Source organism: Danxiaibacter flavus (assembly GCF_041060425.1).
Lineage (GTDB): Bacteria > Bacteroidota > Bacteroidia > Chitinophagales > Chitinophagaceae > Danxiaibacter > Danxiaibacter flavus.
The window spans coordinates 115,344-165,801 of record NZ_JAULBC010000009.1; the positions used below are offsets into that span (position 1 = coordinate 115,344).

Sequence of the window (50,458 nt, forward strand, 5' to 3'; positions counted from 1 at the left end):
ATTGGAAATGGAGTAACTTAATATTTGCTTTCTCATTCAACAGTTAATTACGCAACCTATGCTTAGAAGCTATTTTAAAACAGCTATAAGGAATTTATCCCGGCATAAAGTGTATACCGTTATTAATATTTCGGGACTTGCTATTGGTCTCGCCGCATTTTGGTTGATTGTATTGTATGTAGGTGATGAAATCAGTTTCGATCGCTATAACGAAAATGCGGATCGCATAGTCAGAGTGGTTCAGCATGCAAGATGGGCTGGTAATGAAATACATGAAGCGCCCACTTCTGCTCCTTTTGCACCTGAACTTAAAGAACATTTTCCTGAAATTGAGGAAGCAACCCGCATTATAACTGAAGGTAATGGCATCATCAAGTATGGCGATAAAACAATTAAGGTGGATGATATGGTGTTCGCGGATAAGAACATATTTAATGTCTTCACGTTTCCTTTTTTGTATGGCAATGCAGAAACGGCACTTGCTTCACCCGGATCAATTGTGATTACGGAAGAACTTGCGACTGCACTGTTCGGTAGTACAGCGAATGCATTGAATCAAACCATCTATTTAGACAATAATGAACCGAATAAAATAACAGGAGTTATCAAGGATATCCCGCAGAATTCTCATCTCCGTTTTCGTGGCATTCGTGTGCTTGCACCTGATTACACTGCTGGTTGGCAAAACTTTAATTTGTACACTTACCTGTTATTAAAAAAAGGAACAGATTATAAAGCCCTTGAAACGAAAATGCCGCAGTTTGCCGCTGAAACAATTCAGAAGCTTATGAGGATTGATGACTATCGAATAGAGCTACAGCCACTTACCTCTATTCACCTTCATTCCAATTTAGCGTTTGAAGTAAGTGCCAATGGAAGTATTAAAAGGATTTACATGTTTGTTGCTATTGCTGCGCTCATATTGATCATTGCGATCATCAATTACATGAATCTCGCTACAGCACGTTCTTCATCACGCATACGGGAAGTGGGTACACGTAAAGCAATTGGTTCTGGAAGAACAGCCCTTGCGACTATGTTTATGTTTGAATCTGTGCTTGTAACAATTTTAGCTGCATGTGCTGCAGTCTTGCTGGTTACCGTTGCATTGCCTTTCTTTAACACGCTTACAGGAAAATTGTTGTCAATATGGAGGTTTGGAAAGATGAATACCCTGGTTGTTCTGGCTGCCTTCTCTTTAATCGTCGGCATTGTAAGCGGATTGTATCCATCGCTGTTTTTATCCCGTTTTAAAACTATCCCTGCGCTTAAAGGCCAGATGGGGAATATGTTCGCAAGCATAGTTTTCAGAAAATCGCTCGTCGTATTTCAATTTGTTATTACAGTTGTAATGATCTGTGGTTCAGTAATAATCTACAGACAATTGAATTATGCGTTAAAAGCCGACCTGGGATTTAATAAGGAGCAGGTACTTACATTTCATATTGATGACCGGAATGTAAGAAACCAAACAGCGGCTTTAAAAGCTCAATTAATGCAGAATCCAGCAATTGAAAATGTTGCTATGGCCGGCAATCCGATTGGGAATAATGACATAGGTGGATTAGGTTATTATTTCGAAACGGAGCAAGGAGATTTTGCAACTAACACTACAATAGCAGAAGAGTTAATGATAGATGCTGACTATTTGCCTGCGATGGACATAAAACTTTTGCAGGGAAGAAATTTTTCAGCAAACATAACATCCGATAAATACGGCGCAGCAATGATTAATGAAACCCTGATGAATCAATTAGGGTGGAAGAATGCCGTAGGAAAAAAGCTGAAGTTCAGGATTGATGATAAAGGTACAACCGCAGAAAGAACTGTGGTAGGTGTAATCAAAGATTTCCATACTTATTCCTTACAGCATAAGGTTGAACCGATGGTTATGCTGATGCCTCCTGCACCTTCCGAAGAAGACAATGTATATGTGAAGATTGCTAAAGGAAAAACCGCAGCAGCGCTGGATTATATTACGAAAGCCTTTCAGAAGTTTGATAAACAAAATACGCCTCAGTTCCATTTTCTTGATGCGAATTTTGCAAGACAATATGCCGCAGAGAAGAAGCAGGGTGAGATTGCATTAATATTCACGGTGCTTGCTGTTATCATTGCATGCCTTGGATTGTTTGGGTTGGCCACATTTACTGCTGCACAACGGGTTAAAGAAATCGGCATACGGAAAGTGCTCGGTGCAAGCGCTGCAAGTATTGTGCAAATGCTTTCCAAAGACTTTTTAAAACTTGTGGCAATTGCTTCTATAATTGCTTTTCCTATTGCCTGGCTTGCTATGAATCAATGGTTGCAAGGATTCGCTTATCGTATAGATATTGAGTGGTGGATATTTATTGCAGCAGGTATCCTTGTGCTTTTAATTGCATTAGCCACAATAGGATTTCAATCACTTCGGGCTGCTTCAGCTAATCCTGTAGAAAGTTTGCGGAATGAGTAGTAGATGTGTTAAGGTTTCATGAGTTTTAATTTCGTGGTTCGTGAGACACGAGCCACGGCGATAGTAAATGCGTTAAGGTTTCATTGTTTACAGTTTGGTAAGGAGTTTATGTGGTTGAATTCTTGCGCCATTAAATAAATACAGTCTTACGTGAGTTTTAATTTCGTGGTTCGTGAGGCACGAGCCACGGCGATAAAATAGTATATGTCATTACCCTCACGCCGGGGTTTATCTCTCGAACCTTTTCAACGCCGCCGAGGTTCGTGTCTCACGAACCTTTTCTTGTATGATTTCCCCGTTTTTTATATATCTACCTTGAGTAGATTAATGCTCCTAAACGCCCTACATTGCTTTCTCAACCCTATCACAAATGTCAAATGAGATTTTTACCCCTCATCGTAAATCCTATATGTCGACTGGCGAAATATTTTTCTGGACAGCAACCATAAACAGTTGGCAATTACTTTTATGGGATGATAGATACAAAAATGTAATTGTCAATTCCTTGCGCTATTTAAGTGAAAAAGGAAAGATAGACTTGTTCGCTTTCGTAATAATGCCAAATCATATCCATTTGATCTGGCGGACGAATGAGCTAAATGGCAAAGAAACTGCTCAGGGATCCTTTTTAAAATTCACTGCTCATGAGTTCAGGCGAATGTTGCTTAACGAAGACGGACGCGAGTTGAAGAAGTATGCGGTAACTGCTCACAATAAACGACATGAGTTTTGGCAGCGGGATTCTTTGGCTATTCATTTGTACTCCGGAAAGGTAGCGTACCAGAAAATGAATTATATACATAATAACCCCGTTACTGAACGCTGGAAATTGGTTAAAGACCCTTGTGATTATATTTATTCTTCAGCGTCCTTTTATGAGAAAGGTGAAAAACGTTACGATTTTTTAGAGGATTTGCGGAATGAGTTTTAGTGGTTTTGTATGGTTTTAATTTCGTGGTTCGTGAGACACGAACCACGGCGATAAGCATATGTCATTGCGACCAAGCCAAGGTTCGTCTTACAAACCTTTTCAACGCCAAGGTTCGTGTTTCACGAACCTTTTCTTTCCATAACTATACTGCCAGCGCACACCATTTGATTTCTTCGATTTTTATTTAAATACAGTGAGTAGACCGAAATTCCGAAACACTTTACTTGCTTTCTCAGTTCTATTTCTGAGCCCTGGTTCGTGTCTGGCGAAATCAAGAAGAATTGAAAGCAATTACATGGGTCTTAGAGTCCCGTTATAAATAACTTAACCACCATTGGGAATGTGTTGCTCTGTATTTGCTGAACCGTTTGCAAGGTTTGTATAGAAGAACAACAAGGCCTATCCAGATAAGGTATACAACCGGTAGTTCAAATCCAAAATGGAAAGGCCTGAATACTGCAAATGAATTAGGATCAACCGCTTCTTTAAACCTGTGACCACTTGCAAAGAACACAATCATGCAGAGAACATGTATACTGTAAAAATGGATGATATAATAAAAGAAGGGTACTTTGCCGTAAACAGTAAAAATATCAGTAAGCTTACTTCGTCTCTTTTCAAAAAATGCAAGCAATAAAATAGAAGGGCCTATCGTCATGCAAGAGAAGACGATAGAGGGCGGATACTTGGTTGTGTTTAAAAAAGAAAGAAAAGTTGTGATGTTATCTTTTTGTGTAGACCATGGCGCCGGATCCCCATATGAATTAAGCAACCTTAAAATAATGAAAGCGGCAACTGTCGTCAATCCGATAACTGTTAATAATCGTTGGCGTCTTGCTGAATCTACTGTCTTATTGAATATCCTGCCTGCGGAATAACCCAAAAGCATAACGCCTGTCCATGGAATTGCGGTGTAAAAAACTAAAAACATCCTGTTGCTGCTTATTGGAAAAACGCCGCGCGGCCCCACTACGAGCAGCTGAAACAGTTTGCCGGCAGTGGTGGTATCGGATACTTTTACGTAGTCAAATATATTATGGCCGAGAAAAATTACAGCGCCGGTTATTAGAATTACTAATGGTGAAGTGCCAACAAATAGGCCAAGAATAATCATGCTAAGGCCGATGGCCCAGATTACCTGAAGTATAATAATGTTATAGAACGGGTTAAATGTGATGCCAAATGTTACAACCACCATTTCAACAAGTATCAGCCACAATCCGCGTTTTATAAGAAACGACCGCAGCTCAGCTTTTGTCTTTTTTAACCCTGAGAGGTAAGCGGAGATACCTGAAAGGAAGACGAAGGTTGGTGCGCAAAAATGGGTTACCCACCTCGTGAAAAATAGCAGGGGAGTGGTCGTAGCCATATCTGTGGGGTCTCCGTCCATTCCATGTATATGGAAAAAATCCCTTACATGGTCCAGCGCCATAATGATCATTATAATGCCTCTGAGAATATCTACGGATTGTATTCTGTATTTCAGAGCAGTAGCAGAAGGCTCCTGTATAAGCTTATTTGGTTGCAAAGCAGTACGATTTATATACAAAGTAATGAAAATTACTTCGTCAATCATAACGTCGTCACTAAACCCATTTTAGACGAATCAGTAAAAAAGGCATAAGTATATTGTTGTACTTATGCCTTTTTATTAACTAACGGTTATCTGATAAAAGCTTGAGTGTTTTAATTGTATGGTCTGTTTTTAGTTGAAGAATATAGATTCCTGAAGCGAGGTACGGCATTTGCCAACGAATGCTGTGATTACCTGCGGTAGTAATCTGATTTGCGATAATAGTAGATACTATCCTGCCTGTTGCTGCATTGACAACAACAAGTTGCACGCGACTTTGTGCAGGTAGATAGAAATGAACAGTAGTAGAAGCGTTAACCGGATTTGGATAAGCGGTCAACGAAACTTCATTTTCCTTTTCCTGATTATAACCAGCTTTGTCTGTTTGTTGGTGCAGGTTGTTTCCAAAAGCTTTTCTGGCAATAGCCGCGCTACTTTGAATTGTTATTGATGCCTGATCATCTTCTGCCGGATTGTGGTTGTTAGGCGATGAATCCGGATCAGATTGGTCTGTAAGAATTACTTCTGCTGTATTGGTAATATTGCCGGTTTGGGTAACTGTGGCGGTAATGGTAATATATGCCTTTGCACCTTTGAAGAGGTGATTGATTTTCCACGTGCCATTGCTTGCAGTGTATGTTCCGGCGGATATTTTCACCGCATTAAATGTTAATCCGGCTGGAGCTATTTCACTCAGAATAATGTTTGTTGCAGTTGCCGGACCGCGGTTGAACAATATGCCTGTAATGGTTACCTGATCGCCGGGAGCTGCCTGTAACGTGCTTGCGGTGAGACTGAGCTCAAGATCAGCCTGTGTTGTTTGGAGTGATTTTACATTTACTGATGACTGATCATCCTCTGTAGAAATGCCATTGTCAGGAGATGAATCGGGATCTGGTTGATCACTTGCTGCAACTTCAGCCGTGTTTGTTAATGTTCCCGGGATCATTGTAGTTGCATTGATCATGAGTGTTTCACTTGCTCCTGCAGTTAATTGACTTACAGTCCATATGCCTGTTGTAATATCAAAACTTCCTGCTGATGCGATTACTTTATTAAATACCAATCCTTTTGATGACAGATCTTTTACAGCTATGCCTGTTGCTGTTTCCGGTCCTTTGTTGGACAAGGTTATAGTAAAGTTTACATCATCTCCGGATACAACGATGGCCTTGTCTACTTGCTTGTTAAGCTCAAGATCCGCGGGCTTGGTTAGCAATGATCTGATTACAACGGTGGCCTGGTCATCTTCATTCGGGTTGTTATTTCCCGGCGAAGAATCGGTGTCCTTTTGATCGCTTGCAACCACTTCGGCAGTGTTTTCAAATACGCCATCTTTTGTGGTATTACCAGTAAAAGTGGCTACAGCATGAGCTCCCTTGAACAAATGGTTAAGTTTCCAAATGCCTGTTGTTGCATTGTAAGTACCAGCTGAAACTTTTACATTGGTTAAACTGACAGCTGATGGAATTATATCACGCACCTGGATATTTGTAGCTGTTGCCGGTCCCCTGTTAAATATAGAGATGGTGAAAATGATCTGATCTCCTACACCAACCTGCGTTCTGTTTGCGGTCTTGGTAATTTCCAGATCAGCCTCAGCACCTTGTTGTGGTGTAACCTGAACGGTTACTGTGGCCTGGTCATCTTCATTTGGATTATGATTATTCGGTGAAGAATCCGGATCTGGCTGTCCGGCAGCAGTAACTTCCGCAGTATTGGTTATGTTGCCAGTCTGTGTTGTTGTACCTGTAGCAGTCAATGTTGCCTGTCCACCGCTAACAACTGAGCCAACGGCCCAAACGCTTGTGTTTTTATCGTAAACGCCGGTAGATGTAGTTACATCGGTAATGCTAATGCCTGCCGGAATTTTATCAGTCACAACAATGCCTGTTCCGTTAGCCGGTCCTTTGTTGCTTAAGGTCACTGTAAAAACAACGGTGCCTCCAACGGTAATTTGAGACTTATCCACCTTTTTCGTCAACTCAAGATCTGCGCTTTCAGGAGTGCCTTCAGCCTGAATACACTTGCTAAACTCGCTGGTGTTATTGTTGGCATCTGTTGCAGTGGCCGTAACTGAAGCGCCGTTAGCAAGGGTTACTCCGTTAATCAGCGCTACAAATGTTGCGTTACCACCTCCGTCAGTAGTCACCTGTTTTGAGCCAATCAATATTTGTCCTTCTCCAAAGCCGGATGGGCTGCAATGATCGTTCGTGAAAAACTGAATGTTAAATATTGTATTCGCGGTGCTGTTTAAAGTGCCTGCAATTGAAGTGCTTCCGCCGCTGGAATTGACCGATGTGAGCACAGGAAAATTTTGCAGGTTATTGGGGCCTGTGTCTGCGTCTCCATTATCGTTAGCAGTAACACCATCATTGCCGAGATCAATTCCCAGTGTTGCATTTCCAAAGATGGAATTTGAAGTAAGCGATGTCCCGGTTCCGTTACCCGCAAGTACAACACCAGTTTTATTTCCACTTATAATATTGTTGGTCACGGTTCCAACTGCTGCATCCAACATAACAATGCCATTGCCGTTATTTTCGATTGTGTCGTTGTCAATGCTTGCTTCTGTTGCTCCGTCAAGAACAATTCCCGCACCAGTGTTGTCTGTTATTTTGCTGTTGGTTACACTATGTCTCAGGTTAATGTTCAGAAAATAAAGTGTTACATCAATGTCTTTGTTTCTGGTAGCATTAATTCTGTCTACTTCAACCCGGAATATATCCAGGCTGCTCTTTTCTCCCATGAGGCGCAATGCAGCCGCAGCGTTTAATGAAAAGTCACTTCCTCCGTTTATTTTTAAATCTCCCTTTGCACCAGCTGAAGCGGCAAGGCCCAAAGCGAGTCCATCTTTCCCATTGCTGCTTCCGGTAATTTTACTAAGTGTAAATACAACCTCTGCCTGTGCATCAAGATGTACGTTGCCTTTCATGCCTTCCGCCCCATTCTGAAGATAAAGATCTCCATTTACTATAATGCTGGCCTTAACGCCTGCTGCAAAATCCACTGCATAGGCACAACCAACACCCGCGTTTAATTTCCATTCATTGTTATTTAATTGTTTTGTACCGGCAGAACGGAACTTAATGTTACCACCGTTCTGGCCATTAAGAACTGTGTCACCTGTTATTAGCCAGTTAATGGTACTGTTAATCGACTCATCAATCATGAGACCGGTTGAGTTTTTAAAGTGGATATTGTCCTGGTAGTTAACCGTTATAACGCGTCCCTGTCCGAACGTAAATTTCGATCCTATTTTTACATCACCATTAATCTGATTTTTCTTGATGTCGTAGGTGCTGTTTGCGTCAAGAAAAATATCCATCCCAACGTCACCAATATTAGTGATGATGTTTCCCGTCACAGTTAGTAGCTCTCCGCTACGCGCGAAAATACCTGCAAGGAATTTCGCAGTTGTTCCATCCCTTCCGACAAAATTTCCTTCCACGCGTACGCCTTTGGAAAGGCTTCCCTGCACAGTAATACCGTTGTTTTGGCCCACTATTTTATTTCCCTGATTGGTGCCCGTTCCCCCTATATTATTCTGCGGAGCATTGTCGTTTTGTATACCACCCTGACCGTTGGGTAGAAAATTATTTTCTAAAAAATTCTGTCCTATCTTATTGCCATAGAGATTGTTGCCAGTAGCTCTGTTTGTCTGTCCAATCACTGTAGTATCCGGTCCGGCAATGCGAATGCCATAACCGCCGTTGCTACAGATAACGTTGCCATCCAGTACACCTGAACCGCCGATAAGATTATTGGGTGTGTTGTCTATGAATATACCATCTCCGCCGTTTCCTGCTGCTACTGTCCCAGTGCTGTCCGTTCCTATAAAATTGTAATGAACATTGTGGCCGCCATCGCCAATTGGTGTGCCTGAAATATAAATACCGTTGCTGGCAAAGTTGTTAATAATGAAAAATGAAATATCAGATTTTCCGCCAAGCAGTTTTAATCCCATCGCACCGGCACCAGCCTGGCTGCCGTTTATTTCAATTCGGCGGGAAGGGCCAACAGTGTTAAGCCCCACTATGGTAACGGACCCCAGCACGGGCGGTAAAGCACCATTTCCTGAGCTACCAACCATAATAACAATGCTGCCTGAACCGGGTGCATTTGGAATTGCGAAAATGATAGTATTGTGATCAAGGTTGCGGTTGGCATTGTGATTTTGTATTGCCGCACGAAACGTGCATTGATCTCCCGGCGTGTTGGGATCAGCATCGCAATGGCCATCGCTGAAGTCGTTGCCATCCGGATCTTCTGCATCACCCAAAGTGTTTACAACAAACGTTTGGCCCGTTTGTGCATGCAGTTTTTCCGTTATGATTTGTGACGTGATCAAGGGTGCGAGACCCATTATTAAAAAGACCCGCAGGAAATTTCGTAGTCTTGCTGTTATACAGTGTAATCTGGTGTTTTTTACCAGTTGCAACTGGCTAATAGAAGGGATCGGATAGCCGGGCTTAGCTTTTTCTTGCGGAAGCAGCCCTGTAAGCATTTTCATTTTGTTGTTTTTGAAATGAAAAATTTTAAGCAAACAGTGATTAACAGACACAAGAATTACAGACCAGCTGAAGTGGTTTCCGATGGGGATTGTTTAATGAAAGATTCGGTAATACAAAAAGATGCATTACACAATTCGGCAGCGTTAACCTTAGCCTTTGGTTATTTATACAAGGCTTGTGGAATAACTTAATCAGTGGCGTGTGGCCAGGCTATTGGTAAATACTATGGAGAAGATAAAGAGGCTATGGTCAAATCAATCGAATACGCTACTAAGTTACAAAAAACGGCAGGCTATTGCAAATGTTTAGGCAGCTGTTTGGCTGTAAAATATTGACATGGTATAATAATTTTAATTCTATCTATTTTGCTGGATGCCAGGGGAACAAGCGGAACGGGGCATTTTAACTTAAAAAGATCCGTTCCAAAATGTGCATAACTGTGATGTTTTTGCGTTAATATTTTACGCGGTACAACACTATTGCAGGATCTACAAATTGTTGCTCATTATACTTGTCTCGAAAATCCGTAATATTACATCCGGAGGCAAGAGAAGCTAATGTAAAAAGCATGTAACCGGCAATAAAAAAGTCGGGTAGCCTTGATGAATATCTGTTGCAATCTCATAAGTTTGAATAAATCTTGAATCTTGTCATATAAAGTAACCATTGCTGACATAGCCAAAGAGCTAAATACAACAGCAGCCACCGTATCCAGGGCTCTAAACAATCACCCCGCAATAAGCGATGAAACCAAACATCGCGTGGCTGAGGCGGCCGAACGTCTGCATTACAAACCCAATAAAATAGCATCATCGCTTCGATCGGGTAAGTCATTCTCCATCGGCGTGATCATCCCGAGTGCTGAGATCAACTTCTTTGGTTCGGTAGTACATGGTATAGAAAACCTTGCTAACATCAACGGATACAACGTTTTGATCTACCAGACAAACGAATCCAGGGATTTTGAGGTTAAAGGGCTGGAAACTTTTTTATCTGCGCGTGTAGATGGCATTCTCGCCTCTATTGCCAAAGAAACGTCTGATTACTCTCACTTTATCGATATTAAACAAAGAGGCATTCCAATTGTTTTTTTCGACCGTGCAAACGATGATCTTGGAATATCTTCTGTTGTGGTTGACGACTATCGTGGCGGATATCTTGCCACCGAGCACCTGATAGAACAAGGTTACCGTAGAATTGCCCATATTTCAGGGCCTCAGCATATTAAGATCTTCAACGACCGGTTAAAGGGGTACATGGGGGCTTTGCAGGCACATAACATAAAAGTTGATTTTGATCTTGTTTATGCCGGTGATGTTTCTATTGAAGCCGGAAAAGCCGCAATAAAGCACATGATGGAGTTACCCCATCCGCCGGACGCTGTTTTTGCTGTGGAAGATTTTACAGCACTTGGCGCGATTAAAGAACTGAAAGACAGAAACATAAAGATCCCCGAACAGTTTGGTGTTATCGGTTTCGCAAACGAGTTATTTGGGGAACATATTACACCAAGCCTTTCAACAATTGATCAACAGACAGTAAATATGGGTAAGGAATCTTTCCGCCTGCTATTGGAGCTCATCAATACAAATAAAAGCAAGGCCGGTAAAGAAGCCAAACTTCAAAAAGTAGTACTGAAACCCGTGCCTATTTTCAGACAGTCATCCGCAAAGCGATAAGAAGGATAGTGTTGATGAACCACTAAGCCACAAAGGACACAAAGCGGCACAAAGGTAGATTTCGTTAATTCTTCGTGCGTTTTGGTGTTCTTCGTGTCTTCGTGTTTCAAAAAACCAGCTGAAAGCTGATAGCTGACAGCTCAAAGCTATTCTTTATTTCTTCGTGCGCCTTAGAATCTTCGTGTCTCCGTGTTTCAAAAAAACAGCTGACAGCTTTTAGCTGTTGTCAATTCTTCTACAAATCTTTATTTTACATTGCTAAACTTACATGTATGCCAATAAGAATGGTCGATGATCCGGATGATCAGTATGATAATAGCGGTGAAAATACAGGTGGCGGCGGTGGTCGTGGTGGTGGAGGTGGCGGACTGTTTCAGTTTCTGCCACTCATCCTGGGACTACTAATCCGCAAGCCCATATTGCTTGTGCTTGTACTGGCGGTAGGTGGATTCTTTTATCTGAAAGGTGGATGTAATATGGCCGGACTGCAACAACAGGCTGCGGCGGCATTTAGTACAGGTGGAAACCTCGACCCCAAACAATTTGAGAAAGCGCCTGTTTATGAAGCGTTAGATGACAGTAAGAACAACCTTCCCGAAGCAGTGTCGCTTGCAAAGTTTGCTCCTAACAGGCTTGATCAGGGCCACCAGGGAAGTTGTGTAGCCTGGAGCAGTGCTTACGGTGCAAGGTCAATTCTTGAGGCAGAAAGAACAGGAAAAGATCCCAATTCAGTTGCATTCAGTCCTTCTTTTTTATACAATCAAATTGGTCTTGATGGCTGCCAGGGTAGCTACATTATACGCGCTATGGAGAACATGACGCAGGTGGGAGCTGTTCCATTCAATGCTTTTCCTTATGATGAAAACGATTGTGAGCGTCAGCCAAATCCGCAATTGAAACAGGAAGCGTCACAATTTCGCATGCTTGGATTTACGCGCCTTACAGATGGTGACAAGATAAACGCGCTTGATCTCCGCGCAATAAAAGAACACCTGGCAAGGGATGTGCCTGTGGTAATTGGTATGATGGTAGGCGGCAGCTTTATGCAGGGTATGATGGGGCAGGATGTATGGCATCCTAATGACGACGACTATAATCAAATAGGATTTGGTGGACATGCTATGTGTGTTGTAGGTTATGATGATCGCAAAGAAGGCGGAGCTTTTCAGATTATGAATAGCTGGGGAAGTGATTGGGGCAACAATGGCATTGCCTGGGTACGCTACAAAGATTTCAAACATTTTGTAAGAGAAGCATATGGCGTAAATCCTATGCCAAAAGAAGGACTTGCTGCATCCCGCGACCTGGATGTAAGCATAGGGTTGGTTGAAGGCAAAACAAAAAGTTATATTCCGCTGCAATTAAAGAGTGGTAATATTTTTCAAACAAAACAACCGATCATTAAAGGCACCCAGTTTAAAATGGAAGTAAAAAATACTTCAGAGTGTTATGTCTATGTATTGGGGAAGGAAACAGATGGAAGCAGCTATGTGTTGTTCCCATATCCCAGCAGGCAGGATCCAACAAAAACCAAATTCTCGCCTTACTGTGGCATCACCGGATACAGACTTTTTCCAAGAGGCATGAGCATGATGGCAGATAGCATTGGAACGAAAGATTATATGGCGGTAGTTATAAGCAAAGATTCTTTAAATGTATTTCAACTGAACAATGCCGTAAACAGCAGCAGGAGTGCGGGATTTGAGCAGGCTGTAAGCAGTGCTGTTAAACGTCAGTCAATTAGTGGTGTTACTTTTTCAAATACTTCAGAAGGCACCATATCATTTAAAACCAACGCCGGCGATAAAAGCGCTGTTGCGTGTATTGTAGAAATAGACAAGCAGTAAAAAGCTATCAGCTATCAGCTTTTGGCCTGTCGCAATTGGTGTTCTTCCAACAAGAAATAGTAATAAAAGCCGTAATTAAGTGTCGTGTGGCACTGTATCACTCATACAATCTTCAATTCTTAATTACGGCTTATGTTCTAAAAAAAACTTCCATCCAATTTTTTTCGGATCTTACTCGTCTTACGGTCTAACATGTCTTACGATCTTACGGTCTTCTTATTAAATTTGCCTCATGTTTAATAAACCTTCTACACCATTCTTACAGGTCTTACACGTCTTACATGTTTTACGGTCTTACTGTCGTACGATCTTACGGTCTTACGGTCTTACCATCTTTCTCTGTATTTCTTTCTTCAAGTCATTGGCAAATGATTCCCTGATCTATCACCCCGGAGCCAACGCGGTAAAAGATATAGCTGAAGTTGTTGTAAAAGCCAAAGCAGAAAAGAAACATGTATTGATAATGGCAGGCGGCAACTGGTGTACCTGGTGTTACAGATTTGACAGGATTGCGACTGCTGACCGGCAGGTGGATTCTCTTATTCAGGCCAACTATATTGTTTACCATCTCAATTATAGCAAGGAAAACAAAAACGATGCGGTTTTTGCACAATATGGATATCCGCAGAGATTTGGCTTTCCTGTATTTATTATTCTTGACGCGGAAGGTAAGCGCATACAGACCCAAAATTCATCTTATCTTGAGCAAAATAATTACTATAGTAAAGAGAAGGTGATGGACTTTCTGAAAGATTGGTCGCCGGCTGCTTTAGATCCTAAAAACTATCCCTGATGTCCCGTGTTCAAAAGAAATGGTTGTATTTCGTTCTTGTTTTGATCAACATTCCAGTGGGTTTACTTAGCCGTTTTGCACCGCATTTGCCATTTATAGTGAAAGAATATGGAGGTGATGTTTTTTCTGCCAGTTGCATATTTTTCGGCGTGCGTTTTCTCGCTGTAAATAAAAAGCTAAGCTGGGTTGCAGTGGTAAGCTACTTAGTATGTATGGCAATAGAAACTTCACAACTGTGCCAGGCGCCGTGGTTAAACAAAATAAGACACACATTCCCGTTTGGAATTTTATTGGGATACGGCTTCTTATGGAGCGACTGTCTTTGTTATGCAGTTGGCGTATTAATAGCATTATGTATTGCCATAAGTTGCGAAAAAGCATTACCGTTAGTCTTAAGGCCTTCTGAAAGCCTTTAGGCTTGTATCGTCATTTAACGGTTGTTGTATCCTGGATGCGGCTTATTATGACTGCCGGTACGAATTATTGGTTTTAATTGAACTAATCTCTAACAATAGTTTGAGTATTGTCATAAGTGCTGCCAATAACCAGGGCCGCGCATGCAAGTGCAAGATCTTTCAGCATATTTACAAAAGATATGGCCTGCAGTTCTTTGTCACCAGCATCCATGTACCCTCTCAGGTGAATGGTTATCACAAAGATGATCAACATGAGTGCCAGCAAATAACCCGCAAGTTTTACTTTTCTGTTAATGATAAAAGCAATGGCGGCAAGAATGAAAGCTGTGCCTACTATATACACCCAGATCTTTCCACCTGGAATAAAGCTGGGAACCATGATAGCTAAATTTTCCGGATCCAGGAAGTGTTTTATGCCGAAGATGGCGAGGACTATACCAAAGCCAATGATGGCAATCCTCGAAATGATTGCGTTATTCATACGACAAGGTTTTAGTAATGAGAAGTTACAAAAAAAGCACGTAATTACAACGACTTATTTTTAACCGGTAAGATGTTAGCGCTTATATTTTAATGTTAAACTAAGGTACATGTATATCAAATACACCAACGGTTTGGCCTTTATGCAGACATTGGTGCATCTGCTGAAAAGCAGATTAACATCTAACCCGGCTTTGAAAAGAATATTATTATAATTGTTGTAGCATGCTACCGGGCCGGGCAAATGAAAATCTTTTAACTGTTTATATTGCACTGTTGTATTAACTTGTCGCGCTGCAAAGTTGTGGTCATAAATAAAATTTGTTGTTATGAAGATTGCTTTTCACGGAGCTACACGTACGGTTACGGGATCAAAACATTTACTAACTCTTAAAAAAGGCACGCAGATACTTCTTGACTGCGGTATGTTCCAGGGAATGGGGCAGGAGACAGATGTGTTAAATGCAACATTTGGGTTTGACGCCAGCGAAGTGAATTATTTATTGCTGTCGCATGCACACATCGATCATTCAGGACTAATTCCCAAATTGGTAAAGGAAGGTTTTAAAGGAAGGATATTCTGCACGCCAGCAACTATGGATCTCGCTGAAATATTGCTCGAAGATTCGGCAGAAATACAGCACGATGATATAAAGTTTATCAACAAAAAAAGAGCTAAGCAAGGCAAACCCCCGATTGAACCATTATATACATTGGAAAATGCGCAGGACGCATTGCCTCTCTTTGAAACAGTACCATACGGCAAATGGGTTACGATAGAGCCGGGGCTTGAAGTTTTGTACACAGATGCGGGCCATATCATTGGCAGTGCTGCTGTTCACCTGAAAGTAACAGAAGAAGGCAAGACAACTCATTTGACGTTTAGCGGGGATGTGGGCCGCTATCGCGACATCATACTCCGTTCGCCTGATGTATTTCCTCAGGCAGATTATATTATTATTGAAAGCACATATGGAAGCAGCTTGCATGAAGATGTTTTTAATACGCCGGATATTCTTTTCGACTGGATCCAAAAAACCTGTGTTGAAAGAAAAGGCAAATTGATTATCCCTGCATTTAGTGTTGGACGAACGCAGGAGCTGCTATATTTTCTTAACCAGCTTAGCATAGAAAACAGGTTGCCTAAAATTCCTGTTTATGTAGACAGTCCTCTAAGCCGCGAGGCAACCGATGTAGTAAAGAGCCATCCTGAAAACTTCAACAACCGCATCAAGAAATTATTGCAGGTAGATGACGATCCGTTTGATTTTGAAGGACTCCGCTTTACAAAAAGTGTAGATGAAAGTAAACTGATAAACGAATACCACGGCCCCTGCATTATTATCTCTGCAAGTGGTATGGCTGATGCAGGAAGGATCAAGCATCATATTCTTAATAACATCGGCGACAAACGCAATACTATTTTAATAGTCGGCTATTGTGAGCCCAATTCATTAGGGGGCAGGTTGATGAATGGAGCCAAACAAGTTCGCATCTTCGGAGATTACTATGATGTCGTTGCCGAGGTAGGCATTATGCGCAGCATGAGTGCGCACGGCGATTACGACGATCTTTCGCAGTTCCTGGCATGTCAAAATCTTGCTGAAGTAAAAACATTATTCCTTGTGCATGGTGAGTATGATGTACAACAGGAATTTCAACGCCGTCTTTATAAGAAGGGATTAAAACATATTGAGATTCCTGAATTGCATGAGGTGTTTGGGTTGAGTTAAATCAACCCTTTTAATCATATTTTAAGAAATATTTTTTTCCCTTGAGAATTTCTCTGCAATAACTTAATTATCAACTTTTTTGAGATAAATGTTAATTTGACATTTTTTTTGCTGATTAAATAAATTAACATTACTTTTATCCTAAGAATACTGAGATCGCCGCTAAAATGTGGCCGATTGTGTGTCATGTGAATAAGTGTTAATGCTAATTGCCTATATGAAAAAGCTGCCAAAGAACATGCTAAAACTAACGACTGAATTATCTGATTTTCCACTTTTCGAACGAGGAGCCTGTACCATTAAGTCTCGGAAGCTGATCTAGTTCCGGCATCATTTCACTAGTACGAGCATGCTGAAAAGTATGTAGTTTTTATTTACCGTTTTTAATAAATAACCTAAAACTTCTGCCTGATGTGTTTAAATCTGTTTAATGACTCCTAAAGGGTTTCGTAATCGATTACTTAATTGAAATACCTTTTATAACTCATTATTATTGCCATGAAAAAATTGCACTATCGCTTTTGCAAGGTAGGTGCCATATGCGGCTTAACTATGCTTGGGTTAACTGCCACATTTGGGCCGGTTTACGCAAAAGATCCAAAAAAAATTTACAGACCCGCGGACAAGACAATCACGGGTAAAATTACGGATGAAAAAGGTGCCCCTTTAGCCAACGTAAGTGTCATGGTTAAGGGTACTACAAGGGGTGTCACCACCAACGAAGCCGGTGAATTTAGTATTACGGCTGATGAAAAAGCTGTATTGGTTATTAACTACATTGGCTTTAAAGGACAGGAAGTGTCCGTTGCCAATAAAAGCAGCGTCAGCATTCAATTAGCATCTGATGCAGCCAAACTGGAGGATGTGGTTGTGGTAGGTTATGGAGCGCAAAAGAAAGTTACTGTTACTGGTGCCGTTGCCCAGGTTAAGGGTACAGAATTGGAAAAAGCTCCTACCGTTAACCTTTCAAATTCGCTGGCAGGTCGTTTGCCAGGTATTAGCGCGGTACAATCAAGTGGTGAGCCTGGATACGACGGTTCATCTATTCGTGTGAGAGGTACCAATACTTTAGGAAACACTTCTGCGCTTATAGTGGTAGACGGTGTACCGGATATTGCTGGTGGTCTTGAGCGTATCAATCCCGCAGATATCGAAAGTATGTCTGTGTTGAAAGATGCGTCTGCCGCTATCTATGGAGCCAGAGCGGCTAATGGCGTTATCCTTATCACTACCAAACATGGTAAATCAGGAAAGCCACAGTTATCATATACACTTAACCAGGGATGGTCTCAGCCAACACGCATTCCCAAAATGTCAAATGCTGTAGAATATGCTGATATCAACAACCTGACTACCATTTATAATGGCCTTGCCGATTACTCTTCAGAATGGGGGGCAGCATACGAGGCACTTAAATCAACTGGTACGTATAAATCAAGTGATGGCCAGGTGACTATTACAGCTCCTTTTCAGCCTGGTGATGTTAAAAAATATGCGGACGGTTCAGATCCCTGGGGACATCCAAATACAGACTGGTTTGGAACAACTTTGAAAACCTGGTCTCCGCAAAGTAAACAAACACTCCAGATCAATGGAGGCAACGAAGCAGTAAGATACCTTGCATCTTTAGGGTACACTAACCAGGATGGCTATTACAAAAATTCGGCAACAGGTTATAAGCAGTATGATATGCGTATTAACATGGATGCCAGGATCAATAAATACATCAATACCTCACTTGGTTTTACTGCACGTGAGGAATCTCGGTTCTTCCCGACAGAATCTGCAGGATCTATCTTCAGGATGATGATGAGAGGTCGTCCTACCGATCCTGAAGTATGGCCAAATGGTTTGCCTGGTCCGGATATTGAAAACGGTCAAAATCCAATTGTGATCACCACTAACCAAACTGGTTATGACAAAGACAAAAGGGATTATTTCCAGTCGAATGGTAAAGTTGAAGTGTTGATACCCTGGGTAGACGGTTTGAAAGTTACCGGTACAGCTACACTTAATAAAGAAATTCAACGTACTAAACGATGGGCTACACCGTGGTATCTGTATTTCTGGGATCATGTAACTTATGAGGCAGATGGTGTAACGCCATTGCTGACAAAGAATATGCGTTCTACGTTTACTACTCCGCAATTAAGTCAGGGAGATGCAAATTATCTTGATATTCTTCTTTCTGGTTTTGTGAATTACGATCACAATTTTGGAAACCATAACATCAGCTTAATGGCTGCGGTAACAAAAGAAACACACGACGAAGATGATTTTAATGCATATCGTACCAACTTCATTTCTCCAGCTGTTGACCAGTTATTTGCCGGTGGTACTGCCGGTCAGAATGTTGGTGGTTCAGCATACAATCGCGCTCGCTTAAGCTATTTCGGAAGGGCTGCCTACAACTATAAGGAAAAATATATGGCAGAATTCCTTTGGAGATATGATGGTTCTTATCTGTTCCCTCCTGAGCATCGCTGGGGCTTTTTCCCTGGTTTGTTGGCTGGTTGGAGAATTTCTGAAGAGAACTTCTTTAAGAACAACGTAAACTTTGTAAGCAATTTGAAATTGAGGGCCTCATGGGGACAAATGGGTAATGACCAGGTTTATTATGGTGGCGTATTGAAAGAATATCAGTACTTATCAACATATGCTTTCGGATCTTATCCTATCAATGGCTCTGCATTCAAAACGTTATATGAGACTGTATTGCCTAACCCTAACTTTACATGGGAAGTGGCAAACAACACCGATATAGGTCTTGAAGGTGCATTGTTTAAAAATGCGATCAATTTTGAGTTTGACTGGTTCTACAACAAGCGTACAAACATCCTGTGGCCTAAACAAGGTTCAACTCCGGGTTCTGCAGGTATCGCTGGCATCCTTCCTCCAACAAACATAGGTAGTGTTGAAAATAAAGGCTACGAGTTCAAAGTTGGTTATAACGGACGTATTAATGATCTTACCTTCAACGTAAGTGTGAATGGTGGATATGCTCAGAACAAGATCTTGTCTTTTGATGAAGCTCCAGGTGCTCCTGACTGGCAAAAGGCTACAGGACATCCATTCACTTCAAACGGTGGTACTGCCTTTATCGCCTATCAGTATGATGGTGTATTCAGAGACCAAAAAGATATTGATGCTAATACCATCGATTATACTTTCCGCGACAAATTATTGCCTGGCGACATGAAGTTCAAAGATGTGAATCATGACGGCAAAATTAATGGTGATGACCAGGTAAGACTGGATAAAACACAAGATCCTAAATTTACCGGCGGTCTGGCTATTAACATGCAATACAAAGGTTTTGATCTTTCTATTCTGTTCCAGGGTGCAACTGGTGGACTTCTTTATTTCGGTACTGAGTCTGGAGATATAGGTAACTATCTTAAATACAGTTATGATCATCAGTGGAGACCCGATGCTCCAAGCAGCGTGGATCCAAGATTACCAAACAGGAACGATACTTACTTCACTAACTTCTCTGACCACGGAAACAACACATATTTCCTAAGAAACAGCGATTATCTGCGTTTGAAAAACGTGGAGTTGGGTTACAACTTCTCTCCAAAGCTGTTGAAATATGCTGGCATCAGCAATTTCAGATTATACGTGAATGGCTTGAACCTGGTAACCTGGGATAAAATGAAGATCTGGGATCCTGAATCAACAAGTGGCAGCGGTCAGTACTATCCGCAGGCAAGAATTTTAAGCGGCGGTTTAAGAGTAACCTTCTAAAATGAATTACTATGAAAAGAAGATATAAATATATATTACCAGCGATAATGGGTATAGGGGTTGCTGTCTCCTCCTGTAAAACGGATTTCCTGAATACACAGCCGCTTAACCAGATTTCGTCTGATGTGACATGGACGGATGGTAACCTGTCAGAGGCTTTCGTTACCAATATTTACAACGGGTTGGGTAATGGAGGTATTGATGAACAGCAGCTTTCATCTTTATCAGATGAAGCTATATTTACCCATGCCGGTCGTGGTATTAACATTGTAAACGAAGGCTCACTGGATCCTTCTACTCCAGGGTGGGTAAGTGGAACTTATGCCTGGAATAATATGTACAGTTATATAAGGGCTACCAACATCTCGCTTGAGAACCTTAGAACACCAGGTTTTGACAACAAAGATCTGAGTGATCGTTTACAGGGAGAAGCACATTTTCTCCGCGCGTATTATTTTCAACAGATAGTTCGCTATTATGGTGCAGCACCAATTATAGATCGTTCATATGGATTAAATGAGGATTATTCTGCAGCTCGCAACACTTATGAAGAGTGTGTTAATTTTATTGTAAAGGACTGCGACAGTGCTGCTTTGTTGCTTGGTGGTAAAAGTATTGCAAAAGGAAGAGCTACAGTTGCCGCAGCACTCGCGTTGAAATCAAGAGTGCTTACGTATGCCGCTAGTGACTTACATGACGTGCCAACGGCCAAATCTAAATCAGCAGTAATCGCTAGCTACTCCAATCCTGAATTAATTGGATATGTGAGTGGAGACAGAACTGCCAGGTGGACGGCTGCAAGAGACGCGTCTAAAGCTGCTATAGACGCTGGTGGCGGTGGTTATATGATGAATTTAACTGCACCCGTAAGCAAAGACGTTGCCATTAGAAATTACGTTTCAATGTCAATGGGAGGCGGCAGCAAAAGCCCAGATGTAGACGCCTCTGCAGGTATTGAACTACTTTTCGCCAGGTATTTCACACCTGACATGTATACAGGCGGTCCTGGAGGTGATGGTACTTCCGTAGGGCTGGATAATGGACCTAACGGTTACCACAATTGGGCTGGTAATACCCCTATCCAACAAATGGTAGACGATTATGAAATGATGGATGGAACTAAATTTAGTTGGTCTAATACAGCTCAAAAAGCAAAGCCATACGAAAACAGGGATCCTCGTTTTTACGCTACTATTTTATATGATGGTGCGGGCTGGAAAACACGTAGCAAGATTACTTCTAACCCGGATCCTGTTAACCAGATCCAAAGCGGTAAATATCAAATGGTTGCGGGTGGCGCAGTGGTTGCAGGTCTTGATACCCGCCAAAGTGTTGTCGAAAACTGGAACGGTAGCTGGACTGGTTACTACCAGCGTAAGTTTATAGACGTCGATGATGCTGTTGTAGATAACAACACAAGGCAGTTCCTCCCCTGGCCGATTTTAAGAAATACGGAAGTTGTATTCAACTACATCGAAGCCTTAATTGAACTTCATCAGGACGCCGAAGCCCAAACATGGTTAAATAAGATCAGGTTTAGAGCTGGTATGCCGGCTGTAACGGAAACGGGTACAGCTCTTAGAGATCGCTACAGGAATGAAAGAAGAGTTGAAATGGCATTCGAAGAGCAGCGTTATCATGATGCCAGAAGATGGATGATCGCTCCCACAACGCTAGGTCGCAAGTGCCAGTATATCGCGGTTACTGGTATGTTAAAATCCGGAGCCGTTGCGCCGGCCACTTACAAATATGATCCTACAATTTATGATTACACCTATGCTCCGTTCGAGGATAACAGCCTTGAAAACAGGAAATGGGTGGATAAAATGTATTTCAGACCAATTGTGAGGGATGAGATGAATAAAAATGCAAAACTTATTCAGAATCCAGGCTATTAACAATTGCTCTTTTTCATTTAAATTTAAACCTATGCCGCATTACAACCGGCATAGGTTTTTTACTTTAGCGCGTATTTCAAATATTAAATCTTTTTTGCTTGACTAACTTATCCCCAATCAAAATACTACTGCTGGTGTCCGTATGTACGTCTTGTTTTTTTGCGTGTTCAACCGGATCGAACAAAAAAGAAGAAGCGCAATTGTTTACACTTTTATCTGAAAGCAAAACACATGTGAACTTCACTAACAAGCTAGAGGAAGGACTAAACACCAATGTATTGATGTACGAATATTTTTACAATGGAGGTGGTGTTGCCGTGGCTGATTTGAACAATGATGGTCTGGACGACATTTATTTTTCTTCGAACATGGAGGAAAACAAGCTCTATCTCAACAAAGGGAAAATGGAGTTTGAAGATATTACTGATGAAGCGAATGTTGCGGGAAGATATCAGCCGTGGAAAACGGGTGTAACTATGGCTGATGTAAATGGAGATGGTAAGGTAGATATCTTTTTATGTTATTCCGGCAACGTTAAAGGTATTGACCGGGTTAACCAATTATTTATCAATGAAGGAAATGATGCAAAGGGCATTCCGCATTTTACAGAGAGAGCAAAGGAGTATGGCTTAACCGATTCTTCGCACTCCACACAAGCATTCTTTTTTGATTATGACCGTGATGGCGACCTTGATCTTTTACTACTCAATCATAATCCGCAAAACCTTCCCATCCTGGATGAAGCGAGTACTGCTGCTTTGATAAGCCAGGAAAATCCTTCGATTGGTATAAGGTTGTATAAAAATGATAAAAATCTATTTCACGATATAACTGGTCAGTCTGGCATTTCTAGCTCATCGCTTACATATGGTCTCGGTGCTGGCATTGCTGATATTGATGGTGACGGATGGCAGGATATTTATATTTCAAACGACTATGGTGTGCCTGATTATTTATACATCAATAATAAGAATGGTTCATTCACCAATAAGCTTCCTCAAATGATTCAGCATATTTCTCATTTTTCGATGGGAAATGATGTGGCTGATATGAACAATGATGGTTTTCCTGATATTCTTACGTTGGACATGTTGCCTGAAGGAAACAAAAGGCAAAAACTTCTTTTTGCACCTGATAATTATGAAAAGTTTGATTTGAGTTTAAGAACCGGCTTTTATTATCAGTACATGCGAAATATGCTACAATTAAACAACGGCAATGGAACTTTCAGTGAAATAGGCCAGTTGGCTGGTATTTCTAATACGGACTGGAGTTGGGCGCCGTTGATGGCTGATTATGATAATGACGGCTGGAAAGACTTGTTGGTAACAAATGGCTACCTGCGCGACTTTACTAATATGGATTTCATGAAGTACATGAACGATTACATCAAAAGCCAGGGAAGATTAAAAAGAGAAGAAGTACTCGAACTCGTTCATCAAATACCTTCGTCTAACGTAGACAACTATTTGTTTAAAAACAATGGCGATCTTACGTTTAAAGATGTAAGTAAACAGTGGGGGATAAAAATGCCGTCTAATAGCAATGGTGCTGTCTATGCAGATTTAGACAATGATGGAGATCTTGATCTCATAATCAACAATATTGACAAACCTGCATTTATATATCAAAACGAATCAGATAAACAAAAAGATAATCGCTTTTTGCAGGTTAAACTAATTGGTGCGGCAGGCAACACACAAGGGTTAGGAGCTAAAGTGCGTGTGTTTAGTAAAGGAAAGCAACAGTATGTTGAGCAAATGCCAGCAAGAGGTTATCAGTCGAGTGTGTCACCAATCGTTCATTTCGGGTTGGGCAAGGATTCACTGGTGGATTCTATCAGCGTTACCTGGTTGAGTGGTAAACAGCAAACGCTTATAAACGTCAAGGCAAACCAGTTGCTCTCGGTTGATGAGAAAAATGCAAATCAGGAAGCCACACCACTTCAGCCGGTAAAACCAGCTTTCACAGAAACAGTATCGCCTGTTAACTATGTCAATCAGTCTAACAATATAAATGATTTCAAACGCCAGCCGTTAATGGTAAATCCGGTTTCCTTTAATGGGCCATGTCTTGTAAAGGGCGATGTTAACGGAGATGGGCTTGACGATATTTATGCCGGAGGCGGCGGTGGTCAGGCTGCATCCTTATTCCTGCAGCAAAAAAATGGTTCATTTGTCAAAAGCGTACAACCTGCATTTGAGGCAGATAAATTGTCTGAAGATGCTGATGCCGCAATATTTGATGCTAACGGTGATGGCTTTGCTGATATTTATGTAAGCAGCGGTGGGTATCATAATTATTTGCCCGAAGATCCGTTGTTGCAGGACAGGCTATATCTTAATAATGGGAAAGGATTGTTTCAAAAGGCAACTGACGCGTTGCCTCAAATGAAGGTTAGCAAGAGTTGTGTAAAAGTTGCTGATATTAATGGCGATGGACACCCTGATCTTTTTGTCGGCGGAAGAGTAATTCCGGGCAGATATCCTGAAACACCTGAAAGTTATTTGTTGATCAACGACGGCAAAGGGCATTTCTCCGATCAGATAAATACATTGGCGCCAACACTTCAGAAAATTGGAATGGTAACTGATGCAGCCTGGGCAGATATGAATAACGATCATGTTGCTGATCTGATAGTTACCGGTGAATGGATGCCTGTTACTGTTTTCATCAATAATAAGGGCAAGCTTGAAAATAAAACACAGGAATACTTTGCTAAAAATTATTCCGGCTGGTGGAACAGATTACTTGTTGGTGATTTCAATGGCGATGGCAGAACGGATATTATTGCGGGCAATATGGGATTGAATACGCAATGCAAGGTCAGCGAGAGCGAGCCTGCTGAAATGTATTACAAAGATTTTGATGATAATGGAGCTGTTGATCCGGTATTGTGCTTTTATATTCAGGGCAAAAGTTATCCTTATCTCACACGCGATGAACTGCTGGATCAGATGAGCTCAATGCGTACGAAATTCACAGATTACAAAGGGTATGCGGATGCGGGAGTAAAAGATATATTTTCTTCTGAGGAGTTAAAATCTGCAGGTCATCTTCAGGCAAACTTTCTTAAAACCGCATATTTTGAAAGTGAAGGCAACGGCAAATTGCGCGAAAAAGAACTACCCTTACAGGTACAATTCTCGCCTGTGTTTTCGATCACATCTTTGGATTATGATAGTGACGGACAGCAGGATCTTTTGTTCTGCGGTAATATAAACCGTGCGCGTTTACGGTTTGGAAAATATGATGCCAACTATGGAGTTTTGCTTAAGGGAGACGGAAAGGGCAATTTTAAATACATCAATCAACAGCAATCCGGTTTTCAATTGAAGGGCGATGTTCGTTGTGTGCTAAACTTCAATAACACGTTGTTATTCGGAATAAATCAACAGCCACTGAAAGCCTATAAAACAACAATGAAGTAATGATTATGAAAAGGTGTCTGGTATTTACAAAAAAGATTTTATGCATAACAGGTTTTGCTGCTGTTATATTTTCTTGCAAGACAGAAAACAAGTTTCATCCAAAATTTAAATCACAAGACGTTAGCAATGTGTTGGATCAAATGACGGTGCTCATGGTACACGACATTACGAATCCGCCACTGGCTGCCCGTTTCTTTTCTTATGTATGTCTTGCCGGGTATGAAGTGGTTTCTCAGAATGATACTGCTTTTAAAAGTATGCATGGCCGCATAAATGGTTATCCGGATTTAAAGAAGCCTGATTCAATCAAAGGTTATTCATACCAGCTTAGTGCATTGTTGGCAATGATGGAGACTGCAAAAAAAATGCAGCCTTCCGGAAAATCATTTGAAGTATACGAAAAGCGGTTTATTGATTCATGTAGCAGAGCCGGCTATTCTGACAGGGAAATTGAAAACTCACAACGGTATGCCTTGGCAATATCCAAAGCAATTCTTAAATATGCCAAGGCTGATGGCTATTCTAAAATAAGTAACTATCCGCGTTACACGCCATTGGAAAAGGAGGGAAGCTGGTATCCCACGCCGCCCGCATTTATGCCTGCAGTAGAGCCTTACTTTAACACGGTAAGACCTTTTACGCTTGACTCTGCATCGCAGTTTAAACCGGTGCCTCCGATAGCTTATTCAACAGATAAGAATTCTCCTTTTTATAAATTGCTGATACAAAATCACCCGGAGCCTGCGTCAGAAGATCACAGGCAGATAGCTGCATTCTGGGATTGTAATCCTTTTGCTGTTCAGGATGACGGACATCTTATGATGGGGGTCAAGAAAATTTCGCCGGGCGCTCACTGGCTTGGCATTGCAGGTATAGCTTGCGCCAAAGCGGGCAAATCATTTGAGGATGGAATGCTTATTAATACTTCCGTTGCCATGGGATTGATGGATGCTTTTATGTGCTGCTGGGATGAAAAATTCAGAAGCAACCGTATTCGTCCTGAAACGGCTATCCGGAAACTGATGGATCCGCAATGGAAGCCGCTATTGCAAACACCGCCTTTTCCCGAATATTTAAGCGGTCACTCGGTTGCGTCTTCTGCTTCTGCAACTATTCTCACGCATTATTTTGGTGACAACTTTGCTTATGTGGACACGATAGAAGTAAAATATGGACTGCCTTCACGTTCTTTTACTTCGTTTAAAGCGGCTGCGCAGGAAGCAGGTATATCAAGATTGTATGGCGGCATTCATTTTATTGATGCCATAACCAATGGTGCAGAACAGGGCTCGAAAATAGGCGACTGGGTATTGAATAAAATAAAATAAGACTTATCATAAAACGGCCCTGTGCAAGCAGGGCCGTTTTTATTTAAATTAAGAACAGGTTTTCCCGTTGAATGTATTTTGCACTTCGCTCTACGCAGTTCAATGCGTCCGGAACATAATTATTTCCCTGTTCTACAAACATGTGTTTTACACCGGCTTTATTTGCATCAGGCATTATGGTTCTGAAATCAATTGTACCATCTCCAACTGCGGTATGTAGATCTGGATTGTTTTTATCCATGTCCTTAATGTGCCATATTACAAAACGGCCTGGCTGAAGTTCAAACCATTCATGTGGTTTTTTGGCAGATGCCCGCGACATCCAGTACAAGTCGGCTTCTAATTTAACCAGGGATGGATCGGTTTCATTCAGAATAACGTCATAGCCAATCTGTCCGTTATGATCAACAAACTCAAAATCGTGATTATGATATGCCAGTTGTAACCCGCCTTTTTTAATTTGCTCACCAATAGTATTTAAGACCTGCGCTAAATGTTTGAATTTTTCCATACTGCGCCAACTCGGATCAAGCCAGGGCCAGACGATATAATCCTGTTTAAGAGTGTGCGCTCCATCAATGCACTGGTCGACATATCGCTTCATATCATCCTGTGTTGAATTTCCGAGGATATACTTGTCTAGATCATAATGGCCGCTGGATGTAGTAATGTTGTTATCCGCCAGCATTTGCGCAAATACTTTTGGATCCTGACCATAATAAGTCTTTCCGTTAAATCCGTAAGTTTCGGCTTCCCGGTATCTGAAGCCGGAAATTTTTTGGAGTGTTCCTTTTAGGTCGGCAGCGAGCGGGTCTCTTATGGTGTAAAATTGCAATCCCAGTTTGTATTCTTTTTTAAACATGTTCCCGGGTTGCATGATCGTGGTTGCAGTTAGCAGGGCTGCCTGTTTAATAAAACTTCTTCTTGTTTGCATGTAGGTTAAGTGTTTTGGTCTATGGTAAAGTATTCAATGGCAATTAAGATTGGTATGAAAAAAGGCTTGTGCAAGCTAGCCAAAACATTCTGAGGAAGTGGTATGCATTTGATTCAAATCAGGTAATCAAATGTTAACCAGGGAACGCCATATGTCATTACTTCTTTGTTAATGGTTCATATCAATATAAGAAATTGAAATTGGTACGGGTAATCGATTGCATTACAAGAAGTTAAATGTGTATATCTCCGGATGAGGGCACGATGTTATCCACAAAAAATCAGTTTGTCGGCTCATTTGTCCACTTAACGACGATTTTGTTCCTCTCATCGACTATGGACCGGGGTGGCCGCCATCTTAATGTATTTTTGTTTTACAAACGATGAAAGAAATATCTGAGAGAAAAAGTGGTGAGGAGAAAATAAAATAAATTGTTCGTCGTTTATCAAACCGTCCTATTACTTACAAAATAAACAAAAGTGTGTTGCAATTGCAGCACATTTTTTTTTGCCCCTACGGGAGCTGTGAACCACGGAGGCACAGCGGCACGGCGATACACGGAGAAATGCTTGCGTGGTAATCAGCTAAACTATCGCCGTATTTCGTTTTGTCGTTAGTGTCTCCGTGGTTTAAATCGCTCGTGTTTCTTCGTGTCGCTCGTGCCTCCGTGGTTCCAAACTTCGTGCTTTTTTCTGTCTTCGCGTCTTCGTGGAATCCCGTCGTGTTTCTTCGTGTCGTTCGTGCCTCCGTGGTTCCAAACTTTGTGCTTTTTTCTGTCTTCGCGTCTTCGTGGCAATCCCGTCGTGTTTCTTCTTGTCGCTCGTGCCTCCGTGGTTCCAAACTTTGAGCTTCTTTCTGTCTTCGCGTCTTCGTGGCAATCCCGTCGTGTTTCTTCTTGTCGCTCGTGCCTCCGTGGTTCCAAACTTTGTGCTTCTTTCCGTCTCCGCGTCTTCGTGGCAATCCCGTCGTGTTCCTTCGTGTCGCTCGTGCCTCCGTGGTTCCAAACTTTGTGCTTCTTTCTGTCTTCGCGTCTTCGTGGCAATCCCGTCGTGTTTCACCGTGCCACCGTGCCTCCGTGGTTCAAAAACAAAAATCCCGAACACTTCTCAGTATCCGGGACTTAACTTTTACCTTTCCTTGTAGAGCGTACGGGAATCGAACCCGTGATTCCTCCGTGAAAGGGAGGCGTCTTAACCCCTTGACCAACGCTCCTTGTTTGTTTTGGGAGTGCAAAAATAGGCGTGATTTTAATTCCAGCAAATTTTTTTCACTTTTTTTGAAAACTTTTTTTCAGTTGCTAAAATAGATATCTCTTTAAACCCTTTGCAGGAAAGAGGTTCAGCCTGTAAAAAGAATTTCAAATATAACGGACAAGTATTGCCGTTGAACAAAATGAACGCAGGATTGTTGTTTTCAGGAGCAAAAAATTATCATACTATTTCAGTGTAATACATGTAAATTCGCGGTGCCTTTTAAAAAAACTTAAACACATTAACAAATGAGTACAGTAAAAGTAGCAATCAATGGATTTGGACGTATCGGCCGTTTGGTATACCGTCAGATCTATAACATGGAAGGAATTGACGTAGTAGCGATCAATGACTTAACCAGTCCAAAAGTTCTAGCTCACCTTTTGAAATATGATAGCGCGCAGGGTCGTTTCGATGCTGACGTAAAAGCAACTGAAAACTCTATCGTTGTAAATGGCGAAGAAGTTAAGATCTATGCGCAGAAAAATCCGGCTGAAATTGCCTGGGGATCACACGATGTTGACGTGGTTTTAGAATGTACTGGTTTCTTTGCAGACAAAACAAAAGCTGAAGCACACTTAACTGCTGGTGCTAAACGCGTTGTTATCTCTGCTCCTGCAACCGGTGATCTTAAAACTATCGTTTACAACGTAAACCATACCATCCTTGATGGTAGCGAAACAATCATTAGCTGTGCATCTTGTACAACTAACTGTCTTGCTCCAATGGCACAGGTTCTGGAAGAAAAATACGGTATCGTTAACGGTTTAATGACAACTATCCACGCTTACACCAACGATCAGAATACACAAGATGCTCCTCACGCTAAAGGTGATCTTCGCCGTGCACGTGCTGCAGCTCAAAACATTGTTCCTAACAGCACTGGTGCTGCTAAAGCAATCGGCCTGGTACTGCCTAGCCTGAAGGGTAAACTGGATGGTTCTGCTCAGCGTGTTCCAACAATCACTGGCTCTTTAACAGAATTAACTGCTGTATTAGCTAAAAAAGTGACTGTAGACGAAATTAACGCAGCTATGAAAGCCGCTACAAACGAAAGCTACGGATATACTGAAGACGAAATCGTAAGTACAGATATCATCGGAAGCACTTTCGGTTCTCTGTTCGATGCAACACAAACCCGCGTTCAGACTGTAGGCGATGTTCAGTTGGTTCGTACAGTAAGCTGGTACGACAACGAAATGAGCTATGTTAGCCAGCTCGTTCGTACTGTAAAATATTTCGCAGGTTTGATCAGCAAATAAGCATATAACTCAATCAAAAAGGAATGGACTATCTTAATGTAGCAAGCAATACAAGATGTTTAAGCCTTTTCCATTTTTGATTTGAACATATTGGCCGCAGTAATAACACTGCGGCTTTTTATTTATATTTGAGCAATTGTGTCAGCGTCATTCGGAATTTCGCCCGGGTATTTAATATGTTTTATGCTTGCCGCGAATTTCCCCGCTACAAATGGCCCTATCCTTATTCCTGAAACTTGAAATCATAATATTATGAGCAAATTCGCCAACCACAACTTCGCTGGTCAAAAAGCTTTGATACGCGTAGATTTTAATGTGCCACTTGATAAACAAACTTTGGCTATAACTGATGATACAAGAATCCGCGCCGCATTGCCTACTATCAAAAAGATATTGGGTGATGGAGGAAGCGTAATACTGATGAGTCATCTTGGTCGTCCGAAAGAAGGCCCTGAAGACAAATACTCTTTAAAACATCTGATCAATCACCTGGGTGAATTGCTGGGACTAAAAGTTGAATTTGCTGATGACTGCATCGGCGAGCAGGCTGTGCAAAAAGCAGCTGCTTTACAACCCGGACAAGTATTGCTACTTGAAAATCTTCGCTTCTACAAACAGGAAGAAAAAGGTGATGAGGGTTTCGCTGAAAAATTGTCAAAACTGGGAGATGTGTACGTAAACGATGCATTTGGCACAGCACACCGTGCGCACGCATCTACTGCCGTTATTGCTAAATTCTTCCCCGGTGATAAAAAAATGTTTGGTTTGTTGATGGAAGGAGAGGTGAGCAGTGCAGAAAAAGTCTTACATAATTCAGAAAAACCTTTTGTGGCCATTATCGGCGGTGCAAAAGTGAGCGACAAAATTCTCATACTTGAAAATTTGCTGGAAAGAGCAACTGATATTATTATCGGTGGAGGTATGGCGTATACTTTCTTTAAAGCACAGGGCGGAAACATCGGTAACTCCCTTTGCGAAGAGGACAGATTGGAAACAGCAAAAGAAATCCTGAAAAAGGCTGAAGAAAAAGGAGTTTGCATTCACCTGCCAAGCGACTCTGTGATAGCAGATAAATTTGATGCAGAAGCAAATACATCCGCAGCACCAAGCAACAATATACCTGATGGCTGGTTAGGCCTGGATATCGGACAAAATGCCTGCGAGCAATTCTGCAATGTGATTAAAGAATCAAAAACCATTTTGTGGAATGGTCCGATGGGTGTATTTGAAATGCACAAATTCCAGCATGGAACCAAGGCTGTTGCAACTGCTGTTGCTGAAGCTACCCAGGATGGCGCATTCTCTCTTGTTGGTGGTGGGGACAGTGTTGCTGCCGTTAATCAATTTGGATATGCTGATAAGGTAAGTTACGTTAGTACCGGCGGCGGCGCAATGCTTGAATACTTTGAAGGTAAAGTGTTGCCAGGTATCGCAGCCATAAACGAATAATAATCCCGGTTTAAAATAGTTGTACAAAGCCACATCAAATGTGGCTTTGTCTTTTTTAGGACTATAACGTTTTTTTACGCAGCTGAATAAAACGAAGCGTATTCAGATATGAGTACTTCGTAAATCGAGCTTTTATTTTTCTTTCCGGCGTAATGCCCGCTCCAAACTCCTTAATCATGTCCTGTTACAATAATGCCAAACGCTCAGTCTTTTTTCTGGAAGCATATCAGTATGCGCTATGATAAAAGTGTTTTCAGAAATTGATATTCATCTTCTGTGATAGTTCCCTTGTCTTTAAGAATAGTTAGTCCCTTAAGCTTCGACAGCCCGCTAGGTATAGCAGGACGGTGATTGGGCTCTTGGCTGGTGTGAGTTATTGGAATAGAAATTTGGTTTCTAACATGTCTTTTGTCTTTCCGAAGACTGGTATCTGGCTTTCGCGTGTTTCGAAATAAAAAAAGAAATATCACAGATATTAACAGAGAGCTATACATGCATGACATTGAAATGCTGGCAGGGATATTTATGTTGTGTTTTATTAATTTGAAGAGGATGAGAAGCTGCGATGTAATAGCTGCGATCGTGACAATGATGCGGCTTTTACGCGTGAATGATTTGGAAGTATTTCCACGCAAGATGATCGTTACAATAATCAGAAACGACATACTTGCACCAATGCTATATAGATCAATATTCTCCTGGGGAAAATCAAACCTTTTGAAAAACAGGTTGGCAATAGCGGACAGCATATTCGAAGTAAAGCCTGCCGCTGCGATAAAAAGCATCATCCGGCGTTGTTTATTCGCAGGTAAAATTGCCATGCCGTTTCTTTTGCTGCTAACTTACAGGCAACTGATAAGCAGGTCAATCAATATTTATTATTTGCGGGATAAGGTTTATTTTTTGCAGAGGATTGTAAATACGCGAAGTATAGAGTATCTTTTAAGAGCCGTACTTCATCAATTCCTAACCAATGAGACAGATTTTAGTCATAACACTACTGTTTGTAATAAGTATTGAATGTTATAGCCAACAAAAACAACTGGACTCTCTTCTCCTGCTTCTTAAGAATCAGACAAAAGAAGACACTGTAAGGTTAAGTCTGCTGAACAAAGTCGCTTACATATATTATTCGCTTGATCCAGCCAGGGGAGAAGCTGTTTCGGATGCGCAGATTTCGCTTGCGCAAACATTGAATCAACCGCTAATGCTTGGCGAAGGATATTTGAACAAGGGCATTAATTTATCAGCACAAGGCAGAAATGAAGATGCATTTCCTGCATACAATAAAGCGGCGGATATATTTTCCACAAACAAAAAAGAGGGCAAGGTTGCAAATGTGTTTGGTAATATCGGAATTGCTTACTCAAACATTTCAAACTATCCGAAAGCCATCGAGTATCAGCAAAAAGCACTGGATATTCATATGGCACGGAAGGATAGTGTTTCTGTGGCCCATGCCTACAACAGTCTTGGCGTCAATTATATGTTTCTTTCCAATTATCCCAAATCACTTGAATATTACGACAAGGCCCTGAAGATTTACGAACAGAAAGATCAGAAAAAAAGTGTCGCCATGACGCTTGCGAACATCGGCCTTATTTATAACCGGTTGGCTAACTATCACAAAGCACTGGAATATCAAAAACGAGCCTATGCTATCAATGAAGAAATGGATAATAAGCTCTTAATGGCAAACACCATCGGCAACATGGGGTCCATTTATGATGCATTGGATAGTTTGACAACGGCGCGTGAGTATTTTATTAGAAGTTATGAGTTATATAAATCTCTGGGCAACACGGCGGGGCAGGCGCGGGGCCTGTTGAACATCGGTATGATTAATCAGGAAATGAAAAAATATGCGATCAGCAACGATTACCTTAACCAGGCATTGCATTTGTTCCGCTCAATAAATGATAAAACAAATAAAACCATCACGCTAAATGCACTCAGTGAAAATTACATGGATGCGCCGTCTTCCGTTTGGTTGCCGGGTGATAACAATCGTGCTTACAGGTTAAAAATGGCAGATGCTTACTTACAGGAAAGCCTTGGAACTGCAAGAGAAATAGAAGATGTGGAGCTACAAAGTTTTGCCTGGAAGGATATAAGCAAGTTGTACGAGCACCAGGGAAAATTTAATAAGGCGCTGGAGGCTTACAAGCAGTTTACAATTTTGAGGGATAGCATTGTTAATGACAGCATTAAACAGGAGGTTACTCAGAAGGAAATGCTTTTTGGCTTTGAAAAAAAAGAAGCGTTGATAAAGGCCGACAATGAAAAAAAGCAAACGGTTGCAGCGGCACAGGTCAGGCATCAAAAACTGGTCCGTAACATAACACTACTAAGCGCTTTCGGTGTGCTGCTTGCTGCTGCGATTATTTTTCTGTTTTATAAACGCAGAAAAGACGCCGAAGAACAAAAGAAGGAGGCTGATATAAAAGCCCAGGTGGCCGAGACCGAGATGAAGGCCCTGCGATCTCAAATGAATCCGCATTTTATTTTCAATTCGCTTAACTCAATAGGAGACTATATAACAAGAAATGATATTTCTTCCGCCAATTTCTACCTCGGAAAATTTGCGAAGGTAATGAGGATGATCCTTGAAAATTCCGAACAAAAAGAAGTAAGTCTTGCCGATGATTTAAAAGTGCTCGAACTATACATGCAGTTAGAAGCAGTACGCATGAAAGAGAAGTTTTCGTATGAGATAATCATAGATGGTGATATTGATGTTGAAAACACACTCATCCCCCCAATGATCCTTCAGCCATTTGTTGAAAACAGTATTTGGCATGGCATATCACAAAAAAATGGCAACGGCAAAATAATCATCCGTATTCAAAAACAAGATGAGATGCTCAATTGTATAGTAGAAGACAATGGAGTAGGCTTTGATCCGGTTGTAGCGGAAGAAAAAACAGAAACAAAAAGATCGCTGGGGATGAAGATTACCAAAGCCCGGTTAGATCTGCTGAATAAATTCAAAAAATCAAAAGCGTCCATTGAACTGGTTAAACAGGTTGAGGGAGTGCGGGTGGAAGTAAAATTGCCATTGGAGCTAAGTTTCTGAGCTATGATTAGAGCAATTATAATTGACGATGAAGAACATTGCGTAAGCAGACTGAATGATTTGCTTGGTCGTTATTGTTCTTCATTTATTTCAGTGCAAGGATCATTCAGTACTGTGGACGATGGTATTGCTGCAATTAATGCATTGCAACCGGATTTGATATTTCTCGATGTTCAGATACATGATAAGACGGGTTTCGATTTGCTGAGACATTTCAAGAATTTGCCTTGCGAAGTAATTTTTACTACTGCTTTCGAAAAATATGCGATACAAGCTTTTAAATTCAGTGCCATTGATTATTTATTAAAACCGGTGGATAAAGATGATCTTTTGCAGGCAGTTGAAAAATTGAACGGCAAATTACAGCTGCAACAAACCCAGCAGAAATTCAATGTATTGCTGAGCAATCTTCAAAACCTGAGTGGGCAATCAAAGAAGATTGTTATTCCCACAATCAACGGACTGGTATTTGTGCCGGTTTCGGATATTATCCGCTGTGAAAGCTCCGTAAACTATACAACCATCTTTTTGAAGGATAAGCAAAAGATAACCGTGGCCAAAACGCTGAAAGAGTTTGAGGAACTGCTTATACCGTACAAGTTTTTCAGAGTGCACAATTCTCATCTCATTAACCTCACACACGTAAAGGAGTATCATAAAGGCAAAGGCGGATTTATCTACATGGCAGATAATACTGAAATCGAAGTCTCCACCCGTCGCAAAGATGATTTTTTAAAAGTACTTGCCGATTTGTAAAACAATTGATCTATACAATCTCCTGTTATCAGATTATTTTATTATCTTAAACTTTCATAACCACTTATTAGGGATGGTGTTGAGTCGATCGCTTATATGCCATATTAAAAAACAACCAGGATGAAACTGATAATCAGAAACGCAATTTTCGCAGGCGCCTTCGTATTTTGCTTTAAAGCCTTTGCATTTCCGGGTAAGGAAAAAGACATCATAACAGTAAAGAAAGATCCGCAACAGAATAAAGTCGAAATATTGGCCAACGGCCAGAAGTTTACGGAATTTATATATCCTGATTCAATGGAGAAGCCGGTGCTTTATCCAATCTATGCTTCGGACGGAGAATTGATCACACGCGGCTTCCCCGTTGCACCACGTGAACATGATCCGGTTGATCATCCACATCATATTGGCTTATGGTTGAATTATGAAAATGTGAATGGATTGGATTTTTGGAATAATTCTTTTGCGATCCCGGCCGACAAGAAGAATAAATATGGTTGGATAAAAACCAATAAGATCATCGAAACCAAAGATGGAAAAACAGGCGTATTAACATATGCCGCTTCATGGCAGAACCAACAGAAGGAAGAACTTCTCCAGGAAAAAACAAGCTTCTATTTTTCTGCAGAAGGAAGTATAAGGATCATCGACAGGATCACAACGCTCACTGCTACGCGCGATGTTTCTTTTCCGGATGTGAAGGACGGAATGCTTGGCTTAAGAGTAACACACGAGCTGGAATTGCCATCTAAAGACAACAAAGAATTTATTGATAACAAGGGCAACATAACAAAAGTAAAACCCTCAGACGATCTTGTTACAGGAAATTACCTTACAGCAAATAATAAGCATGGCGATAGTGCATGGGGTACCCGGTCTCCCTGGTGCATGCTGTATGGTAAAAAGGGTGCAGATACAATTAGTATAGCGATTATTGATCATCCGGGTAATGTTGGCTATCCAACTTACTGGCACGCCCGCGGATACGGACTTTTCGCAGCCAATCCTTTAGGACAGAAGGTATTTAGCAATGGTAAAGAGCAACTGAACTATTCTCTTAACAAAGGCCAGTCCGTTACCTTCCGTTACAGGGTTGTGATAAACGCAGGAAAAGAAAGATTAAGTGGTAAGGAAATGAAAAAATTATCTGATCAGTTTCAGTCAGCATACAAATAATGAGCACAAATTCTTTTTTGTTTTGCAAAATGATTAATTTCGAAATGTAAATCAACTTGTTAGGCATGTATGCAATCTTCATAAGTTCTTTTTTCGCATACAGCTTAAACAAATGAGAGATGGTTATTGTAATTATCTGTGTTGTTTAATCCGGATTTGAATGACGGTTCAATTCCCTTCTCATTCCTGACACAACATCGATTAAGCCATCTTGGTCCTTAACGTTAAAAATTATCTACATGAAAACAAAAAATCTTGCATTAGTCGTAATTATAGCATTGGTTGTAATATTGGGTGGCTGCGGCTGTAGCAGTTACAACGGTTTGGTAAAAGGAGATCAGGATGTGAAGACTTCCTGGAGTAACGTTGAAACAAACTATCAAAGAAGAACTGATTTGTATAACAGCGTTATCAAAACGATTGAAGGTTCTGCCAACTTTGAAAAATCAACATTGAAGGAAGTGCTTGATGCCCGCGCAAGAGCAACCAGCGTAACCGTAAATATTGATGATCCTCAGTCTTTGGAAAAATATCAGCAGGCACAGGGGCAGTTACAAGGGGCATTCGGCAGACTGATGGCAGTGGCAGAAGCTTATCCCGATTTAAAAACAACACAGTCGTTCAGAGATTTTCAGGCACAGATTGAAGGTACTGAAAACAGGATCAATATTGCACGCAGAGATTACAATTCAACTGTAAACACGTACAATCTCAAAGTAAAGACTTTCCCTAACAATATTTTCGCCGGGTTCTTCCGTTTTTCTGAAAAGCCATATTACAAGGCTGATCCCGGTTCTGAAAAGGCTCCTGATATTCAATTCAATATTAAGTAGTCGCATGTCTTTATTCAAACGCAAACCGGAAAAGTTCTTCTCGCCTGAAGAAAATGAAAAAATAGTTGAAGCAATCAGGCAGGCAGAACGCATTACCAGCGGCGAGGTCCGTGTATTTGTAGAAAGTCGCTGTCGCTTTGTAAATCCACTCGACAGAGCCTCAGAGATTTTCTACGGCCTTAAAATGGAACAAACGGAGCTCCGTAATGGAGTGCTTATATATGTTGCATTGCGGGATAAACAACTCGCAATGTTTGCAGATGAAGGCATCTACCAGAAAGCCGGAAAGGAATTCTGGAATGACGAGGTGCGAACCATGTTATCCCACTTCAACAAAGAGAATTATGCGGATGGGTTAGCTAAAGTCATTGGCGATACCGGAGCTGTTCTCGCAACTCATTTTCCTGTAGATGTTAATAAGGATAAGAATGAACTGCCAGACGACATTGTGTTCGGTCGGTAATCTACTTTATTATTAAGTTAAGCCGGCTGACCTTGTTCATGACATTTCACTGATTCTATGATTTTGTAAACAGGCTTTTAGCGGATGAAAAAAATATTGCTCATACTTATATTGTTGGTCACTGCCGGAATGGTTTTTTCACAGCAGGTGTTGAAGAAGCCTGTTCCCCCAAGGCTGGTGAATGATGAAGCCAACGTATTGTCCCCCGAACAAAAAGATATATTGGAGCGACAACTGGTTGCGCTCGACGATAGTACCTCAAATCAGATAGCGATTGTCACTATTCCAACGTTAGGTGATGTGCCCATAGAAGATTATGCGGTAAAGCTTTTCAGGGAATGGGGGATTGGTAACAAGAAAACCAACAATGGTATATTAATCCTGGTAGCGGTTCAGGACAGAAGAATGCGCATAGAAGTGGGGTATGGTTTGGAGGGCGCGATACCGGATGTAGTTACAAAGAATATTATAGAAAGTGATTTGGCTCCCAATTTCCGGCAGCAGAATTATTACCGCGGTTTTGTTGAAGCAATTTCCTCCCTGAGCAAAGCGGCAGCTGGAGAATACAAAGTACAAAGACAAAAGAAACCTGAGCGTGGTGGTGGTTCAATAATTGGCATAATCGTTATTATAATCATCATTCTTTTCTTTGTTGGAGGTAGTCGCGGTGGTGGACGTGGAGGCGGAATGATGAGCAGGCGCGGTTACAGAGGTTTTATTCCTCCGATATGGATTGGTGGCGGAGGCTTCGGCGGCGGCGGCTGGGGTGGCGGTGGTGGAGGCGGCGGCTTCGGTGGATTTGGTGGCGGAAGCAGCGGCGGCGGCGGCGCCAGCGGCGGATGGTAGAAAGTCAAAAGTCAAAATTCAAAAGTAAAAAGGCTCGACAGGCCGATAAAAAAAGAGCATCCCGATAAGTCGCGATGCTCTTTTTTATTATTGAAAATTTTTCCCTTCCTCCCTCAGTTTACATTGGCCCGTTCGTACATTTTCCATTTGTACAGCCACATTTGCAAATTCGCACATTTGCCCATCCGCACATTGTCAATTTTCAATTTTCAACTTTCAATTAAATTTAAGTTTGTCCTTCATATACTTCAATTGCTTTTTAATATCCGAAGCATTTGAAGCCGAAACCATTTCGTGTTCTTTTTTGGTTTGAACATATGAAACAGCATTCTTTAAATCCTCTTCGAAATTGCTTGCATATGGTGCTGCTACTTTTTTAAAGCTGGCAACTTCGTCAATGCCTTTTTTAAACAGACCGGTGTCCTCAACATTGGCCAGGTAAGTAACAAAGAGAACGCAATTGGTCATCTTATCAATAAAATTGGAGGTGTTAAATCTTGAAAGCTGTTCATCAAAATCCTTATCTGTTTTTGTAAGCACGCTAACATTTTCAACAGCATCTGCCAGGTTATCTTTCATGTCCTTCATTAATTCAGGTAGAAGGGAAACAGCTTTCTGAATATTCAGCATTGATAACGCTTTAAGCGAGGCCCCCGCTACTGAATAAGAAGAGTCGTGAACATTTTTTAAAAAGAAAGGTTCATATTGCTTGTTTCTTAGTGCACCTAATACGTCAATTGCCGCAGCCCTGTTGGGGCGATACTCATCATTGGTAGCAAGTGAATCTACCTTTTGGAGAAACACTTCGCTTATTTTCGAAGCAACAAGTCCCTTCAATGCGATATTTCTTATATCCGAATATTTGTCATCCAGCGCAGCGAATATCAGTTCGCTGGCTTTGGGATTATCAAAATGCTGTAGGCAATATTCTACGGCTTCTCTCCGGTCAACATAAGTAGCTGCATATTTGTAACCATAAATATATTCGTCAAGCGTTTTGTGATCGTCCTTAAACGCGACCAGTATTTTATCAGCGTCAACATTAATCAGGTCAGGTTTTGTGGCGCTGCTGAAATTAAAAGTATCTGCTTTGCTCTTTATCCAAACCGTATAACGGCTTTTTGGTCCGCCCGAATAAACATCAATTGCAACCGGAAAAGAAAATAATTTATTGTTGCTCTGGGTTTGCTTAATAATGGCCTGCGCAGTTTGTTTTTCTGCATCATATTTATAACTGATATCCAAATATGGATTGCCACTGCCATAATACCATTGATTAAAGAACCAGTTAAGGTCCTTGCCGCTAATCTGTTCCAATGCAAGACGCAGATCCTGTGCTTCGGCATTTCCGAACTGATGTGTTTTGAGATATAAATTCAATCCCGCAAAAAAAGCATCATCGCCAAGGTAGTTCCGGAGCATGTGTAGAATGCGGCCACCTTTCTGATAGCTCACATTGTCAAACATGTCTTCCTTATCACGGTAATGAAATCTTACAAGATCCTTTTCCTGGCTGTCTGAAAAAAGATAACTCTGCAGCGCCTGGTAATTGGCTTTATCTGCATCATCCTTTCCATATTTGTATTCCCTCCACAGATATTCACTGTAGTCGGCAAAGCTTTCGTTCACCGTAAGGTTGCTCCAGCTTTCAGCAGTTACAAGATCTCCAAACCATTGATGGAATAATTCATGTGAAACATAATCTTCAAACCTGTTACCATCTGTAAGTTGTCTTGCATTCTGCTGTAAGGCATCCGTATGCAATGTTGCTGTTGTATTTTCCATCGCTCCGCTTACATAGTTGCGGCCGGTTATCTGCGCGTATTTTTGCCAGGGATATTCATAATTCAGTTTCTTTGAAAAGAAGTCGATCATCTCGGGTGTGTTGCCAAATATTTTACGTGCTACACTTTCGTAATCCTTTTCTACGTAGTAGCTAACTTCTTTGCCTTTGTACGAATCCTTCACTATCGCATAATCGCCAACACCCATAAAGAACAGATAAGGTGAGTGAGGCAGGTCCATTTTCCAATAATCGGTTCTCGTTCCGTCTGAATTCTTTTTCTGGCTTATCAGCAAGCCATTGGACAGTGTGACATATTTATCCGGAACGGTCATATATATTTCTTCTGTCGTTTTTTGATTGGGTTTATCAATTATGGGACACCACACACTGGTTGCTTCCGTTTCGCCCTGCGTCCATATTTGCACCGGCTTTTCTTTATCGGTTCCTTTTGGATTAATAAAATATAGCCCTTTGTCATCAGTTATCGCCATGCTGCCGTGGCTTTTCATTTCATTGGGTTTGGATATATAACTGATATAGATTGTATATTTTTCATCCTTATGATAAGTCCTGTCAAGTTTTATCCTGAGTTTCAGACTATCATAGCGGTACTGGAGCGATTGTTTTTTATCCTCTGCAATTAGCGCCACTTCATCAATCTCCATTCCCTTTGCATCAAGTGTCAGAGAATCTGTGTCATAAAAATGTGGATGCAACGTAATCCATGCTTTGCCGTACAAATAGCTTTTGTCATAATCAAAACGAACGTCAAGCTTTGTATGCACCAAATCATTTATTTTAGTAGGGGTAGCCCGGTAAATGGTTTTCCAGGAGTTATCACCATCACGCTGGGCGGATACGGTTAAAACGATCAGCAAAAAGGCCAGAGAAAAAAAATAAATCTTCTGCATTCGCGGGTTTAATTTGGTGTAAAGTAAAAGACCTCAATCGAATAAACACAAATTATTATGTGAAAGGTTAAAATGGCCCGGTTATAGCTTCTAAATAGAAACAGTGTATTTAAATTTTCATTTAGCTTTGTCAAAAACGGAATTGTATAATGAAGTTGAAAGTCTTATTAAAAGGTTTAGCATTGTCCGTATTCTTTCTGGTTCTTACTTTAAAAGGTTTTACGCAGAAGAATTATTTTATATATATACAGGCTGATAACAAGCAACCCTTCTACCTTGTCATGAATCAAAAGAAATTGAATTCATCACCAATAGGCTATCTGATAGTTCCGAAGCTTGCTCCGGATGAATATAAAGTGCAGTTAGGGTTTCCGGATAACCAGGCTCCCGAGCAGGACTTTGTGATCAAGGTTGATAAAAAAGATGCCGGTTATGCCTTAAAGAAATTCGACAACGGCTGGGGACTATTCAATTTTCAGACGATGGATGTAATCATGGGGGTTCCCAGGGAAGCGGCAACCACGGCCCCGCCAGCCACTACAAGTGTTGAGCCGGCCGGACAAACCATTCCCGAGACGACTTCAGCCCCGACTGATAAAAAAGTGGAAACAAAGACCGCACCCAAAAAGAATGCTTTTGGTGACATGCTTTCAGATGCAATGAACGATCCTGACCTGGCCGGTTCAATTGTTGCAACTGAAGCTGTAGTAGCCGCGGCTGCGCCGAAAACTAAGGCACCGCCAAAAGGAACTAAGCAAAAAACACCAGCGACAAAACATGCTGAGACAACTAAAAAACAACCGGAAGACAAGAAGGAAACCCAACAACCAGAAACAGTTGCTGCAGCAGTACCACCTCCCGATTCTTCAGTTGCAGCTATCGCACCACCCGACGCACCGGTAAATACAACGGCAGCGATCAACGAAACGTATGATGCCGCTGGAACTAAAGGGGTAATTAAATTATCCGAACTGAGTGATGAGAAAGGGGTAGACCTGGTCTTTCTGGATTTCAACAGTAAATCAAGCGACACAATAAGATTGTTTATTCCGGCCGAATTAGCTCAGGATTCTACAGATACAACCGTTTTAGCTGTTGCGAAGCCAACAGAAGAAAAGAGAACTGCAGAAGAAACCAAAGTGTACAATCCAAACGAAAAACCTCTCGCTTCTGCAAATAACGACACGTCCGTTGCTGAAAATAAAGCCGACAGTGGAGCAAAAGGTATAAATAATCCTTTTTTTGATAAATCAGCACAGCCATCCGGCGCAGCTGCTGCGGCAGTTGCTGTAACCGCTGAAAAACCTTCTGAAAAGAAAACGGATTCAGTTTCGGGTGCATCACCATCTCCCGTTGCAGATGAACCCAAAGCGCCTTCAGCAATGGTGAACAACCAATGTACCAAAATGGCAACCGACGAAGACCTTATCAAGTGGAAGAAAAAAATGATATCTGCCAATGGGGACAAAGGCATGTTACAGGCAGTTAAGAAATTAATGTCAGGCAAGTGCCTTACAACAGATCAGGTAAAAGAGCTGGGCGGATTGTTCCTTAGCGATGAGGGCCGGTATAACTTTTTTGACGAGGCATATTTATATACCTACGATTTTGGCAAATACCCCGTGTTAGAAAACCAACTGTTCGATAGTTACTACAAAAAACGTTTCAAGGCGATTCTTCGCTTTTAATATTAAAATGAATGGCATCGTTAATGATGCCATTTTTTTATTTTTGACTTTTTACTTTTGAATTTATTATGCGTTATTTCCTTGAAGTTTCTTACAAAGGCACCAGGTACAATGGATTCCAGGTGCAGGACAATGCGCATACCATCCAATCAGAAGTAGCCCGTGCGCTCGAAATAGTCAATCGGTCCAAATTTGAACTTACCGGTTCATCACGTACAGATGCAGGTGTTCATGCGTTGCAGAATTTCTTCCATTTTGACACGGATCTGGAGCTGGCCGACAAAATGCTCTACAATTTAAATGCAGTGCTTCCTCCGGATATTGTAGCAAAAAGTATAAAGCCGGTTGGTCCCGAAGCGCATTGCCGTTTTAATGCGGTTGCCCGGGAGTATAAATACTTCGTTTATCAGTCCAAGTCTCCCTTTCTTGACGATCGTGCTTACTATTTTCCGTTTAAGCTCGATATAGAAAAACTGCATAAAGCTGCAGCCGTTATTCAGGGATATACTGATTTTACTTCTTTCTCCAAACGCAATACCCAGGTTAAAACCTTTCAGTGCGCTATCATGCGCTCACAGTGGATGTATGAAAATGGTTGTCTTGTCTATAATGTAAAAGCCAACCGTTTCCTAAGGGGAATGGTTCGTGGACTGGTGGGCACAATGCTAAAAGTAGGAAGAGGAGCGTGGTCAATTTCTGATTTGGAAACAATAATCGAAGCCAAAGATTGCACGAAAGCCGATTTTTCAACACCACCCCATGGTCTCTTCCTTGTAGAAGTATCCTATCCGTCCGATCAGCTATAATCCAATTCTTTGTAAACTCATTTTGTACTTCCTCCACATCGTACCCGCCCGAATGTGCCGTTCGGTACGGGCGGGCATCTAAAATCGTACATCGTACATACACCTTGTCTTAATACTTCCGCTTCTTTGTAAACTCATTTTGTACTTCCTCCACATCGTACCCGCCCGAACGTGCCGTTCGGTACGGGCGGGCATCCAAAATCGTACATCGTACATACACCTCGTCTTGTCCGGGCTGCATTACTACTATTTAGCCGCTGTTGTGTCACTCACTTGTACTTTCGGTAATGCTATTCATCGTGGCTGGGGCATCTAAAATCGTCGGGAAAAACATTTTGGAACGGAATAAGTGTGTCGAAACGACTTCCCCGCCCCAATGACTGCATTTTTTAAGCTGGCTTTCAGCCCGAAAATTTCATTTTTTCGTCTGAAAAGGTTATTTTTATTGTCTGCCTTAATATTTTTTTAATTCTGAAATCCTTGCCCACATTGTGTTTCCCATCATTAAGAAATTATTATTTCAAAAAAGATTTGGAAACAATCATTCTGCTCCTATCTTTGCACCCCGCAAATGAAAAAGAGGTATAGTAGAGAGGGATAAGGCGGTAGAAAAAAGTTCTTTAAAAGCGAGGCAGGCAGGGAAAAAAAAGAGAAAAAAAGTAGAAAAAAGATTTGGTGAGAATGTAAAAACTGCTACCTTTGCAACCCCAATCAAAACGAGGTAATCGAAAGAAAGCCAGGGAGATAGGGAGAAGAAAAAAAGAAGTTCTAAGACATTAAGATGAGACGATAAAAAGGGTCTAAAGAGGTTCAAATCCTCGGTCATCTGCAACGTTCTGCGGCGGGTCGTAAGACTCAAAGTAAGAATACAAGTTCTTTGAAAGAATGGAAGCAACAGTACGTAAATAGTAATATTTATGGTAAGGTAAGCGATTAAACAATTAAATTATATCCGACGTTAATTTTCGAGAGAAAAATATAGTCAAGGATATCAAACTTTTTTACAATGGAGAGTTTGATCCTGGCTCAGGATGAACGCTAGCGGCAGGCTTAATACATGCAAGTCGAGGGGCAGCACATTATAGCAATATAAGGGTGGCGACCGGCAAACGGGTGCGGAACACGTACGCAACCTTCCTTTAAGCGGGGGATAGCCCAGAGAAATTTGGATTAATACCCCATAGAATAATTGAATGGCATCATTTGATTATTAAAGATACGTCACTTAAAGATGGGCGTGCGGCTGATTAGGTAGTTGGCGGGGTAACGGCCCACCAAGCCTTCGATCAGTAACTGGTGTGAGAGCATGACCAGTCACACGGGCACTGAGACACGGGCCCGACTCCTACGGGAGGCAGCAGTAAGGAATATTGGTCAATGGACGCAAGTCTGAACCAGCCATGCCGCGTGGAGGATGAAGGTCCTCTGGATTGTAAACTTCTTTTATCTGGGACGAAAAAGGGTCTTTCTAGATCAACTGACGGTACCAGATGAATAAGCACCGGCTAACTCCGTGCCAGCAGCCGCGGTAATACGGAGGGTGCAAGCGTTATCCGGATTCACTGGGTTTAAAGGGTGCGTAGGCGGGTATGTAAGTCAGTGGTGAAATCCCCGAGCTTAACTCGGGAACTGCCATTGATACTATATATCTTGAATGTTCTGGAGGTATGCGGAATATGTCATGTAGCGGTGAAATGCTTAGAGATGACATAGAACACCTATTGCGAAGGCAGCATGCTACGGAAATATTGACGCTGAGGCACGAAAGTGTGGGGATCAAACAGGATTAGATACCCTGGTAGTCCACACCGTAAACGATGGATACTCGACATACGCGATACACAGTGTGTGTCTGAGCGAAAGCATTAAGTATCCCACCTGGGAAGTACGACCGCAAGGTTGAAACTCAAAGGAATTGGCGGGGGTCCGCACAAGCGGTGGAGCATGTGGTTTAATTCGATGATACGCGAGGAACCTTACCTGGGCTAGAATGCATTTTGACCGCCGGTGAAAGCTGGTTTTATAGCAATATACAGAATGTAAGGTGCTGCATGGCTGTCGTCAGCTCGTGCCGTGAGGTGTTGGGTTAAGTCCCGCAACGAGCGCAACCCCTATCATTAGTTGCCATCAGGTAAAGCTGGGAACTCTAATGAAACTGCCGTCGTAAGACGCGAGGAAGGAGGGGATGATGTCAAGTCATCATGGCCTTTATGCCCAGGGCTACACACGTGCTACAATGGGCGCTACAAAGGGCTGCCACTTGGCGACAAGGAGCTAATCCCAAAAAAGCGCTCTCAGTTCAGATCGCAGTCTGCAACTCGACTGCGTGAAGCTGGAATCGCTAGTAATCGTATATCAGCAATGATACGGTGAATACGTTCCCGGACCTTGCACACACCGCCCGTCAAGCCATGAAAGCCGGGGGGGCCTGAAGTCGGTAACCGAAAGGAACTGCCTAGGGTAAAACTGGTAATTGGGGCTAAGTCGTAACAAGGTAGCCGTACCGGAAGGTGCGGCTGGAATACCTCCTTTTTAGAGACACGCTATCTTTTTAATTGTTGCTTCTTCTTCCTTCAATTTATTGAAGGATCATTCTTAAAATAAAACCAAAGTAGTTGATAGCCAAATGTTGTACGGCGATCTGTAGTGCCAGGGTGCAGCCACAAGAGCAAAGCATAAAGGCGTCAAAAACAAACAGACCCGTAGCTCAGTTGGTTAGAGCGCTACACTGATAATGTAGAGGTCACCAGTTCAACTCTGGTCGGGTCTACACCAAAGCTCAAAGCAGAAAGCTTAAAGCCCCAAGCATTAGGCCCAAAGCCAATAGCAACAAATGGGGGGTTAGCTCAGCTGGCTAGAGCATCTGCCTTGCACGCAGAGGGTCATCGGTTCGACTCCGATATCCTCCACCAAAAAAGCCGAAAGCTAAAAGCGTAAAGCTTAAAGCCAGGCAAACAAGAAAAGTTCTTTACAGTAATTAAGATGTAGACATCAGGTCTGAAGGTTCATAACCTTAACATCAGCAACGTTTTAGGCTTTGAGCTTTATGCTTTAAGCTTATGACACAAGTTCTTTGACATATTGGGAAAGCGATCTCACAAGAGATTGTCGATAGAAATATCGCAAAACATTTAAATTTTTTAAAGCGAATAAGGGCGCATGGTGGATGCCTTGGGTCTGAGAGGCGAAGAAGGACGTGGTAAGCTGCGAAAAGCTACGGGGAGCTGCACACAAGCATTATATCCGTAGATCTCCGAATGGGACAACCCATACCGATGAAGTCGGTATACTCGAAAGAGAGCCAACCTCCTGAACTGAAACATCTAAGTAGGGAGAGGAAAAGAAAATAACAATGATTCCCTTAGTAGTGGCGAGCGAAAAGGGAAGAGCCCAAACTTTTGGAGCGTGCTCCAAGAGGGTTGTAGGACTGCATTTAGAAACTGTTATCAAGTAGAATCAGCTGGAAAGTTGAGCCATAGAGGGTGAAAGCCCCGTAAACAGAAATTAACAGGGACGCGCAGTATCCTGAGTAATGCGGGACCGGAGGAATCTTGCATGAAACTGCCAGCACCATCTGGTAAGGCTAAATACTCCTCAGACACCGATAGTGAACCAGTACCGTAAGGGAAAGGTGAAAAGCACCCCGAACAGGGGAGTGAAATAGTACCTGAAACCGTGCGCCTACAAGCGGTCGGAGTACCCGCAGCAATGCGTGGTATGACGGCGTGCCTTTTGCATAATGAGCCTACGAGTTGCTCCTCACTGGCAAGGTTAAGTTCTTTTGTAACGGAGCCGAAGCGAAAGCGAGTCCAAATAGGGCGCTAAGTCAGTGGGGGCAGACGCGAAACTTTGTGATCTATCCATGGGCAGGTTGAAGTTCTGGTAACACAGAATGGAGGACCGAACCCGTTGACGTTGAAAAGTCTTGGGATGACCTGTGGATAGGGGTGAAAGGCCAATCAAACTGAGAGATAGCTCGTTCTCCCCGAAATGTTTTTAGGAACAGCCTCGTATATTGAAGTTTAGCAGAGGTAGAGCTACTGATTGGGCTAGGGGGCTTCACCGCCTACCAAACCCTGACAAACTCCGAATGCTGCTAAATATCTACGGGAGTGAGGCTGCGGGCGCTAAGGTCCGTGGCCGAGAGGGAAATAACCCAGATTAGCAACTAAGGTCCCTAATACATAGTTAAGTTGATCAAACGAGGTGGGACTTCAATAACAGCCAGGATGTTTGCTTGGAAGCAGCAATTCATTTAAAGAGTGCGTAACAGCTCACTGGTCGAGAGGTCCTGCACGGAAAATAATCGGGCATCAAACTATGAACCGAAGTTCTAAACTCAAGCTTAAGTGCGCGAGTGGTAGGGGAGCATTGAAAACTGCATTGAAGGTGATGGGCGACCATTGCTGGAGCGTTTTCAAAAGAAAATGTAGGCATAAGTAACGATAAATGGAGTGAAAAACTCCATCGCCGAAAGTCTAAGGGTTCCTGATCAACGTTAATCGGATCAGGGTTAGTCTGGTCCTTAGGAAAACCCGAAAGGGGCATCTGATGGAAAGAAGGTTAATATTCCTTCACCTGCTATACATTAAAAGTGACGGATGACCGTGGTGATTGCGTACTGACGGAATAGTGCGCTGAGCTGAATCTTCGGAGGAGGCGAAATCATAAAAGTTGTCCCGAGAAAAGCGAGTATGGCAGCCAGTACCGCAAACCGACACAGGTAGACGGGATGAGTATTCTAAGGCGCTCGGGTGAGCCGTGGAGAAGGAACTAGGCAAATTGACGCTGTAACTTCGGGATAAAGCGTACCATAGCGATATGGTCTCAGTAAAATGGTTCAACCAACTGTTTAACAAAAACACAGGGCCCTGCAAAATCGAAAGATGACGTATAGAGCCTGATACCTGCCCGGTGCCGGAAGGTTAAGGAAGGATGTTCGGAGCAATCCAAAGCTTCTGACTGAAGCCCCGGTAAACGGCGGCCGTAACTATAACGGTCCTAAGGTAGCGAAATTCCTTGTCGGGTAAGTTCCGACCTGCACGAATGGTCTAATGAGTTGAACACTGTCTCCTCCACGAGCCCGGTGAAATTGTAGTATCGGTGAAGATGCCGGTTACCCGCCACGGGACGGAAAGACCCCGTGAACCTTCACTACAACTTTGCATTGATTTTGAGTAACAAATGTGTAGGATAGTTGGGAGACTATGAAGCAGTGTCGCCAGGCATTGTGGAGTCAACGTTGAAATACCAACCTTTTGTTACTTAGAACCTAATCCCTAACGGGAGACATTGCATGGTGGGTAGTTTGACTGGGGTGGTCGCCTCCTAAAAAGTAACGGAGGCTCGCAAAGGTACCCTCAGTACGGTTGGTAATCGTACGCAGAGCGCATTAGTATAAGGGTGCTTGACTGTGAGACAGACAAGTCGAGCAGGAGCGAAAGCTGGCTAAAGTGATCCGGTGGTTCTGCATGGAAGGGCCATCGCTCAAAGGATAAAAGGTACTCCGGGGATAACAGGCTGATCTTACCCAAGAGCTCATATCGACGGTAAGGTTTGGCACCTCGATGTCGGTTCGTCACATCCTGGGGCTGGAGAAGGTCCCAAGGGTTCGGCTGTTCGCCGATTAAAGTGGCACGTGAACTGGGTTCAGAACGTCGCAAGACAGTTCGGTCCCTATCTGTGGTGGGCGCTAGTAAATTGAGAGGACGTGACCTTAGTACGAGAGGACCGGGTCGCACGTACCGCTGGTGTATCTGTTGTGGTGCCAACTGCAATGCAGAGTAGCTATGTACGGACAGGATAAACGCTGAAAGCATCTAAGCGTGAAACCTTCCTCAAGATGAGTTTACTTTTAAGGGTCGTCAGAGACGATGACGTTGATAGGCTACAGGTATACAGATGGTAACATCAAAGCCGAGTAGTACTAATTACCCGTAAGCTTTAATTTTTTTCTCTTGCAATGCGCAGAGAAACCCTCTTGTGACAAGCAATCCCAATATGACCTTATTTACGTAAATACGTTGCATGCAACGTATTTACAACCTTCTTATGGTGATTTTACCGAGGGTGTTCACCTCTTCCCATTCCGAACAGAGTAGTTAAGCCCCTCATGGCCGATGGTACTGCACTATCATGCGGGAGAGTAGGTAGTTGCCATATTCTTTTAAAAGCCTCACTTCTAGTGGGGCTTTTTTATTGAGAGCCAGTCCTAATAGTAGAGACTATCACCTCAAAAAGATCTTTAAAAAAAAGAATAAAAATCCACCGCTAACTTGGCCGGTAACTATAAGCCCCTTATCTTTGCACCCCGCAAATGAAAAAGAGGTATAGTAGAGAGGGATAAGGCGGTAGAAAAAAGTTCTTTAAAAGCGAGGCAGGCAGGGAAAAAAAAGAG

The 50,458-nt window shown here is 42.0% G+C and carries 27 protein-coding genes, 3 tRNA genes and 3 rRNA genes; 26 read left to right on the plus strand and 7 right to left on the minus strand.

The window, feature by feature from the left end; all coding sequences use genetic code 11:
- The first annotated feature begins 58 nt into the window (after positions 1–58).
- Together QTN47_RS24075 and QTN47_RS24080 are read left to right on the plus strand one after the other, a co-directional pair.
- Positions 59–2,455 (plus strand): ABC transporter permease, encoded by a 2,397-nt coding sequence (locus QTN47_RS24075; RefSeq protein WP_369331999.1) that lies wholly within the window; start codon positions 59–61, stop codon positions 2,453–2,455.
- 370 nt (positions 2,456–2,825) lie between these two features.
- The gene (locus QTN47_RS24080) at positions 2,826–3,386 is read left to right on the plus strand and encodes a transposase (RefSeq protein ID WP_369332000.1); all 561 of its coding nucleotides are present in this window, start codon (positions 2,826–2,828) and stop codon (positions 3,384–3,386) included.
- A 313-nt stretch (positions 3,387–3,699) separates the two neighbouring features.
- On the opposite strand, the gene QTN47_RS24085 is transcribed toward QTN47_RS24080, so the two are convergent.
- Positions 3,700–4,914, minus strand: coding sequence for an acetyltransferase domain-containing protein (locus tag QTN47_RS24085; RefSeq protein WP_369332001.1), 1,215 nt, complete (start codon positions 4,912–4,914; stop codon positions 3,700–3,702).
- Positions 4,915–5,041: 127 nt separating this feature from the next.
- A complete protein-coding gene (locus tag QTN47_RS24090; protein WP_369332002.1) occupies positions 5,042–9,472 on the minus strand; it encodes a right-handed parallel beta-helix repeat-containing protein in 4,431 nt (1,476 codons plus the stop codon).
- A 648-nt stretch (positions 9,473–10,120) separates the two neighbouring features.
- On the opposite strand from QTN47_RS24090, the gene QTN47_RS24095 reads away from it, so the two are divergent.
- The 4 genes from QTN47_RS24095 (at position 10,121) to QTN47_RS24110 (ending at position 14,208) form a co-directional block, all read left to right on the plus strand.
- Positions 10,121–11,152, plus strand: coding sequence for a LacI family DNA-binding transcriptional regulator (locus QTN47_RS24095; protein WP_369332003.1), 1,032 nt, complete (start codon positions 10,121–10,123; stop codon positions 11,150–11,152).
- A gap of 272 nt (positions 11,153–11,424) precedes the next feature.
- The gene (locus QTN47_RS24100; protein ID WP_369332004.1) at positions 11,425–12,999 is read left to right on the plus strand and encodes a C1 family peptidase; all 1,575 of its coding nucleotides are present in this window, start codon (positions 11,425–11,427) and stop codon (positions 12,997–12,999) included.
- 232 nt (positions 13,000–13,231) lie between these two features.
- Positions 13,232–13,792, plus strand: a complete 561-nt coding sequence (locus QTN47_RS24105; protein ID WP_369332005.1) for a thioredoxin family protein — start codon at positions 13,232–13,234, stop codon at positions 13,790–13,792.
- Positions 13,792–14,208, plus strand: a complete 417-nt coding sequence (locus tag QTN47_RS24110; RefSeq protein ID WP_369332006.1) for a ribosomal maturation YjgA family protein — start codon at positions 13,792–13,794, stop codon at positions 14,206–14,208. The genes QTN47_RS24105 and QTN47_RS24110 overlap by 1 nt, the downstream gene beginning before the upstream one ends.
- Before the next feature lie 82 nt (positions 14,209–14,290).
- Here QTN47_RS24110 and QTN47_RS24115 read toward each other — a convergent pair whose 3' ends face one another.
- The gene (locus tag QTN47_RS24115; protein ID WP_369332007.1) at positions 14,291–14,689 is read right to left on the minus strand and encodes a DoxX-related protein; all 399 of its coding nucleotides are present in this window, start codon (positions 14,687–14,689) and stop codon (positions 14,291–14,293) included.
- A gap of 328 nt (positions 14,690–15,017) precedes the next feature.
- Between QTN47_RS24115 and QTN47_RS24120 the strand changes: the two genes are divergently transcribed.
- From QTN47_RS24120 to QTN47_RS24140, 5 genes are all read left to right on the plus strand, one after another.
- Positions 15,018–16,421 (plus strand): MBL fold metallo-hydrolase RNA specificity domain-containing protein, encoded by a 1,404-nt coding sequence (locus QTN47_RS24120; RefSeq protein WP_369332008.1) that lies wholly within the window; start codon positions 15,018–15,020, stop codon positions 16,419–16,421.
- Between the two features lie 498 nt (positions 16,422–16,919).
- Positions 16,920–20,168 (plus strand): SusC/RagA family TonB-linked outer membrane protein, encoded by a 3,249-nt coding sequence (locus QTN47_RS24125; RefSeq protein ID WP_369332009.1) that lies wholly within the window; start codon positions 16,920–16,922, stop codon positions 20,166–20,168.
- A gap of 11 nt (positions 20,169–20,179) precedes the next feature.
- Complete coding sequence (locus tag QTN47_RS24130; RefSeq protein WP_369332010.1) at positions 20,180–22,066, plus strand: RagB/SusD family nutrient uptake outer membrane protein; 1,887 nt, start codon at positions 20,180–20,182, stop codon at positions 22,064–22,066.
- 98 nt (positions 22,067–22,164) lie between these two features.
- On the plus strand, positions 22,165–25,497 hold the full coding sequence (locus QTN47_RS24135; RefSeq protein WP_369332011.1) for a VCBS repeat-containing protein: 3,333 nt from the start codon (positions 22,165–22,167) through the stop codon (positions 25,495–25,497).
- 152 nt (positions 25,498–25,649) lie between these two features.
- Positions 25,650–26,825, plus strand: coding sequence for a vanadium-dependent haloperoxidase (locus QTN47_RS24140; protein ID WP_369332012.1), 1,176 nt, complete (start codon positions 25,650–25,652; stop codon positions 26,823–26,825).
- A gap of 43 nt (positions 26,826–26,868) precedes the next feature.
- On the opposite strand, the gene QTN47_RS24145 is transcribed toward QTN47_RS24140, so the two are convergent.
- Positions 26,869–27,759, minus strand: a complete 891-nt coding sequence (locus QTN47_RS24145) for a sugar phosphate isomerase/epimerase family protein (RefSeq protein ID WP_369332013.1) — start codon at positions 27,757–27,759, stop codon at positions 26,869–26,871.
- A 1,140-nt stretch (positions 27,760–28,899) separates the two neighbouring features.
- Positions 28,900–28,971 (minus strand) — tRNA-Glu (locus QTN47_RS24150).
- 286 nt (positions 28,972–29,257) lie between these two features.
- Between QTN47_RS24150 and gap the strand changes: the two genes are divergently transcribed.
- On the plus strand, positions 29,258–30,271 hold the full coding sequence (gap, locus tag QTN47_RS24155; RefSeq protein ID WP_369332014.1) for a type I glyceraldehyde-3-phosphate dehydrogenase: 1,014 nt from the start codon (positions 29,258–29,260) through the stop codon (positions 30,269–30,271).
- A 252-nt stretch (positions 30,272–30,523) separates the two neighbouring features.
- A complete protein-coding gene (locus QTN47_RS24160; protein ID WP_369332015.1) occupies positions 30,524–31,720 on the plus strand; it encodes a phosphoglycerate kinase in 1,197 nt (398 codons plus the stop codon).
- A gap of 236 nt (positions 31,721–31,956) precedes the next feature.
- Here QTN47_RS24160 and QTN47_RS24165 read toward each other — a convergent pair whose 3' ends face one another.
- Positions 31,957–32,541, minus strand: a complete 585-nt coding sequence (locus tag QTN47_RS24165; RefSeq protein ID WP_369332016.1) for a hypothetical protein — start codon at positions 32,539–32,541, stop codon at positions 31,957–31,959.
- Positions 32,542–32,693: 152 nt separating this feature from the next.
- Between QTN47_RS24165 and QTN47_RS24170 the strand changes: the two genes are divergently transcribed.
- The 6 genes from QTN47_RS24170 (at position 32,694) to QTN47_RS24195 (ending at position 38,870) form a co-directional block, all read left to right on the plus strand.
- Positions 32,694–34,796, plus strand: coding sequence for a tetratricopeptide repeat-containing sensor histidine kinase (locus QTN47_RS24170; protein WP_369332017.1), 2,103 nt, complete (start codon positions 32,694–32,696; stop codon positions 34,794–34,796).
- A gap of 3 nt (positions 34,797–34,799) precedes the next feature.
- Positions 34,800–35,552 carry a LytR/AlgR family response regulator transcription factor gene (locus QTN47_RS24175; protein WP_369332018.1) on the plus strand — a complete coding sequence of 251 codons (753 nt, stop codon included), beginning with the start codon at positions 34,800–34,802 and terminating at the stop codon, positions 35,550–35,552.
- A gap of 120 nt (positions 35,553–35,672) precedes the next feature.
- Positions 35,673–36,728, plus strand: a complete 1,056-nt coding sequence (locus tag QTN47_RS24180; RefSeq protein WP_369332019.1) for a DUF6807 domain-containing protein — start codon at positions 35,673–35,675, stop codon at positions 36,726–36,728.
- Positions 36,729–36,967: 239 nt separating this feature from the next.
- Entirely contained in the window at positions 36,968–37,561 is a 594-nt protein-coding gene (locus tag QTN47_RS24185) for a LemA family protein (RefSeq protein WP_369332020.1), read from the plus strand.
- Positions 37,562–37,565: 4 nt separating this feature from the next.
- Positions 37,566–38,024, plus strand: coding sequence for a TPM domain-containing protein (locus tag QTN47_RS24190; RefSeq protein WP_369332021.1), 459 nt, complete (start codon positions 37,566–37,568; stop codon positions 38,022–38,024).
- Positions 38,025–38,108: 84 nt separating this feature from the next.
- A complete protein-coding gene (locus QTN47_RS24195) occupies positions 38,109–38,870 on the plus strand; it encodes a TPM domain-containing protein (protein ID WP_369332022.1) in 762 nt (253 codons plus the stop codon).
- Positions 38,871–39,086: 216 nt separating this feature from the next.
- Here QTN47_RS24195 and QTN47_RS24200 read toward each other — a convergent pair whose 3' ends face one another.
- The gene (locus tag QTN47_RS24200; RefSeq protein WP_369332023.1) at positions 39,087–41,567 is read right to left on the minus strand and encodes a M1 family metallopeptidase; all 2,481 of its coding nucleotides are present in this window, start codon (positions 41,565–41,567) and stop codon (positions 39,087–39,089) included.
- 149 nt (positions 41,568–41,716) lie between these two features.
- Here QTN47_RS24200 and QTN47_RS24205 point away from each other — a divergent pair, with 149 nt between their 5' ends.
- The 7 genes from QTN47_RS24205 to rrf all read left to right on the plus strand — a co-directional run bounded on the left by QTN47_RS24205 (position 41,717) and on the right by rrf (position 50,223).
- Positions 41,717–43,255: a proline and serine-rich protein 1 family protein gene (locus QTN47_RS24205; protein ID WP_369332024.1), complete on the plus strand. Its 1,539-nt coding sequence runs from the start codon at positions 41,717–41,719 to the stop codon at positions 43,253–43,255.
- A gap of 68 nt (positions 43,256–43,323) precedes the next feature.
- Positions 43,324–44,061, plus strand: a complete 738-nt coding sequence (gene truA / locus QTN47_RS24210; RefSeq protein WP_369332025.1) for a tRNA pseudouridine(38-40) synthase TruA — start codon at positions 43,324–43,326, stop codon at positions 44,059–44,061.
- 1,003 nt (positions 44,062–45,064) lie between these two features.
- Positions 45,065–46,593: ribosomal RNA gene (locus QTN47_RS24215) — 16S ribosomal RNA — on the plus strand.
- Positions 46,594–46,757: 164 nt separating this feature from the next.
- A tRNA-Ile gene (locus QTN47_RS24220) sits at positions 46,758–46,831 on the plus strand.
- Between the two features lie 65 nt (positions 46,832–46,896).
- A tRNA-Ala gene (locus QTN47_RS24225) sits at positions 46,897–46,973 on the plus strand.
- Positions 46,974–47,200: 227 nt separating this feature from the next.
- A 23S ribosomal RNA gene (locus QTN47_RS24230) occupies positions 47,201–50,011 on the plus strand.
- A 100-nt stretch (positions 50,012–50,111) separates the two neighbouring features.
- Positions 50,112–50,223, plus strand: a 5S ribosomal RNA gene (gene rrf, locus QTN47_RS24235).
- The 16S, 23S and 5S rRNA genes sit together here with 2 tRNA genes alongside, the layout of an rRNA operon.
- Positions 50,224–50,458: the final 235 nt, after the last annotated feature.

What these genes read in the sequence shown, in the direction of transcription:
- QTN47_RS24075 (WP_369331999.1), top strand. Translation starts at nt 59, where the DNA reads ATGCTTAGAAGCTATTTTAAAACAGCTATAAGGAATTTATCCCGGCAT.
- QTN47_RS24080 (WP_369332000.1), top strand. Translation starts at nt 2,826, where the DNA reads ATGTCAAATGAGATTTTTACCCCTCATCGTAAATCCTATATGTCGACT.
- QTN47_RS24090 (WP_369332002.1), bottom strand. Translation starts at nt 9,472, where the DNA reads ATGAAAATGCTTACAGGGCTGCTTCCGCAAGAAAAAGCTAAGCCCGGC.
- QTN47_RS24100 (WP_369332004.1), top strand. Translation starts at nt 11,425, where the DNA reads ATGCCAATAAGAATGGTCGATGATCCGGATGATCAGTATGATAATAGC.
- QTN47_RS24105 (WP_369332005.1), top strand. Translation starts at nt 13,232, where the DNA reads ATGTTTAATAAACCTTCTACACCATTCTTACAGGTCTTACACGTCTTA.
- QTN47_RS24110 (WP_369332006.1), top strand. Translation starts at nt 13,792, where the DNA reads ATGTCCCGTGTTCAAAAGAAATGGTTGTATTTCGTTCTTGTTTTGATC.
- QTN47_RS24115 (WP_369332007.1), bottom strand. Translation starts at nt 14,689, where the DNA reads ATGAATAACGCAATCATTTCGAGGATTGCCATCATTGGCTTTGGTATA.
- QTN47_RS24120 (WP_369332008.1), top strand. Translation starts at nt 15,018, where the DNA reads ATGAAGATTGCTTTTCACGGAGCTACACGTACGGTTACGGGATCAAAA.
- QTN47_RS24125 (WP_369332009.1), top strand. Translation starts at nt 16,920, where the DNA reads ATGAAAAAATTGCACTATCGCTTTTGCAAGGTAGGTGCCATATGCGGC.
- QTN47_RS24130 (WP_369332010.1), top strand. Translation starts at nt 20,180, where the DNA reads ATGAAAAGAAGATATAAATATATATTACCAGCGATAATGGGTATAGGG.
- QTN47_RS24140 (WP_369332012.1), top strand. Translation starts at nt 25,650, where the DNA reads ATGGTACACGACATTACGAATCCGCCACTGGCTGCCCGTTTCTTTTCT.
- QTN47_RS24145 (WP_369332013.1), bottom strand. Translation starts at nt 27,759, where the DNA reads ATGCAAACAAGAAGAAGTTTTATTAAACAGGCAGCCCTGCTAACTGCA.
- gap (WP_369332014.1), top strand. Translation starts at nt 29,258, where the DNA reads ATGAGTACAGTAAAAGTAGCAATCAATGGATTTGGACGTATCGGCCGT.
- QTN47_RS24160 (WP_369332015.1), top strand. Translation starts at nt 30,524, where the DNA reads ATGAGCAAATTCGCCAACCACAACTTCGCTGGTCAAAAAGCTTTGATA.
- QTN47_RS24165 (WP_369332016.1), bottom strand. Translation starts at nt 32,541, where the DNA reads ATGGCAATTTTACCTGCGAATAAACAACGCCGGATGATGCTTTTTATC.
- QTN47_RS24170 (WP_369332017.1), top strand. Translation starts at nt 32,694, where the DNA reads ATGAGACAGATTTTAGTCATAACACTACTGTTTGTAATAAGTATTGAA.
- QTN47_RS24175 (WP_369332018.1), top strand. Translation starts at nt 34,800, where the DNA reads ATGATTAGAGCAATTATAATTGACGATGAAGAACATTGCGTAAGCAGA.
- QTN47_RS24180 (WP_369332019.1), top strand. Translation starts at nt 35,673, where the DNA reads ATGAAACTGATAATCAGAAACGCAATTTTCGCAGGCGCCTTCGTATTT.
- QTN47_RS24185 (WP_369332020.1), top strand. Translation starts at nt 36,968, where the DNA reads ATGAAAACAAAAAATCTTGCATTAGTCGTAATTATAGCATTGGTTGTA.
- QTN47_RS24190 (WP_369332021.1), top strand. Translation starts at nt 37,566, where the DNA reads ATGTCTTTATTCAAACGCAAACCGGAAAAGTTCTTCTCGCCTGAAGAA.
- QTN47_RS24195 (WP_369332022.1), top strand. Translation starts at nt 38,109, where the DNA reads ATGAAAAAAATATTGCTCATACTTATATTGTTGGTCACTGCCGGAATG.
- QTN47_RS24200 (WP_369332023.1), bottom strand. Translation starts at nt 41,567, where the DNA reads ATGCAGAAGATTTATTTTTTTTCTCTGGCCTTTTTGCTGATCGTTTTA.
- QTN47_RS24205 (WP_369332024.1), top strand. Translation starts at nt 41,717, where the DNA reads ATGAAGTTGAAAGTCTTATTAAAAGGTTTAGCATTGTCCGTATTCTTT.
- truA (WP_369332025.1), top strand. Translation starts at nt 43,324, where the DNA reads ATGCGTTATTTCCTTGAAGTTTCTTACAAAGGCACCAGGTACAATGGA.